General features: G+C 62.1%; 51 protein-coding genes (2 of these 51 only partly in view). 29 read left to right on the top strand and 22 right to left on the bottom strand.

The genetic code is table 11. The features are described from left to right. Together ACI3KQ_RS03170 and ACI3KQ_RS03175 are read left to right on the top strand one after the other, a co-directional pair. A protein-coding gene (locus ACI3KQ_RS03170; protein ID WP_404954708.1) for an acetate--CoA ligase family protein crosses the window boundary here: on the top strand, positions 1 to 2085 show its 3' portion. 72 nt of this gene lie to the left of the window's left edge; only the last 2085 of its 2157 coding nucleotides appear in the window; its start codon lies beyond the left edge, outside the window; it ends in the stop codon at positions 2083 to 2085. A gap of 48 nt (positions 2086 to 2133) precedes the next feature. Beyond that, entirely contained in the window at positions 2134 to 3465 is a 1332-nt protein-coding gene (locus ACI3KQ_RS03175; RefSeq protein ID WP_404954709.1) for an MFS transporter, read from the top strand. A gap of 66 nt (positions 3466 to 3531) precedes the next feature. Here ACI3KQ_RS03175 and pobA read toward each other — a convergent pair whose 3' ends face one another. Beyond that, positions 3532 to 4701: a 4-hydroxybenzoate 3-monooxygenase gene (pobA, locus tag ACI3KQ_RS03180; protein ID WP_404954711.1), complete on the bottom strand. Its 1170-nt coding sequence runs from the start codon at positions 4699 to 4701 to the stop codon at positions 3532 to 3534. Between the two features lie 119 nt (positions 4702 to 4820). Here pobA and ACI3KQ_RS03185 point away from each other — a divergent pair, with 119 nt between their 5' ends. Then, positions 4821 to 5723: a helix-turn-helix domain-containing protein gene (locus tag ACI3KQ_RS03185; protein ID WP_404954713.1), complete on the top strand. Its 903-nt coding sequence runs from the start codon at positions 4821 to 4823 to the stop codon at positions 5721 to 5723. Positions 5724 to 5759: 36 nt separating this feature from the next. On the opposite strand, the gene ACI3KQ_RS03190 is transcribed toward ACI3KQ_RS03185, so the two are convergent. The 7 genes from ACI3KQ_RS03190 to ACI3KQ_RS03220 all read right to left on the bottom strand — a co-directional run bounded on the left by ACI3KQ_RS03190 (position 5760) and on the right by ACI3KQ_RS03220 (position 12209). Then, entirely contained in the window at positions 5760 to 6698 is a 939-nt protein-coding gene (locus tag ACI3KQ_RS03190; protein WP_404954714.1) for a Gfo/Idh/MocA family oxidoreductase, read from the bottom strand. A gap of 36 nt (positions 6699 to 6734) precedes the next feature. Further along, positions 6735 to 7100 (bottom strand): hypothetical protein, encoded by a 366-nt coding sequence (locus tag ACI3KQ_RS03195; RefSeq protein ID WP_404954716.1) that lies wholly within the window; start codon positions 7098 to 7100, stop codon positions 6735 to 6737. An 18-nt stretch (positions 7101 to 7118) separates the two neighbouring features. Then, on the bottom strand, positions 7119 to 7967 hold the full coding sequence (locus tag ACI3KQ_RS03200; protein ID WP_404954718.1) for a class III extradiol dioxygenase subunit beta: 849 nt from the start codon (positions 7965 to 7967) through the stop codon (positions 7119 to 7121). Beyond that, the gene (ligA, locus tag ACI3KQ_RS03205; RefSeq protein WP_404954720.1) at positions 7967 to 8371 is read right to left on the bottom strand and encodes a protocatechuate 4,5-dioxygenase subunit alpha; all 405 of its coding nucleotides are present in this window, start codon (positions 8369 to 8371) and stop codon (positions 7967 to 7969) included. The genes ACI3KQ_RS03200 and ligA overlap by 1 nt, the downstream gene beginning before the upstream one ends. A gap of 106 nt (positions 8372 to 8477) precedes the next feature. After that, positions 8478 to 9503 (bottom strand): amidohydrolase family protein, encoded by a 1026-nt coding sequence (locus ACI3KQ_RS03210; protein WP_404954721.1) that lies wholly within the window; start codon positions 9501 to 9503, stop codon positions 8478 to 8480. 593 nt (positions 9504 to 10096) lie between these two features. Continuing rightward, a complete protein-coding gene (locus ACI3KQ_RS03215) occupies positions 10097 to 10993 on the bottom strand; it encodes a DUF1932 domain-containing protein (protein ID WP_404954723.1) in 897 nt (298 codons plus the stop codon). A 64-nt stretch (positions 10994 to 11057) separates the two neighbouring features. Then, entirely contained in the window at positions 11058 to 12209 is a 1152-nt protein-coding gene (locus tag ACI3KQ_RS03220) for a LysR substrate-binding domain-containing protein (protein WP_404954725.1), read from the bottom strand. Between the two features lie 105 nt (positions 12210 to 12314). On the opposite strand from ACI3KQ_RS03220, the gene ligK reads away from it, so the two are divergent. The 3 genes from ligK to ACI3KQ_RS03235 all read left to right on the top strand — a co-directional run bounded on the left by ligK (position 12315) and on the right by ACI3KQ_RS03235 (position 15015). Next, on the top strand, positions 12315 to 12989 hold the full coding sequence (gene ligK, locus ACI3KQ_RS03225) for a 4-carboxy-4-hydroxy-2-oxoadipate aldolase/oxaloacetate decarboxylase (RefSeq protein WP_404954727.1): 675 nt from the start codon (positions 12315 to 12317) through the stop codon (positions 12987 to 12989). Between the two features lie 119 nt (positions 12990 to 13108). After that, the gene (locus ACI3KQ_RS03230) at positions 13109 to 14143 is read left to right on the top strand and encodes a 4-oxalomesaconate tautomerase (protein WP_404954970.1); all 1035 of its coding nucleotides are present in this window, start codon (positions 13109 to 13111) and stop codon (positions 14141 to 14143) included. Then, a complete protein-coding gene (locus ACI3KQ_RS03235; protein ID WP_404954729.1) occupies positions 14140 to 15015 on the top strand; it encodes an amidohydrolase family protein in 876 nt (291 codons plus the stop codon). Before ACI3KQ_RS03230 ends, ACI3KQ_RS03235 begins: the two co-directional genes overlap by 4 nt. Before the next feature lie 184 nt (positions 15016 to 15199). Here the strand turns inward: ACI3KQ_RS03235 and ACI3KQ_RS03240 are convergent, their stop codons facing one another. Both ACI3KQ_RS03240 and ubiA read right to left on the bottom strand, forming a co-directional pair. After that, positions 15200 to 16648 carry a phospholipase D-like domain-containing protein gene (locus tag ACI3KQ_RS03240; RefSeq protein WP_404954731.1) on the bottom strand — a complete coding sequence of 483 codons (1449 nt, stop codon included), beginning with the start codon at positions 16646 to 16648 and terminating at the stop codon, positions 15200 to 15202. Then, positions 16645 to 17547, bottom strand: coding sequence for a 4-hydroxybenzoate octaprenyltransferase (gene ubiA / locus ACI3KQ_RS03245; protein ID WP_404954733.1), 903 nt, complete (start codon positions 17545 to 17547; stop codon positions 16645 to 16647). The genes ACI3KQ_RS03240 and ubiA overlap by 4 nt, the downstream gene beginning before the upstream one ends. An 87-nt stretch (positions 17548 to 17634) precedes the next feature. Between ubiA and ACI3KQ_RS03250 the strand changes: the two genes are divergently transcribed. Both ACI3KQ_RS03250 and ACI3KQ_RS03255 read left to right on the top strand, forming a co-directional pair. Continuing rightward, positions 17635 to 18384: a 16S rRNA (uracil(1498)-N(3))-methyltransferase gene (locus ACI3KQ_RS03250; protein WP_404954735.1), complete on the top strand. Its 750-nt coding sequence runs from the start codon at positions 17635 to 17637 to the stop codon at positions 18382 to 18384. Positions 18385 to 18636: 252 nt separating this feature from the next. Continuing rightward, positions 18637 to 20001, top strand: coding sequence for an aminotransferase (locus ACI3KQ_RS03255; RefSeq protein ID WP_404954737.1), 1365 nt, complete (start codon positions 18637 to 18639; stop codon positions 19999 to 20001). Positions 20002 to 20334: 333 nt separating this feature from the next. On the opposite strand, the gene ACI3KQ_RS03260 is transcribed toward ACI3KQ_RS03255, so the two are convergent. Together ACI3KQ_RS03260 and alr are read right to left on the bottom strand one after the other, a co-directional pair. Beyond that, positions 20335 to 21588 (bottom strand): D-amino acid dehydrogenase, encoded by a 1254-nt coding sequence (locus ACI3KQ_RS03260; RefSeq protein WP_404954739.1) that lies wholly within the window; start codon positions 21586 to 21588, stop codon positions 20335 to 20337. Beyond that, positions 21585 to 22715, bottom strand: coding sequence for an alanine racemase (gene alr, locus ACI3KQ_RS03265; RefSeq protein WP_404954741.1), 1131 nt, complete (start codon positions 22713 to 22715; stop codon positions 21585 to 21587). Before alr ends, ACI3KQ_RS03260 begins: the two co-directional genes overlap by 4 nt. Positions 22716 to 22830: 115 nt before the next feature. Between alr and ACI3KQ_RS03270 the strand changes: the two genes are divergently transcribed. The 6 genes from ACI3KQ_RS03270 to ACI3KQ_RS03295 all read left to right on the top strand — a co-directional run bounded on the left by ACI3KQ_RS03270 (position 22831) and on the right by ACI3KQ_RS03295 (position 29178). Further along, positions 22831 to 23301, top strand: coding sequence for an Lrp/AsnC family transcriptional regulator (locus tag ACI3KQ_RS03270; RefSeq protein WP_404954743.1), 471 nt, complete (start codon positions 22831 to 22833; stop codon positions 23299 to 23301). 27 nt (positions 23302 to 23328) lie between these two features. Further along, positions 23329 to 24621, top strand: coding sequence for a DUF1214 domain-containing protein (locus ACI3KQ_RS03275; RefSeq protein ID WP_404954745.1), 1293 nt, complete (start codon positions 23329 to 23331; stop codon positions 24619 to 24621). A gap of 3 nt (positions 24622 to 24624) precedes the next feature. Continuing rightward, on the top strand, positions 24625 to 25032 hold the full coding sequence (locus ACI3KQ_RS03280; protein ID WP_404954747.1) for a VOC family protein: 408 nt from the start codon (positions 24625 to 24627) through the stop codon (positions 25030 to 25032). 2 nt (positions 25033 to 25034) lie between these two features. Next, positions 25035 to 25898, top strand: coding sequence for a sugar phosphate isomerase/epimerase family protein (locus tag ACI3KQ_RS03285; RefSeq protein WP_404954750.1), 864 nt, complete (start codon positions 25035 to 25037; stop codon positions 25896 to 25898). Further along, positions 25888 to 27015, top strand: a complete 1128-nt coding sequence (locus tag ACI3KQ_RS03290; protein ID WP_404954751.1) for a Gfo/Idh/MocA family protein — start codon at positions 25888 to 25890, stop codon at positions 27013 to 27015. The genes ACI3KQ_RS03285 and ACI3KQ_RS03290 overlap by 11 nt, the downstream gene beginning before the upstream one ends. Positions 27016 to 27147: 132 nt before the next feature. After that, complete coding sequence (locus ACI3KQ_RS03295) at positions 27148 to 29178, top strand: acyltransferase family protein (protein WP_404954753.1); 2031 nt, start codon at positions 27148 to 27150, stop codon at positions 29176 to 29178. A 4-nt stretch (positions 29179 to 29182) separates the two neighbouring features. On the opposite strand, the gene ACI3KQ_RS03300 is transcribed toward ACI3KQ_RS03295, so the two are convergent. Both ACI3KQ_RS03300 and ACI3KQ_RS03305 read right to left on the bottom strand, forming a co-directional pair. Continuing rightward, a complete protein-coding gene (locus ACI3KQ_RS03300; RefSeq protein WP_404954755.1) occupies positions 29183 to 30385 on the bottom strand; it encodes a glycosyltransferase family 4 protein in 1203 nt (400 codons plus the stop codon). Continuing rightward, positions 30386 to 31807 (bottom strand): polysaccharide lyase family 1 protein, encoded by a 1422-nt coding sequence (locus tag ACI3KQ_RS03305; RefSeq protein ID WP_404954757.1) that lies wholly within the window; start codon positions 31805 to 31807, stop codon positions 30386 to 30388. It lies immediately after the preceding gene. Between the two features lie 281 nt (positions 31808 to 32088). Here ACI3KQ_RS03305 and ACI3KQ_RS03310 point away from each other — a divergent pair, with 281 nt between their 5' ends. Then, a complete protein-coding gene (locus ACI3KQ_RS03310; protein WP_404954759.1) occupies positions 32089 to 33408 on the top strand; it encodes an O-antigen ligase family protein in 1320 nt (439 codons plus the stop codon). Between the two features lie 22 nt (positions 33409 to 33430). Here ACI3KQ_RS03310 and ACI3KQ_RS03315 read toward each other — a convergent pair whose 3' ends face one another. Further along, positions 33431 to 34387 (bottom strand): 2OG-Fe(II) oxygenase family protein, encoded by a 957-nt coding sequence (locus ACI3KQ_RS03315; RefSeq protein WP_404954760.1) that lies wholly within the window; start codon positions 34385 to 34387, stop codon positions 33431 to 33433. Between the two features lie 357 nt (positions 34388 to 34744). On the opposite strand from ACI3KQ_RS03315, the gene ACI3KQ_RS03320 reads away from it, so the two are divergent. Both ACI3KQ_RS03320 and ACI3KQ_RS03325 read left to right on the top strand, forming a co-directional pair. After that, a complete protein-coding gene (locus tag ACI3KQ_RS03320) occupies positions 34745 to 37030 on the top strand; it encodes a GumC family protein (RefSeq protein ID WP_404954762.1) in 2286 nt (761 codons plus the stop codon). Positions 37031 to 37071: 41 nt separating this feature from the next. Next, positions 37072 to 37758 carry a LuxR C-terminal-related transcriptional regulator gene (locus ACI3KQ_RS03325; protein ID WP_404954764.1) on the top strand — a complete coding sequence of 229 codons (687 nt, stop codon included), beginning with the start codon at positions 37072 to 37074 and terminating at the stop codon, positions 37756 to 37758. Positions 37759 to 37811: 53 nt separating this feature from the next. Here ACI3KQ_RS03325 and ACI3KQ_RS03330 read toward each other — a convergent pair whose 3' ends face one another. The 6 genes from ACI3KQ_RS03330 to ACI3KQ_RS03355 form a co-directional block, all read right to left on the bottom strand. Continuing rightward, positions 37812 to 39191, bottom strand: coding sequence for a lipopolysaccharide biosynthesis protein (locus ACI3KQ_RS03330; RefSeq protein WP_404954766.1), 1380 nt, complete (start codon positions 39189 to 39191; stop codon positions 37812 to 37814). Between the two features lie 36 nt (positions 39192 to 39227). Next, a complete protein-coding gene (locus tag ACI3KQ_RS03335) occupies positions 39228 to 39974 on the bottom strand; it encodes a LuxR C-terminal-related transcriptional regulator (RefSeq protein ID WP_404954768.1) in 747 nt (248 codons plus the stop codon). A gap of 519 nt (positions 39975 to 40493) precedes the next feature. Then, on the bottom strand, positions 40494 to 41177 hold the full coding sequence (locus tag ACI3KQ_RS03340; RefSeq protein WP_404954770.1) for a PIG-L deacetylase family protein: 684 nt from the start codon (positions 41175 to 41177) through the stop codon (positions 40494 to 40496). A 4-nt stretch (positions 41178 to 41181) separates the two neighbouring features. Then, a complete protein-coding gene (locus ACI3KQ_RS03345) occupies positions 41182 to 42093 on the bottom strand; it encodes a formyltransferase family protein (protein WP_404954772.1) in 912 nt (303 codons plus the stop codon). Then, complete coding sequence (locus tag ACI3KQ_RS03350) at positions 42056 to 42652, bottom strand: sugar transferase (protein WP_404954774.1); 597 nt, start codon at positions 42650 to 42652, stop codon at positions 42056 to 42058. The genes ACI3KQ_RS03345 and ACI3KQ_RS03350 overlap by 38 nt, the downstream gene beginning before the upstream one ends. Then, entirely contained in the window at positions 42649 to 43839 is a 1191-nt protein-coding gene (locus ACI3KQ_RS03355; protein ID WP_404954776.1) for a glycosyltransferase family 4 protein, read from the bottom strand. Before ACI3KQ_RS03355 ends, ACI3KQ_RS03350 begins: the two co-directional genes overlap by 4 nt. 372 nt (positions 43840 to 44211) lie before the next feature. Here ACI3KQ_RS03355 and ACI3KQ_RS03360 point away from each other — a divergent pair, with 372 nt between their 5' ends. The 11 genes from ACI3KQ_RS03360 to ACI3KQ_RS03410 all read left to right on the top strand — a co-directional run bounded on the left by ACI3KQ_RS03360 (position 44212) and on the right by ACI3KQ_RS03410 (position 56312). Next, positions 44212 to 46359 carry a polysaccharide biosynthesis protein gene (locus tag ACI3KQ_RS03360; protein WP_404954778.1) on the top strand — a complete coding sequence of 716 codons (2148 nt, stop codon included), beginning with the start codon at positions 44212 to 44214 and terminating at the stop codon, positions 46357 to 46359. Between the two features lie 18 nt (positions 46360 to 46377). Then, a complete protein-coding gene (locus ACI3KQ_RS03365) occupies positions 46378 to 47622 on the top strand; it encodes a DegT/DnrJ/EryC1/StrS family aminotransferase (protein WP_404954780.1) in 1245 nt (414 codons plus the stop codon). Between the two features lie 22 nt (positions 47623 to 47644). Further along, on the top strand, positions 47645 to 48490 hold the full coding sequence (locus tag ACI3KQ_RS03370; protein WP_404954782.1) for a sulfotransferase family protein: 846 nt from the start codon (positions 47645 to 47647) through the stop codon (positions 48488 to 48490). A 120-nt stretch (positions 48491 to 48610) separates the two neighbouring features. Continuing rightward, entirely contained in the window at positions 48611 to 49186 is a 576-nt protein-coding gene (locus ACI3KQ_RS03375) for a polysaccharide biosynthesis/export family protein (RefSeq protein WP_404954784.1), read from the top strand. Next, positions 49186 to 50421: an outer membrane beta-barrel protein gene (locus ACI3KQ_RS03380; RefSeq protein ID WP_404954786.1), complete on the top strand. Its 1236-nt coding sequence runs from the start codon at positions 49186 to 49188 to the stop codon at positions 50419 to 50421. The genes ACI3KQ_RS03375 and ACI3KQ_RS03380 overlap by 1 nt, the downstream gene beginning before the upstream one ends. A gap of 120 nt (positions 50422 to 50541) precedes the next feature. Further along, positions 50542 to 51678: a glycosyltransferase family 4 protein gene (locus ACI3KQ_RS03385; protein WP_404954788.1), complete on the top strand. Its 1137-nt coding sequence runs from the start codon at positions 50542 to 50544 to the stop codon at positions 51676 to 51678. Next, on the top strand, positions 51675 to 52553 hold the full coding sequence (locus ACI3KQ_RS03390) for a sulfotransferase domain-containing protein (RefSeq protein ID WP_404954791.1): 879 nt from the start codon (positions 51675 to 51677) through the stop codon (positions 52551 to 52553). Before ACI3KQ_RS03385 ends, ACI3KQ_RS03390 begins: the two co-directional genes overlap by 4 nt. 3 nt (positions 52554 to 52556) lie before the next feature. Then, the gene (locus ACI3KQ_RS03395) at positions 52557 to 53693 is read left to right on the top strand and encodes a glycosyltransferase family 4 protein (RefSeq protein WP_404954793.1); all 1137 of its coding nucleotides are present in this window, start codon (positions 52557 to 52559) and stop codon (positions 53691 to 53693) included. Positions 53694 to 53707: 14 nt separating this feature from the next. After that, positions 53708 to 54424: a metallophosphoesterase family protein gene (locus ACI3KQ_RS03400; protein WP_404954795.1), complete on the top strand. Its 717-nt coding sequence runs from the start codon at positions 53708 to 53710 to the stop codon at positions 54422 to 54424. Further along, positions 54421 to 55404, top strand: a complete 984-nt coding sequence (locus ACI3KQ_RS03405; RefSeq protein ID WP_404954797.1) for an ATP-grasp domain-containing protein — start codon at positions 54421 to 54423, stop codon at positions 55402 to 55404. Before ACI3KQ_RS03400 ends, ACI3KQ_RS03405 begins: the two co-directional genes overlap by 4 nt. Continuing rightward, a complete protein-coding gene (locus ACI3KQ_RS03410) occupies positions 55401 to 56312 on the top strand; it encodes an NAD-dependent epimerase/dehydratase family protein (RefSeq protein WP_404954799.1) in 912 nt (303 codons plus the stop codon). Before ACI3KQ_RS03405 ends, ACI3KQ_RS03410 begins: the two co-directional genes overlap by 4 nt. A 33-nt stretch (positions 56313 to 56345) precedes the next feature. Here the strand turns inward: ACI3KQ_RS03410 and ACI3KQ_RS03415 are convergent, their stop codons facing one another. Beyond that, positions 56346 to 56858, bottom strand: coding sequence for an outer membrane protein assembly factor BamE (locus tag ACI3KQ_RS03415; RefSeq protein WP_404954801.1), 513 nt, complete (start codon positions 56856 to 56858; stop codon positions 56346 to 56348). Positions 56859 to 56998: 140 nt separating this feature from the next. Here ACI3KQ_RS03415 and ACI3KQ_RS03420 point away from each other — a divergent pair, with 140 nt between their 5' ends. After that, positions 56999 to 57139, top strand: partial view of a ubiquinol-cytochrome C chaperone family protein gene (locus tag ACI3KQ_RS03420; protein WP_404954803.1) — the 5' portion only. 375 nt of this gene lie beyond the right edge of the window; the window shows 141 of its 516 coding nt (coding positions 1-141); it begins with the start codon at positions 56999 to 57001; the stop codon falls past the right edge of the window.

Raw genomic sequence — 57139 nt, forward strand, 5'->3', positions numbered from 1 at the left:
CGCCCGCGATCGGTGGCGATCGTCGGCGCATCGGACAAGCCGGGTGCGCTGGGCGCATCCGTCCTGTCCAACCTGACGCGCAACGGCTTTTCCGGCGACATCCACCTCATCAATCCCAAGCGCGCGGAAATCGGCGGACGGCCATGCCTGCCATCAGTCGATGCGTTGCCCGACGGCGTTGATGCCGCCGTCCTCGCCATCCCGCGCGCGGCGGTGCTCGATACGGTGAAGGCGCTGGCCGCGCGCAATGTCGGCGCCGCCGTCATCTTTTCCGCCGGATTTGCCGAAGGCGGTGAAGAAGGCCTGGCGGAACAACGGGAGATCGGCCGGATCGCGGCTGAAACCGGGATGGTCGTCGAAGGGCCAAATTGCCTTGGCATGACCAACTTCATCGACTGTGTGCCGCTGACCTTCGTGGAAACCGACGCCAAACCACTGCGCGACCGTCCCGGCATCGGCGTTGTCTCGCAAAGCGGGGCGATGGCTTGCGTCCTGTGCACCACGCTGGCTTCGCGCGACCTTGGCCTCTCCTTCTCCATCTCGACCGGCAACGAAGCCGCATCGGGCGTCGAGGATTATGTCGACTACCTGCTGGAGGACAGTTCCACCCAAGTGATCGCGATGATCGTGGAGCAGTTCCGCAAGCCGCAACGTTTCCTGGCCGCCGCCCGCCGCGCCCGCGCTCTGGGCAAGACCATCGTCCTGCTGCACCCTGGCCGCTCAGCCGCCGCGCGTGAATCCGCCGCCACCCACACCGGCGCGATGGCGGGCGACTATCAGGTGATGCGCGTCAATGTGGAGCGCGCGGGCGTCATCCTGGCCGAAACGCTGGAGGAACTGGGCGACATCGCCGAAATCGCGTTGCGCTGTCCAACCATCCCGGCTGGCGGCGTCGCGGTGCTGGGCGAAAGCGGCGCGTTCAAGGCGCTGACCCTCGACCTGTGCGAAGCGATCGGCCTCGACCTGCCGCAGGTGAATGACGGCAATGCCCCTGCCCTGCGCGCGGTGCTGCCCGACTTCGTGCCCGTCTCCAATCCGCTGGACCTGACTGCGCAGGGACTGGTCGATCCCGACCTCTATCGCCGGACACTGGCGGCGCTGTTCACCGACGACCGGTTCGGCAGCATCGTCACGGGCATCATCCAGACCGATCCCGTGACCGTCGGCATCAAGCTGCCGCCGATCCTGCGCGCCGTCAGCGAACTGATGCCGGACAAGCCGATCATCTTCGCCGGACTGGACGAAGGCGCGCCGGTTCCGCCCCATCATATCGATCAGCTGCGCACGCTCGGCATCCCCTATTTCCCTTCGACCGAACGCGCCTTCCGCGCCCTGAAGCGCCTCAACCACCATGCGCGTCGCGACTTCAGCGAAGCGCCGACCATCCCCCTGCCCGCCCCGGCGCTGGCCGGGCAAAGCGGCGTCATCCCCGAATATCGCGCCAAGGCGATCCTCGCCCCGCTCGGCATCCCGTTCCCAAAGGGCGCCTTCTGCACCAGCATCGACGACGCGCTGAACGCTGCCGAGGCGGTCGGCTATCCGGTCGCGCTCAAGGCGCAGTCCGCCCGTCTAAGCCACAAGAGCGATGCGGGCGGCGTGGTGTTGAACCTCTCCAACGCTGACGAACTGCGCGCGGGCTGGGACCGGTTATATGCCCATGTCGCCGCCTATGATGCGACCATCGCGCTCGACGGCGTCCTGATCGAAGCCATGGGCGAACGCGGCGTCGAACTGATCATCGGCGCAAAGAATGATCCAGACTGGGGACCAGTCATCCTGTGCGGCTTTGGCGGCGTCACGGCGGAAATCCTGCAGGACGTGCGCCTGATCACCCCCGGCCTCTCGGTCGATGCCATCGCCGCTGAACTGGACCAGCTCAAGCAAGCGCCCCTGCTGCGCGGCTTTCGCGGATCGCCTGCGCTGGATGTGGAGGCGGCAGCGGGGATTATCCACACGCTTGGCCGCATCCTGCTCGCCGAACCGTCGATCCGGGAGATCGATCTCAACCCGGTCATCCTCTATCCGCAGGGTAGAGGCGCAATCGCTCTCGACGCCCTCATGCTGACCGCACCGGAACAGGGCTGACGCAACCACGATATCGTCCAGATCAATAATCATTCAGGGGAGGCGGCTATGGTGCAGAGTGGAACGGATATCCGGCGAATGCTGGATGAAGCGCCGATGGGACGCCTGCAAATCATGGCGGTCGCCCTGTGTGTCATGCTGAACGCCCTGGATGGCTTCGACGTTCTGGCCATCAGCTTCGCGTCCCCCGGCATTGCCGCGGAATGGGGCATTGATCGTGCCGCGCTCGGCGTCGTCCTGTCGATGGAACTGATCGGCATGGCCGTGGGATCGGTACTGCTCGGCGGTCTGGCCGACCATATAGGCCGTCGCCCCACCATCCTCCTCTGCCTTATGGTCATGGCCGCCGGTATGCTGGCGGCGACCTTTTCCTTCAGCGTCGTGTCATTGTCGGCAGTGCGGCTCGTCACCGGCCTTGGCATCGGCGGGATGCTGGCCTGCACCAATGCCATCGTTGCAGAACTTGCCAACGCCCGCGCCCGCAGCCTGGCTGTCGCCCTGATGGCGGCGGGCTATCCGATCGGCGCGATCCTCGGCGGCTCGGTCGCGTCCATGCTGCTGGTTTCGGGCGGATGGCGCGACATCTTCCTGCTGGGGGGCGTCGTCACCGCGATCTTCCTGCCTTTGACGTTCATGCTGTTGCCTGAATCGATCGGCTTCCTGTTGCAAAGGCGTCCGGCGGATGCGCTGGATCGGGTCAACAGGCTGATGGCGCGGATGGGACGCGAACCTCTGGTCGCTTTGCCCGCCCCGGACCCGGTGGCGCCCAGGGCGTCTTTCGCATCGCTGCTCAGCCCCGGCCTGGCGCGCACGACGGTGCTTCTGACGACCGCCTATTTCTTCCACATCATGACATTCTACTTCATTCTGAAATGGGTGCCCAAGATCGTCGTGGACATGGGCTTTGCCCCCTCGTCCGCCGGGGGCGTGCTGGTATGGGCCAATGTCGGCGGTCTGTTGGGCGCGCTTTCGCTCAGCGCGCTCAGCTGGCGGTTGGACGTTCGCGCGCTGGTGATCGGCGCCCTGCTGTTCTCGACGGCCATGGTGACCGTTTTCGGTCAGGGTCAGGCCAGCCTTTCCGGCCTGGCGCTGGTGGCAGCGGCTGCCGGATTTTTTACCAACGCCGCAGTCGTCGGCCTCTACGCCATCATCGCCCACGCTTTCCCGACCGCCGTCCGGGCGGGAGGTACAGGAATAGTGATAGGCGTCGGTCGTGGAGGAGCCGCTTTAGGCCCCATCGCCGCCGGTGTCCTCTTCACGTTCGATTTCAAGCTGCCAACTGTCGCGCTGGTCATGGCGTCAGGCTCGCTCATTGCAGCATGCGCCTTGATCCTGCTCCTGGCCGAATATCGGCGTGAAACGGCGAAGGTCCACGGATGAATATATCTCGCTCTGGCACCGCTTGATCCCCGCGGATGCCAGGGCGAGACGCTCCTTGCGCCTCGGTTACAGCGGCAGTCCCACATAATTTTCAGCGATCACCGTCTGCGCGGCAACTGAAGAAGCGATATAATCCAGGTCGGCCAGCTGCATCCGGCGGTCAAAGGCGTCATTGTCAGGGAACCGGTGCATCAAACGGGTCAGCTGCCAGGAAAAGCGCTCCGATTTCCATATCCGGGCCAGGGCCTTCTTCGAATATCCGGCAATGGCATCGCTGTCGCCATGCCTGAAATGGCGGATGAGCGCTTCGGACAGGTAATGAACGTCCGATGCGGCCAGGTTCAAACCCTTGGCGCCGGTCGGTGGGACGATATGCGCGCTGTCTCCCGCCAGCATCAGCCGTCCGTGCCGCATGGGCTCGAACACAAAGGACCGCAGCGGCGCAATCGATTTTTCCAGAGCCGGCCCCCGCGTCATCTGCGCCGCCGTTTCCGGCCCCAACCTGATCGCCAGCTCGTCCCAGATCCTGTCGTCCGGCCAATTGTCCAGCTTTTCATTAAGCGGCACCTGCACATAGTAGCGGCTGCGCGTTGCCGACCGCATCGATGCCAGCGCGAAACCCCGCTCATGATTGGCGTAGATCAGTTCATGGTTGCAGGGCGGCACATCGCTCAGAATTCCCAGCCAGCCGAAAGGATAGAGTTTTTCAAAACTGGCCGCCACGGCGGCGGGCATTGCCTTGCGCGAAGGGCCATGGAAGCCATCACAGCCGCAGATGAAAGCGGCGTCGATGCGATGGCTTCGGCCTCCCTTGCTGTAGGTCAGATAGGGCGCGTCGCTATCGACATCGAACAATGCGACGTCGGCGGCCTCATAGATGATATGCAATCCCCTTCCGGGCGCCGCTTCCATAAGGTCACGGGTCAGCTCTGTCTGGCCATATACCACCACCTGGCGGCCCGTCAGCGCAGCGATGTCGATGCGGATCAGCCGTTCGCCGTCTGTCAGGTGGAAGCCATCATGCGGCAATCCCTCCGCATGCATGCGCGCGCCCAGGCCCAACCGGTCCAGCAGCCGGGTGGTGGTCCGTTCCAGGACGCCCGCACGGATGCGGCCAAGCACATAGTCGGCGGACGCGCGCTCCACGATCACGGCGTCGATCCCCTCGGCGCGCAGCAGGTGACCGAGCAGCAGGCCCGCCGGACCGGCTCCCACAATGGCAATCTGGGTCTTCATGACGTCCCTCTCCGCAATCGCTTCCTGCTTGCGATGATGCCGCGGCACCCCATTGCGGGACACGGCTGGAGCAGTATAAAAGATGGACGATCCGACAGTTTTAAAGGCTGCGACCGGCCATGCCCAGGCCCGCCAAGATGCGCGCGATACCCAGCTTCTACCTCTATGGAGAGCCGCAGCGTTCAGTGGAGGAAGGCTTTGTTCATGTGGAAAGCCTTGATGATCGCTCCCGCCCCAGCGAATGGACGATCCAACCGCATGTTCATCACGATCTGCATCACATCATCCTGATCGCACAAGGCGGCGGATCGATGCGGGCAGAGGACGAGACGGTATCTTTCAGCGCGCCTTGCCTGCTGATCATCCCCGCTGCGGTCGTGCATGGCTTTGCCTGGACCAGTGAGTCGCGGGGCTGGGTTGTGACCATGGCCGACGCCTATCTTCACCGACTGTTGGAGCGTGACCGGGATCTTGCGCAGCTCTTTCACAGCGCGCGGGCCATATCACTCTCGCCCCAGCATGGCTCGCCATTCGAAAGCCGGATGGAACAGCTCGCGCATGAACTGGGCTGGTCGAACAGGGGGCAGCGCGCAATGGTGGAAGCGCTGCTGCTCTCTATCATGGTCGATGCGTTGCGGCGCTCTGCATTGAGCGAGGCGCATCTGGGCGAAGGCCGACGGCAGGCTGCGCTGGTCGCCCGCCTGCGCGAGCGGATCGAACAGCGCTTTCGTTCGCGCGAGCCGGTGGCGGTTCACGCCCGCGAACTGGGCGTGAGTGAAAGCACGCTTCGCCAGGCCTGCGCCCGCATCGCCGCCCGATCCCCGGCTGCGATCCTTGATGAACGGGCCTTGCTCGAAGCCCGGCGATTGCTGCTCTATTCCAACATGAGCGTCAGCGAGATCGCCTATGCCATCGGCTTTGACGATCCGGCCTATTTCTCCCGCTTCTTCGCGCGCCACGCCGGTCAGCCTCCGCGCACTTGGCGCAGGTCACGGCTATCTCCCCAACTGCCCGGTCCGTGAGAAGCCTGCGTCCGACCCGCCGCGCCCCCGGTCGCCTCACCCCAGCTGTTTCTCCAACTCGCCCAGCACCCGATAGCAATCGAACACCTTCGCCACGCTTGAATTAGGCTCCCGCCCCTCGCTGATCGCGCTCACAAATTCGCGGTCCTGCAACTCGATCCCGTTCATCGACACGTCCACCTTCGACACGTCGATCGGCTCTTCCTTGCCGTTCACCAGGTCGTCATAGCGCGCAATATAGGTGCCCGTGTCGCCGATATAGCGAAAGAAGGTCCCCAGCGGCCCGTCATTGTTGAAACTCAGCGAAAGCGTACAGATCGCCCCGCTCTCGCTCTTCAACTGGATCGACATGTCCATCGCAATGCCCAGTTCGGGATGTATCGGACCCTGCATCGCATGCGCGTCCACGATGCGCCCCGCCTGATAGGCGAACAGGTCCACCGTATGCGCCGCATGGTGCCACAGCAGATGGTCGGTCCATGACCGCGCCTCACCCTTGGCATTGATGTTCTTGCGGCGGAAGAAATAGGTCTGGACGTCCATCTGCTGGACGTTGAACGCGCCAGCCATCACCTGCCGATGCACCCATTGATGGCTCGGGTTGAAGCGCCGCGTGTGCCCGACCATGCAGGTCAGCCCCGTCTCTTCCTGCTTGCGCAATACCGCCTGAGCATCGGCCCAGCTATCGGCTAGCGGTATCTCAACCTGCACATGCTTGCCCGCATCCATGCAGGCGATCGCCTGTTCCGCATGCATCTGCGTCGGCGTGCACAGGATCACCGCGTCGACATCATCGCGCGCCAGCGTCTCGGCCAGCTCAGTCGTCGCATGACCGATCCCATATTTCGCCGCGATCGCCTGCGTCGGCTCCAGATTGCGCCCGACCAGCGAGGTGACGGTCACGCCGTCGATATTCTTCAGACCATCCAGATGCTTTTCACCAAAAGCTCCCGCACCGGCCAGCGCGATTCTCATATTCTAACTCCTCATCTTACTGGCCGCGCGCTCTGGCTATCGCTGCATCAGCGCGCGCATCACCGTCATGAATTGCTGATAGGTCTGCCCCACATGGGCTGCGGACTGACTATATGCCGGGGCTTGCCGATTGATACCGACGACGGGCCAATCCGCCTGGTGCAGCGCTGTCGCCGTCCGAAACTTGCCAAAGGCATCGCGAAACCGACGGCTATCCTCATCGGACAGGTTCAGCTGCGCGTCCGCCTGGCACAATCGGTTGATCTGTTCCTGCAAGGTCCGCCGGGCCTGCAAATATTGCTTTTCCCAGCCCGGCTCCGCGCCGGTGGATAGCACCCCCAGCTGCTTATGCACCTGCTCCAGCCTGACCAATGCATCCTCGATGTCGGCGCGCGCCATCATCCATCCCTTCGATTGTCGTTATGAATCGTCGGGTTTCAACACCAGATGCCCGACCGCCGTATTGGATGCGGGAACATGATAATGGCGATGCAGCGGCGTGACCTTCCTGCCCAGCGCACCGCGCATGATCAGCCACATCACCATCTCGATCCCTTCCGATCCGGTTTCCCGCAGATATTCGATGTGCGGGATGGCGCGCAACTGCCCGTCATCTTCCGCGCTCAACAGGTCCAGGAAGCGATTGTCCCATCCGGCGTTGATCAACCCGGCGCGCGGCCCCTGCAACTGATGGCTCATCCCGCCCGTGCCCCACACCTGCACGTTCAGATCCTCGGGGAAACTTTCCACCGCTCGCGCGATCGCCTCGCCCAGCATCCAGCAACGATTGCCCGACGGCGGCGGATAGGTGACGACGTTGACGGCCAGCGGAACGACCTTCACCGGCCATTTGTCAGGCTGATTGAACATCAGGCTCATCGGCACGGTCAGCCCATGGTCGACATCCATCTCGTTGATGATGGTCATGTCGAATTCGTCCAGGATCAGGCTCTGCGCGATGTGCCAGGCCAGGTCGGCATGCCCCTCAACATCGGGCACTGGCCGCGGCCCCCATCCCTCGTCGCAAATGCCGTAGCGGTCGGCACAGCCAATCGCGAAGGTCGGAATGATCTTCATGTCGAAAGCGGACGCATGGTCGTTATAGACCAGTATGACGACGTCCGGCTTTTCCTGCGCGATCCATTGCCGCGACCAGTCGTAACCGGCGAACAGGGGCGCCCAATAGGGCTCGCCCACTTTGCCATTATCCATCGCCGCGCCGATCGCCGGCACATGGCTGGTCCCTACGCCAGCGGTAATGCGGGCCATCAACGTTTCTCCCTTATCGATCGCTGGCCTTCGGGTGATCGCCCTCCCGCAATCATCATGGCCTGATACTCTTCCGTGCTCATGCCGGTCATGGTTCCCACCGCCTGCAAAAAGGACATGCCGTCGGTCGAAAATACCTTGGCCAGGAAATAGATATTGCCGCCCAAATCCAGGCAACGATTATAGTCGCGATCCAAAATCGCCTGCCGCTGATCTTCGGTCATCGGCCATTCGTTCAGATAGGCGCGCTCGTCCGCCTTCCACCGTTCGCGATTATCGCCTTTCATCAGGCTCATCGCGAACTGGTTCATCCAATATCCCTGCCGCGCGCGCTTTCCCGTATAGACGCGCGTGCCGGGGATATCGTCAAATTCGGCCAGATATTCATGGATATCAACGCTCATCGGCGGTTCTCCAGACAAGAAAAAGTCCATCTTCCGCCTCGTCCTTCCACAGCAGGGACAGAAGATGGACCCACCCCCCAAGGGGCTACAAGGGGGGTGCGGTAGCTCACAGGCCGCGCGCCTTCAGTTGCGCGTCCAGACGCGGGAAGACGCGGCGGGCATTGCCCTCGAATATCGCGTGTCGTTCCGCATCGCTGATATCCAGCGCGTCGACATAGCGCTTGGTATCATCGAAATAATGGCCGGTCGTCGGATCGATCCCACGCACCGCGCCGACCATTTCCGATCCGAACAGGATATTCTTGTTGTCGATCACATCGGCCAGCAGATCGACGCCCGGCTGATGATAAACACAGGTGTCGAAAAAGATGTTGTTCATCAGATGCGTGTCCAGGCTCGGCTTCTTCAGCATGTCGGCCAGCCCCCGATACCGCCCCCAATGATAGGGCGCCGCGCCGCCGCCATGCGGAATGATGAAGCGCAGCGTCGGGAAATCCGCGAACAAATCCCCCTCCAGCAACTGCATGAAGGCGATCGTGTCCGCCGCGATATAATAGCCGCCGGTCGCATGCATCGCCGGGTTGCAGCTGCCCGACACATGGATCATCGCCGGAACGTCCAGCTCGACCATCTTCTCGTAAAAGGGATACCAGTAACGATCGGTCAGCGGCGGATGCTGAAAATGCCCGCCGCCGGGGTCAGGATTAAGGTTGCACCCGATAAAGCCCAGCTGCGTGACGCACCGCTCCAGTTCGGCGATGCTGTTGCCCATGTCGGCCCTTGGCGACTGCGGCAGCATGCAAACGCCAGCAAAAGTCTGGGGATACAGCCCCACCACCCGCGCGATCAGGTCATTGCACCGCATCGCCCACTCCCGCGCGACCTCCGCATCCCCGACATGCGGCGCCATCGCCGAAGCGCGCGGCGAAAAGATCGTAAGGTCCGCGCCCCGCTCCTTGATAAGGCGCAACTGGTTGGATTCGATCGTGTCGCGGATCTCATCATCGCTGATGTAGGGATAAGGCGGCGCAGCAACGCCCGCCTTGAACGCCGCCTTCTGCTCCTCCCGCCAGGCATCATGCCCCTTGGGGAGCACGGTATAATGGCCATGGCAGTCGATAATCAGGCTCATCGCTTAATCACCCTCAACGTGCTCCTGCGAAAGCAGAAGCCCAGGCCCGCCGTCTGAACTGGGCTCCTGCCTTCGCAGGAGCACATGCAACTTAAGGCCCACCAAATGCTTCTCAATTCCCCGTTCGGGCTGAGCCTGTCGAAGCCCAACCCTTCTCCCCGCCCAAGTCTCAATCAAAGCGCAAGCGCGCCCCACACAATCCCGGCACGCCAGCGGAGGCTGGGATCTCGTGCCTTCACCCACTTCACCAAGCCGTCACCCCGGGCCTGACCCGGGGTCCCGCTTTCCATTCACGGAAGCCCGACCCCGCCAGCGAGACCCCGGATCAAGTCCGGGATGACGAAGGGGATAAGCACCCCCATCGAACCTCGGTCACCGACAGCCACGCTCCCTAACTCCCGCGATCCCAGCATCTGCCGTCATCCCAGCGTGTTCCGTCATCCCAACATCTCCCGTCATCCCAACATCTTCCGTCATCCCAGCGAAGGCTGGGATCTCATGCCTCCAGGCCGAACCCAACCGCCTGAGATCCCAGCCTGCGCTGGGATGACGAACTTCAATCAAGCTCGCAATTCAGCCGCCGCCCCAGCAAATCACACCACCTCAGGCCGCAATCCCACAACCTCACCCCGCGCCAAAACCACCTCAAGCTTCCCGCTCAACCCCTCCGGCACATCCGTCACGCCCAGCGCCCCGATCGCCCGCTGCCGCTGCACCGCTCCACGCGTCATCGCAGCCCCGGTGCCCAGCGCCTCCAGCGTCTTCACCACCTCTTCCATCTCGGCCGCGCGGCGCAGTCCATGCACCAGCATCCGGTCGAGATTATAATCCGCCCGCTCGCCCCAAGGCCGCGCCTTCTCACTCGCATCCAGCGACGCCAGCACTTCGTCACGCACGCCCGCAGCCTCCGCCGCCAGCACGCACTCTGCGGTCAGCGCCTCAAGGCCCTTGACCATCACCGACCGGATCATCTTGATCGACGAAGCACGCCCCACTGCTTCACCCACGACCCGCATATTGGCAAAGCCAAGCGCGCCAAGCCGGGCCGCCGCCTCATCCGCCTGCCCCCCGCTCAACAGCAGCGGCACCGACAACCGCGCCGGATTGACCGGAGCCATCACGGCGACATCCACATAATGGCCGCCCGCAGCCTCGATCGCCGCCGCCGCAGCCTGTTTGGTCTGCGGCGCGACGCTGTTCATGTCGCAGTAGATCGCGCCCGGCGCCAGGCATTCGGCCGCCACCTCCGCCACCTCCAGCGCCTGATCCGCCGTCACCAGCGACAGCACCAGCCCGACGCCGGAAAGCACATCTTCCATGAAGCGCGCGCCCAGCACATGAGCCTGGGCATAAGCCGCCAGCATCGCATTACGTTCGACAGCGCTTTCGGTCTTGCAGTCGAACACATGCGCTCGCGCAGCCCACGCCCCTGCCATCGCAAAGGTCGAACCCGCCTCGCCAAATCCGATCAGACCGACTTCCTGTTCCATGCGAACAGCGATGACCCAATGCCGCCGCGCGGACCAATCGAATCCATGGCCTGCTCATAAGTTTTTACGAACTTATGTTCGCCGCCTCGGCTTCAATCGCCGCCATGAATCGCTGCTGCAGGCGTGTCGGACGCCAGTCCGCCCGCGTTGTCAGCCCGATCGTCCGGTTGATCGCGCCCGGCGCCGGACCAATATCGGCCACCAGTCCGACATTCAGTTCCAACGCCAGCTGATCGACCGACAGCATCGTCAGATAATCCCCGCTCGCCAGCAATTCGCGGATCGTCATTACCGACCCGCATTCGATCGGCACCGCAGGCAAATCGCCGCCCAGCGCCTCGAACATATCCCGCCACAGCTGCCGCAGCGGCGCTCCTTCAGGCGGCAAAATCCACGGAAACCGCCTCAGCGCATCGGCATCCCATCCCTTCGCCAGCGGGTGCCCCGCCCGCGCGAGGATCGTCGGTCGGTCCTCGAACAGCGGCCTCTGCGCCAGATCCTGTACGATCGACGGATCACGCAACGCGCCAATCATCATGTCCACCTCGCCGTCCCGCAGCGGCCCCACAAGCTCCGCATGCGACCCTTCATGCACGCTGACATGCACCTGCGGCAAATCCTTGCGGAACGCGCTGATGACCCGAGGCAGCAGCCGTGCCCGCGACAGCGGCATCGCCCCCACCACTATTCGCCCGCTCTCCTGCCCCTTCAACTCCGCCAGCTCATCCAGCCCCGACCGCAGCTCGGCCAGCGCCAGCCGCAGCCGCCGCGCCAGCATCCCGCCCTGCCGCGTCAGCACCAGACCCCGGCCCCGGCGGTCCACCAGCCGGTATCCCATCGCCAGCCCCAGATCGCCGACGGCCCGGTGCAGTGAAGGCTCCTTCACTCCCGCCTTGGCCGCCGCCGCCGCATAGCTCCCCGCCCGCGCCAGCGCGACGAACGCCCGTATCTGCGCCGCCGTCACCCGGCTGCTCCCGATCAGCCTCAACGCCACCTCGACACGCGGCGCGAGCCTGCTCGCCGCCTCGGTGGGGGCCATGCCCCCCGGTTGCCGCTCGAACAGCGTCAGACCCAGCTGCGCCTCCAGCTTCGCGATCCCCTGCGTGACCGCAGGCTGCGTCAAATTCACCGCCCGCGCCGCCAGGCTGACGCTGCCCTGCTCCACCACCGCCGCCATGGCTGCCAGGTGCCGAATATTGAAGTGATCAGGACTCATGCACCACACTTAGCAAAATCTAATGGTAATCCCACACTTCAAATTTGAGCAACCCGTTCCTATTCGCCATTTCATTCACGGCTTCGGGAGACAGGAAGGAAAATCATGTCCGGCATAGTCGTCAAAAATATCGACAGAGCGGACCTTTCCGTCATTGATGGCTTGGCCCATTGCGGCGTCGCTACCGTCCACGAAGCCCAGGGCCGAACCGGCCTTCTCGCCCCCTATATGCGCCCCATTTATTCCGGCGCCCGCATCGCCGGCAGCGCCGTCACCATCTCCGCTCCTCCTGGCGACAACTGGATGATCCATGTCGCAATCGAGCAGTTGCGCGAAGGCGACATCCTCCTCCTCGCCCCCACCAGCCCCTGCACCGACGGCTATTTCGGCGATCTCCTCGCCACCTCCGCCCAGGCGCGCGGCTGCCGCGGCCTCATCATCGACGCAGGCGTCCGCGACATTCGCGACCTCACGCAGATGAATTTCCCCGTCTGGTCCAAAGCCGTCCACGCCCAGGGCACCATCAAGGCGACCCTCGGCAGCGTCAACGTCCCCGTCATATGCGCCAACGCGCTCGTCAATCCCGGCGACGTCATCATCGCCGACGATGACGGCGTCTGCATCGTCCCTCGCGCCGACGCCGCTGCTGTCCTTGAAAAAGCCCAAGCCCGCGAAGCCGCCGAAGAAGCCAAGCGCATCCGCCTCGCCGCCGGGGAACTCGGCCTCGACATTTACAACATGCGCCCCCGCCTGGAAGAGATGGGCCTGAAATACGCCTGATTGCCAGAGCCTTTCGTTTCGAGCGTAGTCAAGAAACGGTAGAACTGCGCTAACCGCTTCTCGACTACGCTCGAAGCGAACGGAGGTTTGAAGTGACCCCATTCACCCAGGCCCGCGTCATGTGGATGCGCGGCGGCACATCAAAGGGCGGCTACTTCCTCTCTGAAGACCTCCCCGCCGAACCAGCCACCCGCGACGCATTCCTCCTCCGCATCATGGGCTCGCCCGACCCGCGCCAGATCGATGGCTTGGGCGGCGCCGACCCCCTGACCAGCAAGGTTGCGGTCGTGAAGAAGTCCACCCGCGAAGGCGTGGATGTCGATTATCTCTTCCTCCAGGTCTTCGTCGATCAGGCCATCGTCACCGACGCCCAGAATTGCGGCAACATCCTCGCCGGCGTCGGCCCCTTCGCCATAGAGCGCGGCCTTGTCCCCGCCGGCGACGGCGAAACTCGCGTCGCCATCTACATGGAAAATACAGGCCAGATCGCCACCGCCACCGTCCAGACGCCCGGTGGCAAAGTCCGTTATGACGGCGAAGCGAGGATCGACGGCGTCCCCGGAACCGCCGCCCCCATCCCGCTTGAGTTCCGCGACACTGCAGGCTCGTCTTGCGGCGCGCTTCTCCCCACCGGCAATGCCGCCGACGAGGTGGCAGGGGTCCGGGTCACCCTGATCGACAACGGCATGCCCTGCGTGGTCATGAAGGCGGAAGATGTCGGCGTCACCGGTTATGAAGATCGCGACACCCTTGACAATGATGCCGCCCTCAAGGCCCGCATCGAAAAGATCCGCCTGGCGGTCGGCGAACGAATGAATCTCGGTGACGTCAAGGAAAAGTCGGTTCCCAAGATGATGCTCGTCGCCCCGCCCCGCAACGGCGGCGCGGTGACTGTGCGCAGCTTCATTCCCCATCGCGCCCACGCCTCCATCGGTGTGCTGGGCGCCATCAGCGTTGCCACCGCCTGCCTGATCACCGGCTCTCCCGCCGCCGAAGTGGCCTCCATTCCCGACGGAAGCCGTAAGGCACTCTCGGTCGAACACCCCACCGGCGAGACCACTTGCGTCATGGAACTGGATGAAATCGGTAATGTCACGAGCGCCGCGATGCTGCGCACTGCCCGCAAATTGATGGATGGAGAGATTTTCACATGACGGATCGCATCGTCAGCTGGCACGGCAATCCCTCTGTCCCCCGCTTCACGCCGCCTCCGGGCGCGGTGGATGCGCATTGCCATGTGTTCGGCCCGATGGCGGAGTTTCCCTTCAGCCCGAAGGCCAAATATCTGCCGGAAGATGCTGGCCCGGATATGCTCTTCGCCCTCCGCGATCGGCTTGGCTTTTCCCGCAACGTCATCGTCCAGGCCAGTTGCCATGGCACTGACAACAGCGCGACGCTGAACGCCATCGCCAAGTCGGACGGCAAAGCGCGCGGCGTCGCCGTGGTCGATCCCGCCATCAGCGACTCAGAGCTGGAAAAGTTACACCATGGCGGCATGCGCGGCGTCCGCTTCAACTTCCTGAGGCGCTTGGTCGATGACGCGCCCAAGGACAAGTTCCTGGAGGTCGCCCGTCGCGTCCACCCCTTGGGCTGGCATGTCGTCGTCTATTTCGAAGCCGACATATTGGAAGAAATGCGCGCCTTCCTGGATGCCATTCCAACCCTGATCGTCATAGATCATATGGGCCGCCCCGATGTTTCACAGGGACCGAGTGGGCGCGATATGCTGGCTTTCCGCTCGTTGCTGGACAATCGCGAGGACATATGGACGAAAGTCACCTGCCCCGACCGGCTCGACCCGCAAGGCTATCCCTGGGATGACTTTGCTTGCGCAGTAGCCCCGCTGGTGGAAGACTATCCCGACCGCGTATTGTGGGGCACGGACTGGCCGCATCCCAACATGGAAAAGGCGGTCCCGGACGATGGCGCGTTGGTGAACATGATCCCGAGCATAGCGCCAACCGCCGAACTTCAGCGCAAGTTGCTCGTGGATAATCCCTTGGCTCTATATTGGCCGGACGATTAGCTTTGTTCAGCGTGACTTGCCGATCCGCAAATCCGACGCAACCCGTTCACGCGGCAGGCCGCTGGTCAGCGCAATGCGCACCGCCTCCTGCTTGAACTCTTCACTACGCTTCATCATCTCGTCGGTCTCCTTGAACGAGCCTTAAACTCTCAAGTGACCGGCGCAAAACCGTTACAAGTCCAGTTCAGGACCGGGCCTTTAACCGCCGGAACAGGCCCTTCGCGGTCATCGGCTCCAGCATTTCGTCGGGACCTTCCGGGTCTAGCACCTCATGGTCGGCCAGCCATTTCTGCACCTCGTTAAGATCGGGCGTGACATAAGGGCGCAGGGTGCGGCCCGGCTTGTCGCGCAGTTCCTCAATTCCTGCGACCAATCCGCGTTCGGCGATGACGGCGGCGACGCGGTCGATCGGCAGGTCGAGATGTTCGGCGATCAGGTCATCCCGGATCGACAGGATCGTTGCTTCCTGCCCGGCATTGGCGGGCAGGCTGGCGTCGATGGTCATGTCGCACTCAGTATCCAGCCGCAATGATCGATTGTTCATGTTCGACGAACCCACGCGGATCACGCGATCATCGACAATCAATATCTTGGCATGGACATAGATCGGATCGCCCCGGACGGTGAAGGGGTGATAAAGGCGCAATCGGCCATGAACGTCGCGGGCGCGCAACGCTTCCACCAGTCTGGCGCGGGCCGTGTCCATGGCCTGCTGTTCCAGCCAGCCGTCCGCCTGTTCCGGGTTGATGATGACGATGTCGGGACCGTCCGGCTCGCCAAGCCGCGCCGCCAGTGCCTCAGCAATGCGGCGGGACGCGAAATATTGGCTTTCAGCGTAGATTGTCCGCTTCGCGGAGGCGATCTGGTTAAGGTAGAGCTGCTCAATCTCCAGCACCGGCTGCTGGTCATCCATTTCCGGCGCGGACCGAGAAATGGCCACATCCACTTGTTCGAACTGGACCGGCAGTGCGTCGGGCCAGCAATCATGCTCACCCTCGATGCGGTCCAGTTCGCCGCCGCCTGCCTTGCTCCAGCGGGCACGGGCGTGATCGCCCAGTGCCATGGCAACGTCTCCCTGCAAGGCTGTGGTGGCGTCGTGCCATGGGCCGTAGGCAGCGCCGTCGGGATGTCGGCGATTGGGGTCGCTGTCGCGGTGATGGCGCGTGTCCCAGCGATCGGCGGTCATGTCGATGCCCCCGCAGAAGGCGAAACAATCATCGATCACCACGATTTTCTGGTGATGCGATGCGGCGGGCGGGTGATGGCTGTCCAGCTTCACACGGATGCGCTTGTGGGTCATCCACTTGACCGTGGTGAACAGGTTGGTCGGCTGCACCATCGACTTCATTGCGCCCACGTCCCAGCGCAACAGGAATATTTCAAGTTCCGGCGTCTGATCCACCAGCCAGCTGATGAAATCGCCGATGATTACGGGGGCATCGTCTTTTGCCTCATCCTCCCTGACCAGGCTGATGGCAGCATCGAAATCCCAGCCGATCAGCATGATCCGCCGCTTGGCCTTCATCATCGCAGCGCGTGCGTGGCGAAAATAGCATTCGGCATCGATGATGACGCTGGCCCGTGCGGCGCGGGCTATGCGCCAGCAATCCTCACCTTCGCGCGGGGCGGTCATGCGCTGCCCACCACCAGGCAGCCCATGAACATGAGCAGCCCGGCAAAGCGATTGGACCGAAATTTGCGGAGGGGGTCGATGCCGTCTTCCTTCAACGTTGCGGCCTGCCAAGCGAGGTGAACGGCGGTGGGGAGCAGCGCCGCAATCGCCAGAAGCTGCGGCCTCACCTGCCAGATCGCGGCGGCCCAGAGCGTGAGCGCGAGCATATAGCATAGCGACACGCCCGCGCGGACGTGCCGCCCCATGGACAGGGCGCTTGACCCGATGCCGATCAACGCGTCATCCTCCCGGTCTTGCAGCGCATAGATGGTGTCATAACCGACAACCCAGAAAATGGTGCCGCCATAGAGCATCAACCCCGGCGCGGTGAGGGCACCCATGACTTCGCTCCAGCCGACCAGCGCCGCCCAGGAAAAGACGAGGCCGAGCCACAGCTGGGGCCAGCCGGTGATCCGTTTCATGAAGGGATAAGCGGCAACGAGCGCAAGGCTGCCCAGGGCGACGATCTGCGCTGCAAGACGTAGCTGCAGCAGGACGACGAGGCCGATCAGGCAGAGCAGGATCAGCCACGCCCACGCCGTCCTGACGGAAATCGCTCCGCTCGCCAGCGGTCGCGCCGCTGTGCGCGCCACCTTTTTATCCAGGTCGCGGTCGACAATGTCATTGAACACACACCCTGCACCGCGCATCGCAATGCTGCCGACCAGCAGCCAGAGGATGAGCGGCCAGCGTTCCTTCCCCCCGCCCGCCAATGCCGTCGCCCATGCGCCCGGCCAGAACAGCAGCCACCAGCCGATCGGCCGGTCGAACCGCGCCAATAGCGCAAGCGCCCGCGGCGTATCCGGCAGGCGGGCGAGCAGGCCGCGCACCTGCGTGTCGGGAACTATGCTGTCGCTCAACGTCACGCTCGCTTGTCGAAGGGCCGTTCTTCCTCTTTAGAGAAATGGAAGGGTTCGACAAGATCAGCCCGAACGGAGTGCAAGGATATGACCGCAACCCCCGCCTGGCCGCCGCAAAGCGCGCCGCGCCTGCATGTCGAAACACAGCTGGGCGAAGGCGTGACTGTACAGGTCGACGGCAATCCCGCCCATTATCTGATCAGCGTCATGCGGATGAAGCCCGATGACATCGTGCTGCTGTTCGACGGACGGTCAGGCGAATGGGCCGCGCGGGTGCGGGACATGCGCAAGCGCGATCTGGTGCTGGAATGTGTGCGACAAACCAGGCCGCTGGACGATGTGCCCGATTTCTGGCTGTGTTGCGCTCCCATCAAAAAGGGACGCATCGACCTGATCGCCGAAAAGGCATGCGAACTGGGCGTGGCCAGGCTGCAACCCGTGCTCACACGCCGGGCAGTGGTGGACAAGCTGAAGCTCGACAGACTGCACGCGCACCTGGTCGAAGCGGCGGAACAGTGCGGGCGGACGGCATTGCCGGAACTGGGCGCACTCATAAAGCTGGACTCGCTGCTGCGCGACTGGCCGCAGGACCGCTGGCTGTTCTTCGCCGATGAAAGCGGAGGGGAGGCGCTGGCAGCAACCCTGGCCGCTCACCCCGGCCCGGCGGCGTTCCTGATCGGCCCGGAAGGTGGATTCGACCCGACCGAACGCGAAGCCATCCGCGCTCTGCCAAAAGCCGTGCCGGTGTCGCTTGGCCCCCGCATCCTGCGGGCGGAAACGGCGGCGATCGCGGCGACGAGCGCCTGGATGACGATCAACGGCGATTGGGGGGAATGAGCCGATAGCGGGTTGCTGATAGTGACTTCCAGACGGGTTTATTGCGCCCGCCGACCGCGTGTTGAGCGCTCGCCCAATTTTCGCTCCTTTCGGCGGAATATGGCCGTCTTATGCTTTTACACAATGTTGCAGACGACCTATATCGACCGCGACGTCACCTGATGGCGTGGGCTAGATGTGGCACGGGATTTTGCGTCCAGCTTCCACGGAAGGCTGAACTGGGCTTTTTTTAAGATCGGAAAAGCGAAGATAATGACTAATCCCAATGCCAATGCAGCCAATGATATTGCAGCTCACCTACACTCCTTCACGAATCTGACGGCTCATGAAAAAATCGGCCCGTTGGTCATTGCGCGTGGTGACGGGGTCTTCGTGGAAGACGACAAGGGCAATCGCTATCTTGAAGCGATGTCGGGCCTTTGGTGCGCTTCACTTGGCTTCAGCAATAAACGTCTTGCCAAGGCGGGTAGCGATGCATTGTACCAGCTGCCTTATTACCACACGTTCACGGGGCGTTCGAATCCGGCGGTAGCGGCGCTTGCCAGCAAGCTGCTGTCGATGGCGCCTGTGCCGATGTCGAAGGCGTTTTTCGCCAATAGCGGCTCTGAGGCGAACGATACCGCCGTCAAGCTGGTCTGGTATTATCATAATGCTATCGGCAAGCCGGAAAAGAAGAAAATCCTCGGACGCGTCAACGCCTATCATGGCGTGACCGTCGCGTCAGCCAGCGTCGGCGGGATTCCCACCAATCATCGCGATTTCGACCTGCCCATCCACAACATCATGCACGTCGATTGTCCGCATTATTTCCGTTACGGACTGCCTGGGGAAAGCGAAGAGGATTTCGCGACCCGCATGGCCGACAATCTTGAAAAGCGCATCCTGGAGGAAGGCCCCGAAACGGTCGCCGCATTCTTTGCCGAACCAGTCATGGGCGCAGGCGGCGTCATCGTCCCGCCCGCCACCTATTTCGAAAAAGTGCAAAAGGTGCTGGCGAAATATGACGTACTGCTGGTCGCAGACGAAGTCGTTTGCGGCTTTGCCCGGACGGGGGAAATGTTCGGGTCTACCACTTACGGAATGAAGCCCGACATCATCAACACAGCAAAGGCGCTGTCGTCAGGCTATGCGCCGATCTCGGCGGTGATGGTGAATGAGAAGATCTATTCGGCCATCGCGGCGAACAGCGGCGATATCGGCACCTTTGGCCATGGCTTCACCTATTCGGGCCACCCGGTAAGCTGCGCGATCGCGCTGGAAACGCTGAAAATTTACGAAGAGGATAATATCCTCGGCCATGTCCAGTCGCTGGTTCCGCAATTCCAGAAGGCACTGCACAGCTATGAAGGGCGCAAGTTCGTCGGCGAAGTTCGCGGCGTCGGGCTGTTCGGTGCCATCGAGCTGTTCGCGGACCCGGAGAAGCGTATCCCCTTCGAACCGTCGGCAAAGGTCGGCCCGCGGATAGTGGAAATCGGGCTGGAACAGGGCATCATCGTCCGGGCTTTGGGCGATACGATGGTCCTTTGCCCGCCTTTGATCATCACGGCCGAAGAATTGGACGAGCTGTTCGAGCGTTTTGGCCGCGCCATGGCCATTTTCGAAGAAAGCTTCGCCTAACGGCATGGCCCCGGCGGCGGCTGCGTCTTGCGCAGCTATGCCGCCGGGGCGACTGGGATCACGACACAGGGATGCCGCGCTGTCAAAGGCGCGGCATCGCAGCGACTATGTCGACTTTATGGAAACATCTCACGGATATAGCCGTGAGCGGGCGATGCCGGGCGTCGGTCCGGCATCGACCTGCTATTGCGGACCGGCGGGTAGTGACAATGGCGGGATTATCCCGGTCGCGCCTTCCTCGCCCTTCCCTCGACTAGCGATGACTTTCGTAGCCACCATAAGGGCGTCGCACAGGCCGGGGCCTGCTCGCCGCCGTTCAGTATATAGTTACGCTCAGGCGTAACGACTGATGGCAAGATCGGCGGTTTCGATCTCCGGCTTGCGGCCGCCGATGATGTCGGCGATCACTTGTCCCGAACCGCAGGCCATGGTCCATCCCAAGGTGCCGTGGCCGGTATTGAGAAAGAGGTTGGGAATATTAGTGCCGCCGATGACCGGCGTACTGTCGGGCGTCATCGGCCGGAGTCCCGACCAGAAGGTCGCCTCGCCAAGATCGCCCGCGCCGGGAAAGAGCGAGCCTACCGAATATTCCAGCGTATCGCGCCGCGCCTTGGGCAGCCCCTTTGAATAGCCCGACAGTTCCGCCATGCCGCCAACCCTGATCCGGTCGCCCAGTCGCGTGATTGCGACCTTGTAGCTTTCATCCAGCAGGGTCGACACCGGCGCGCGTGGTTCATCGACGATCGGCACGGTGATCGAATAGCCCTTCACCGGATAGACCGGCAACTTGATCCCCAGCGGCGCCAACAGCAGCGGGGAGTAGCTGCCAAGCGCCACCAGATAGATGTCCGCCTGAATGCGTCCCCGGTCCGTTTCGATATGGCTGACCTTGCCGTCGTTCGTCGCGATACGCGCGATGGTGCGACCATTCAGGAAGGTCACGCCACTGGCCTTTGCCATGTCGGCAAGGGCATTGGTGAACTTGAAACAATCGCCAGTCTCATCATTGGGAAGGCGCAAGCCCCCTGCCAGCGGAATTTCGCTGCTGGCAAGGCCAGGCTCCGCCGCGATGCAGCCTGCCGGGTCCAGCACTTCGAACGGCACGCCGTCGGCCTTGAGCACCGCAATATCCTTGGCGATACCGTCGAGCTGCTTTTGCTCACGGAAAAGCTGGAGCGTTCCCTGGCTACGCTCATCATAGGCGATGCCGGTTTCCATACGCAGATCGATCAGCCGATCGCGGCTATATTCCGCCAGCCGCACCATCCGGCTCTTGTTGATCGCATAGGATCGTTCATTGCAGTTGCCCAGCATCGCCGCCATCCAACGCAGCATGGCCATATCCATCTGCGGGCGCAAAATCAGCGGTGCGTGGCGCATGAACAGCCAGCGCAATGCCTTCATCGGAATCCCCGGCGCCGCCCAGGGAGAAGCGTAGCCGGGAGAAATTTCTCCCGCATTGGCGAAGCTGGTTTCGAGCGCCGGGCCATCCTGCCGGTCGATCACGGTCACTTCATGCCCGGCCTGCGCGAGATACCAGGCGGATGTGACGCCAACGACTCCGCTGCCCAGAATAGCGACCTTCATGCCATTATGCTCCGTTTCTGATCGACCCGCTCCGCCCCGACAATCTCGCGGCGATAGCGGCGGCCCAATTGGGTCAGGATTTCATAGGAAATGGTGCCCGCGTCGCTGGCCACATCATCGATCGTCTGATGAGGACCGATCAGTTCCACCGGTGCGCCGGGGTAAAGCAGTTCGACAGGCACATGGGTGACGTCCAGCGTGATGCTGTCCATCGACACCCGCCCGGCGAACGGCACGCGGATGCCCGCGATAAAGGCCGATCCTTTATTGCTCAGATGCCGGGGCCAGCCATCGGCATAGCCAACCGGGATCGTCGCGATCCGGCTTTCGCGATCGCATCTGTGGGTCAGGCCATAGCCTATGCCAGCGCCCGCCGCGATGGTGCGCACCTGCGCGATCCGGGCTTCCAGAGCGACGACCGCGCGCAACGGGGGGGAGCCAGTTTGCGCGACCCCGCCGTAAAGGACGATGCCGGTCCTGACGATGTCGAAATGTCCGCGCGGCAGGAAGCTGCCGCCGCTATTGTCGAGCGAGCGGGGCACATCGGGGAAATGCCGCGCCATGGCTTCGAAATTCGCGGCTTGCTCAATATTGAAAGCGGCGTCCGGCTCGTCGGCGCAGGCCAGATGGCTCATGATCAGCCGGACGTCGACCCCTGTCAGCCGTTCGGGCTGATCGGCAAGGATCGTGACGTCTTCCGGCGGCAGCCCCAGGCGAGCCATGCCGCTGTCCACCTGTAGCGCAGCCGACAGGGGGCGACCCAGTCGGTGCGCCAGGGCGCTCCACCGTTCGATCTGGTCCAGCGAGTTGAGCACTGGCGTCGCCCCGATGGCGGCGCAGTCCGATTCCGCGCCTGGTTGCAGTCCGTTGAGCACGAACAACGCCACGTCGGCGGGCAAGGCGGGCTTCAGGGCAATGGCCTCACCCAGTTGCGCCACAAAGAAATGGCGGCAATTCGCCTTTAGCAATGTCGTCGTGACAAGTTCCGCGCCAATGCCATAGCCGTCGGCCTTGACCACCGCCGCGACAGAGGCGGGCGCGACCTGCCGTTGAAGCGCCCGATAATTTTCAGTGAGCGCATCCAAGTCAATGCGCAGCACGGCTCCGGCACTATCCGCACACTGCATGGAAACCCCTTTCACAAGGGATATTATCGCCAATGGCCGCGCATATATTCCCAACATGTCGAATGATCTGCTATATCAGGCGATATTTTGGTCGATTATTCGCAGGAAATGCAGGATGTTGAAATCTGTTGACGGGACCGACCGTGCCATCATCCGATCTTTGAGGCTCAACGCGCGCCGTGCGAATTCGGAAATCGCGGCGGAGGTCGGTCTTTCACCATCGGCCTGTCACCGCCGTATCCGCATGTTGGAAGATGCCAACGTCATTCGCGGCTATACCGTAATTACCAGCGCGCTGGACGCGGAGGCGCGCGGCGTCGATGTGCTGGTGCAGGTGACTCTGGAACGCCAGACCGAGGATTATCTGGCCCGGTTTGAGCATGCGGTGCGGCAATGCCCGGAAATACGCGAATGTTTCCTGATGACCGGCGGTGTGGATTATTGGCTGCGCGTGCAGACCGACAGCGTCGAATCCTATGAAGCCATCCATAGCGAATTATTGTCGCGCATGCCCGGCGTGACCCGCATCAGCAGCAGCATCGCCATGCGCGACGCGCTACGCCCGCCGCGAATGAAAAGGCGCTAGCAATCCTGGGACATTGCAGCTTTACGGATGCGCTTCGCCTCCTATGATGAACCCTACCCGTCAAAATGGGAGGATGGAGTGGATAAGGCGCAGATCGAAGCGAAGGCGACCGAGCGCCTGATTTCCGGCAAGGCGTGGGACGATTTCTGCGACGTGCTGAAGGCGGCAGGGCGGTTGATCGACGAATTTGGCAACCAGCCGTCCGACATCGACCGGGCAGAATATTACCGCTTTTTGACCCGCGTCGCGCGATCGAGCATGGAACGGCTGATCGAAAATGCGGAACCTACCCGTCCAAGATTGCGCGATATGGTGTGGCGGCAGTCGATCAACGTCCAATGCCCTGACCATGACCATCTGATGTGCCAATTCGATGAGGCACGCGACTATCGGATCGTGGGCACGCGCGGCACCATTCCCTATTTTGTCATGGCGGTGCTGACGGCGCCCGTACCCGGCGATGCAGCCGCACGGGACTGGGGGCCACAGGGGGTCGCTGGCCTAAAAGCTTTCGATCCTTCCAACCTCAAGACGACCGCATTTCTGGGCAGCCAGCAGCTGCATGTCGAAGATGACGGCACGTTCGAAGTCATCCTGTCACAAAATGATCCGGGCGAAGGCAAGAATTGGCTGAAGCTGGATGCCGATAACAATTGCATCCTCATCCGTCTGGTATGGCATGAACGGGGCAAGGAAATCGCCCCTGCCATGCGGATAGAAAGGATGGACGAAGCCCAGCCTTTGCCGATCACGCCCGCGCTGATGGCCAATAACCTGGCCTGGGCGGCGCAGGGCGTGCTCGGCTATGCCGAACTGGTGCGCAACTGGTGGCAGGGCGGCCAGGGCGATTTCGCGTCCAAGCCCAACCGGCTGGACTATAGCCGGGCGCAATATCTATCGAACGGCGGCGTCCCGGACCGGCATTTCGCCTTCGGCAGCTGGCAGGTCGGCGGGGATGAGGCGCTGGTGCTGGAATTCAAGCCGCCCGAATGCGAATATTGGAATTTCCAGCTGTGCAACATCTGGCAGGAAAATCTCGACACATTTGAAGATGGCGGCGGTTACGTCACCAAGTTCAAGCGGGTGCAGGAAGCGGACGGAAGCGTGCGCATCGTGGTAGCGGCCCGCGACCCCGGCATCGGGGGCAATTGGGTCGATACCTTTGGCCATGACAAGGGCATGTGGGGCCTGCGCCTGATCCGCACGGAAGCGACCGCGCCGGTCAGGCTGTGGCGCGTGCCGCTGGCGGAATTGGAGGCGCGCGGCAACCAGGCTCTCGATCCGGCGATGGCGGTCGATACCGGCCAGTTCGTGGACTGACCTATGGCTGTGCTGTCCCTGGACCATGTCAATATCCGCACCGCCGACGTTCCGGCGACGACGGCTTTTTTCCGTGACCTGCTGGGGCTGCGCGCCGGGATCGCACCCGGTGCATCCTCCATTGATCAGGGCTGCTGGATCTATGACGGACAGGATCGGCCCATCGTCCATATCGGGCCGGTCGATGCCGCCTATCCCAGCGACGACATAGCGCCCTTCACCCCGGCGCGGGGTGGCGGGTCCGTGCATCATGTAGCGCTGGAATGCGACGGCTATGACGACATGGTGGCGCGGCTGGAGGGTGCAGGGCTGGCGACGGCGGTCAACGACATCCCGTCGATCGGCCTGCGCCAGCTGTTCGTGACCGAAGCCAACGGCGTCCTGCTCGAACTCAACTTTCGGGAGGGATGATCATGTTGGGTCCGAATGATCTGGTCCTGTGTGGCCCGCCCCTTGCCCATGTTCCGCTGCTCGACCGACTGGTCCCAGCGGAGAAGGCCGGATTTACAGGCCTGTCGGTCATGCCGGGCGACTTGTGGGCGCTGGAGGAACAAGGGGTTTCGCTGCGCGATCTGTCGGCTCGCCTCGCCGATCACGGACTGCAACTGGCGGAGGTCGATTGCATCGGCTGCTGGTTGCCCTCCCAGGTTCATTCACCAGCCCATGCGCGCTTTCGCGAATTGCTGATGAACCTGACGCCTGAGCGGGTGATCGATCTGGCCGCGCGGGCGGGCGCGCGTTCCATCGTGGCGGTCGAGATGATGGGCGTGACGCCATCACCGGATGAGGCAGCCGAAGCATTCGCGCGCATCTGCGACCTGGCGGCGGAGCATGGCCTGCCGGTGCATATCGAATTCCTGCCCTTTGGCGGCATCCCCGACCTTGCCGCCGCATCGGCGATCGTCGAATCTGCCGGGCGGCCCAATGGCGGACTGACGATCGACAGTTGGCACATGTTTCGCAGCGGTTCGACGCTGGAACAGCTTGCGGCGATACCGGGCGAACACATCTTCACAGTTCAGATCAATGACGCACCGGCCCTTGCAGGCGCTGACCTGTTTCAAGAAACGATGACGGGCCGACTGCTGCCGGGCGACGGCGACTTCGATCTGACCGGCCTCATCCGCACGCTCGACCGGATCGGGAGCAAGGCGCCGATCGGCGTCGAAGTCTTCTCCCCGGCGCAAGCGGGGGCGACGGTGGACCAGATAATAATGGCCTGGGCGTCCAGCGCACGGGCAATCATCGACAAGGCGAGGAACAGTGATGAGCGATAATGGCCAGCCGATTGGCGCGGCAGTGGTGGGTACGGGCTTTGGCCTGTTCACTCATGTCCGCGCCCTGCGCGAAGCCGGGTTCGAAGTGCGGGCCATCGTCGGTCGGAACCGGGAACGCACCGCGCAGCGCGCAGCGCCGCTGGGCATCCCGTTGGCGTCGGACAATCTGGAGCAGGTGCTGGCTGACGATCCCGCCATCCGGCTGGTGACCGTCGCCACGCCGCCGCACGCGCACTACACGCCCGTCATGCAGGCGATAGCCGCCGGGCGTGCGGTGATGTGCGAAAAGCCCTTTGCCAGGGATCTGGATCAGGCACGCGACATGCTGGCCGCAGCGGAAAAGGCGGGCGTCGTCCATGGGCTGGGCGCAGAGTTCCGCTTCGACAGCGCGCAGGCACTGCTGCGCCGCGTTGTGAAGAACGGGCTGATCGGCGATCCATTGATGTTCAGCCGCATTTATCAGCAACCGGGACAGGGCGAAGATGAGCCGCTGGCGGAATGGTGGACGGACGCCAGTCAGGGGGGCGGTTTTCTGGGCGCTTTTGGCACGCATATGATCGATCAGGTTCTGTCCACGCTTGGCCCCGTCAAGGCGGTCAGCGCGATCCTGCGCAAGCTGTCGACCACCCGGCCCGATATGACGTCGGATGATTTTTACAACGTCCAGTTCATGACCGAAGGCGGCTGCCAGGGCGTGATCGAGGCAGCGATGAACTTCCCCGGCCCGTTCGTCATGGCGACCAAGGTGGCGGGCACCAAAGGCGCGGCCTGGATCCAGTCGGGCGCGGCTTTTGGCGATCCAGAGGAAGTGTGGTTGCAGGATGCGCAAGGCGCGCGCCGGATCGACATGCCGATCGAATTGATCAACCCCGCGCCCGAACCATTTGCCGTGACCGAACTCATTCAGACCGAAATGGACCGTTGGCACACGCAAGGTTTCGATGTCGCCCCCTATGCGAAGCTCTTTGGCCAAATGAAGGCGCGGATGACGGGCACCGCACCCCCGCTCCCCGATGAAGGCGGCACCTTTCATGATGCGGCGGCCGGGCAGGCGGTGCTAGATGCGGCGCGGCGCTCCGCAGCCGAAGGGCGCTGGGTGGAAGTGGAGGCAGTTTAGACGCTGCTCGCCCTTCCTTGCCCAGTGGGCTACCACTTTATCGCCGCTGCGCCATTCCTATGACCGGGTGCACCGGTCGAAACATGACCTATCCTGATCAAGCGCCTTCCCAGCGTGCGAAATCAGGAGGTTATGATCCTTACCGCTCGACCGTCCATCATCGCATCGCCGGTCGACAAGGCCGTCGCTCCCGACGCCGTCCTTGGCTACAGGCGTGACATTGACGGGCTGCGCGCCCTCGCCGTCGTGCCGGTGCTGCTGTTTCATGTGGACCTGTGGCCATTTTCAGGCGGCTATGTCGGCGTCGACATCTTCTTTGTCATTTCAGGCTATCTGATCGCGTCGATCATCGGCCATGACCTGGCCGAAGGGCGCTTTACCCTGACCGGTTTCTACGTACGGCGCATACGTCGTATCTTTCCTGCGCTGTTCGTCATGATCGCCTTTACAATCCTGGTGGGCGGGCTGATCCTGCTGCCGCTCGACTACCGGCGACTGGGCGCGAGCGCGCTGGCGACCACATTGTTCGCGAGCAATATCTATTTCGCGCGGCAGAGCGGCTATTTCGGCGCATCCGCCGAGGAAGCGCCGCTGCTGCATAGTTGGTCGCTCGCGGTGGAGGAGCAATTCTATATTGTCTTCCCGCTGCTGATGCTGGTCGGCTGGCGTTTGGGAGGTCGCTACCGGCTGTTGCTGTCTATGGTGGCGGGGCTGTCGCTCCTGTCAGCCATGCACATGGTCGAAACCGCGCCAGCCTCGGCCTTTTATCTGCCCCATACGCGTGGCTGGGAGTTTCTGGGCGGCGCAATGCTGGCGGTGGGCCGCTTGCCTGCCTTTCGGTCGCAGCAGATTGCGAACGCGGCGGCGGCGGCAGGAGCAGCACTGATCGGCTGGGCAGTGCTTCGCTTTTCAGCGGCCACCCCGTTCCCCGGCGCACATGCACTGATTCCGGTGGTCGGGGCGATGCTGATCCTTCATGCCGGACGCACTGGTTCACTGGTCAGCGGCGCACTGTCCAAACCGGTGCCCGTGTTTATCGGCCGCATCTCCTATTCCTTATATTTGTGGCACTGGCCGCTGATCGTCTTCTGGAAATATCGCACCGACGGCAGTTGGGAAGTGTGGGAACAGGCGCTTATCCTGCTGCTGTCCCTGCTGGTGGCATGGGCAAGCTGGCGATTCGTCGAAGAGCCGTTTCGTCGCGCCCGATCCTTCCCGCCTGCTCGCGCCTTTGCCTTCGCTGGCATCCTGATGACGACCGGGGTAGGCGCGGGCCTGCTGCTCTATTTGTCGAACGGCATGCCTTCGCGCATGAATCCATCGGTCGTCGCGCTGGACGCCGCGACCAACAGCATAGCCTATCTGCCTGAAGATTGTTCGGGCATGGCATCGGTGCAGAAGGATTCGCTCTGCGTCGTCGGCGCGCGCAAGGACGCTGCCAATTTCCTTCTTTGGGGCGATTCTCATGCTCATGCGCTCAAGCCAGCCTTCGACCGGGCGGGCGTGGCGCTGGGCCTATCGGGCAGGATAGCTTCCTACCCCGCCTGCCCGACCTTGCTGGGCATCGACCGGCTCGATCAGCCACCCAGCCATGATTGCAGCGAATTCAATCGGCTGGTGCTGCAGGAACTGGCGACGACACCGTCGGTGCACACGGTGATCCTGGTGTCCCGATGGGGGCTGTGCGCCAATGGCAAGCGGCCCGAAGGCGGCAAACCATGCTATCTGGGCCGCGATGAAGATGATGTGAGGAGCTTTTCCGCGGATCAGCAACTGTTCCGATCCGGGCTGGCGAGCACAGTAGCGACGTTGAGCCGGATGGGCAAACAGGTGATCCTGGTCGCGCCCATCCCGGAGTTTCGCCGCAGCGTGCCCGAAACGCTGGCACGCGCCATCCTGTACAACGAACCGTTGCGCCTGACGCTGACCCGCACTGAATATATGCAGAGGCAGCAAAGGGTCTTCAGCGCCTTTGACGAGATGCGCGCCCGGTTTGGCGTGACGGTCGTCTATCCCCATCAGCTGCTGTGTCGCACGGGGCGCTGCGCCATGACAGCCAAGGGCGTTCCGCTCTATGCCGATGACGATCATCTGTCCCGGCAGGGAAGCCTGCTGCTCACGCGGATGGTCTACGACGCCCTCAAGACCGCGAATGGCGCATGAGGCGTCAGGCGGGGCGGCAAAGCCGGTCGTAGACGTCACTGACTTTCTGGCTATGGACCACTTCGCTGAATCGATGGCGCGCGTCGACTTGCGCACGATTGGCCATGGCGGCTGCAGCAGCCGGGTCGCGGCTGAGCCAAGCGCATTGGTCAGCCAGCGCGTCGGGATCGTCCGGGTCGACCAATATGCCGATTCCGCCGTCAAGCGCTTCGACATTGCCGCCTGATCGTGCCGCAACGATGGGGGTTCCGACCAGCATCGCTTCGACAAGCGTGCGGCCAAAGGGTTCACGTACCGCAGGCACCACCAGCTGATCGCACGCCGCGATCCAGAAAGCGCCCGGCGTCCGATAGCCCATCAGCTTCACCTGATCGCCAACGCCCTTCTTGCCGATGCGCCGCTGCAGCGCGGCGTCCATGGAAGGCACGACAGATTCGCCGAACATGACGCCCACCACCGGCCGGTCCAGTTTTTGGCGCAGTGTCGCCATCATGTCTATGAACAGCAGCGGGCGCTTACGCGTGATGAACGCGCCAAAAAAGCCGAGTATGAGCGTGTCGGGCGTGATGCCCAGTTCGCGGACCAGTGTTTCGCGTGCGTGGGCCCGGTCAATGCTGATGTCCGGGTTGAACGGGCTGTGGACGACGACCGCCTTCTTACGCGCCGACCAGCGACCCGGCGCAGGCAGGGAGAATGAGGATACGGTAAGCACCTGATGCGCGAGCAGCGGGGCCAGCAGACGCAGCCCCAGTGCGCCCGGATCGCCCCGATGATGCCAGACGAGCTTGGCCCCGGCCAGCCGTGCTGCAAGCGCCCAATTGGCGTTGGTCTGACCATCGTTCACATGGACGATGTCGATCCGCTGGCGTTGCAGGAAGCGCACGCGCGGCCAAATGCCCCCCATGGTGCGCAAAAACTTGCCCATTGTGAACGGTTCGCCCGGAACGAACAGGCCACAGCTTCCGGGGTCGTCCAGCTGTTCATGATCGGCAAAAAAGCGAGCGATCCGGCCGTCCGGCAATTCCGGCACGACGACGACGTCATAGCGCGCCGGGTCAAGGCGGTTGAGTAGGCCCTTGACCGAAATGTGGCTGCCGCCAACCGTGTCTCCTGAAAAGGGAAAGCATAGCCGCACCCGCGCACAGGCGGGTGCGGCACTCCGACCGTTTTCGTTCAACTGGATCAGCGAAGGTGACAGAGCCTTCATCTAGAAATCGCTCCCTTGGATCGCCGCCCGCGATAAGACGTCAAGAAATTGGTCGAGATTGGCGATCCCGTCGCCATCCGCGTCTTCCCAGGCGTCAGCGCGGCGCGGGTTGGCGCGATTGCGGGATTCCCAGCCGTCATCCATGCCATCCCCATCGGCATCCGGGTAGGCAACGCCCGGTTCTATTTCGTCGATCACGCCCGGCTGCTGGACGATGCGGCCTGTGCGGTCGCGAAGTTGATTGATCACCCGGCGGTCGAACGGATCGCGGGGGAATGCGCCCGCTTCGCGCACGACCTGATCATAGGCCTGCGCTGCAGGCTGGGGTGCGATGGTGACAGGACAGGGGAGCGCCGTCACTTCGGCTTCCTCGATCAGGGGCGATTTACGGACAAATTCGCCTTCGAACTGATTGTCGGCGATGTAGACCTTTGCCAACCCCTTCGTCCCTTGCACGTTACGCGTGATGCCGATGGTGGCGGCATGTGTATTCTTGCCCGCTATGAAGCTGTTGCCGATCAGGGCAACAGGGCCACCCCCATAGGTTTCCCAGATTTCCGCGAATTCCGACTGGGCATTGTAGAAGACATTGTTGATAACCTCTGTGCAGGAACCGGGCGGAAAATTGATATCCGGGTTGCGGTCGCCATTGTGGGCGCAAAGATTTCCAATGAAGCTGAAATGCTGCGCATCCTTGGGATCGCTCGCCAGCAGCGCGCATTTGTCATGTTTGGGGATGCCTTCGGCGAAGATCGAGTTGCTGACCGTGATCCAGTCATTGTCGCCATAGCCATTGACCAGTTCATCGCGGGCCCAACTGCCGCTGACATGATCAAGGATGACCCGCTCGCTATTTTCGATCGTGAAACTGTCTTCTGAACCCCGATCCTCGCCGATGCGGTCGTTGCGAACGCGGATGTGCCGGACCACGATATCATGCGTGTTCTTGATAAGAAGCGGCGTGAGGCCCAGCGGTCCACCATCATGGGCCAGGGTGATGCCCCCTCCGGGAGCTGTCTGGCCCGCGATTGTCAGAAAGGGATTACGAATGACCGGCGGCTTCGTCGTGAAGCGGATCAGCCCGCCCACGCGAAACACGCAAACACGCGGTCCCTGATCGTCGATGCAAGCGCGCAGGGAACCAGGGCCGCTGTCTGCCAGGCTGGTGACGGCGATCACCTTGCCTCCGCGACCGCCTTTGCTGGCCGCGCCGTAACCCACCGCGCCAGGAAAAGCGCGTTCCCCCTTCACACCCTGAGGCGCGCTTTGGGACGCATTGGTTGAGCCGGAACAGCCTGCTATGACGATGATTGCCGGAACTATCAGGCCCGCCCCTGCGCGAACCACCCGCCGAAGGCCGATTCTGCGGGTCACATCTGACGGCGGATCGCCGTCGTGCGGATGATTGCTAGGGTGCGTCACCAATTGCCCTTGTCCGCCCGCACACGCTGCCCTGCGCAACATCCTGCAAGCTGTATCCCTTATCCCGTCGCGCGCATCCCGGATCAACGGAGCAGGAGGCTGATACCTCGGCAAATTTGGGTAGATGCGCCAGGCAAGGAAGGAAGGACGCCGTTCCAGCCCCTTGTGCTGGCGCACATGTCCAAAGGGCTAGCCATTATGCGCCCACGCCTGTCCCGAAGGTCGATTGCTCCGGCCATCGTGCAAAGGCACGGTCCAAAAGGCCTTGGGAGGAGGGAAGGATGACGATTTCCGCGACTACACCCGGCCTCCCGCATGGCCCGCTTTCCGGCACGACCATGGCGGGGGACAAGTGGGACAGCGTCGCCCGCTATGCGTTGCTGGCGTCTATCTTCCTGAGCGGCTGGTTCCTGCTTCGCGTGGGTTCGGTCAATTTCACCTTTTCAGACGCGGCCCTGCTGATCTGCCTCATAATCACCGCCGCGCGGGGGCGGTTGGGGGCCACCCCCTTTGGTTCGCTCACCCCCTTTTGGGTGACCGGTCTGGCGATGATGCTGGGCGGCCTGTTCGTCGGATCGATCATGAATGGCGATCCACTCCGCTGGGTCAACATCGCACTTCAATACACCGTGTCGTTCATGCTGATTCCGATGGTGCTGATGCAACAGGACGATCAGGTGCGGCGGATCGGTCCACTGTTGTTCATGCTGGGGATCGTGCTTTCGCAGATCATCGGCATCACCGTCACACTGCTCTTCACCCCAAGTGACACGCTGCCATTGCTGGGGACGGGATTCTACACCGGCAATCAGCGATTGGGATCGCTGTCCGGCGAACCCAACAGCAACGGAGCGGTTATTTCCTTCGCCATGCCGATGTTGCTTTACGCGGTGCGCCAGCGGCAGATAACCCTGTATCTGGCGCTCGGCTGCCTGCTGGCGCTGGTCTGGGGGCTTTTGTTGACGGCATCCTTTACCGGGTTCGCCGCGACGCTGCTGACGGTTTTCGTCTGCCTGCTGCTGCTGGGCGGTTTTCGCTATATTGCTGGCCTTGCCGTCGTCATGGGCGCGGCCTTTGGACTTTTCATCGCCAGCGGAACCCCTCTGCCCAAGGCATTCCAGGAACGCGTCGGCAATGCCGTGGAAAGCGGCGACCTGACGCAGGCCGGCACCTTCACGGGCCGGTCCGAACTGATCAAGGAAGCCTGGACCTTTACCGAACAATATAGCGTAATCGGCATGGGCGTGGATCGTTACCGGGAACTGAGCGCCCATGACAATCCGGTGCACAACCTGTATCTGCTGATCTGGAACGAAGGCGGCATCATCGCGTTCACCGGACTTATCCTGTTGTTATCCTTGCTGTGCCTTATGGCGGCAGGCGGCTTACGGGACCGCGAGCGAGGGGCGCCTACCATTGCGGTATTACTGGTTTTCCTGATCTACACCCTGTCATACCCGCATATGTATTCTCGCATGTGGGTCATGCCGGTGATGATAATGCTGGCCCTGCTCTATGGCCCCCGCCGCGCATCCGACACAGGTCGCGCCCATCTTATCTATTCAACCCCCGCCGGACCGCCGCAGATGCCCAGTTTTTGATGGGCGATCTTCTGCGGGACGTTCAGGCAGCGCCGATCAGCAGTGTCACGTCATCGGTCCTTGGATTGCGGGGACCGCCCGTGGCCGCCTTGCCATCCAAATGGACAACACGATGCAGCACATTGGGCAGGCCAAGAACATGGCTGGCGATGGTGCCGGGAAACACCGCCAGGGTATCGAGATCGATAGGCAGGTCATGCCATTGTCCCCCGGCAAATACCTGGGTCAACGTGCGTTCACGTCGACCGCATAGTGCGGTGAGATAGCGATAATCATAATGCGCGCCTTCGATCACGCGCTGCCCTGACGCGACCCGCCGCGACGGGTCGCGCCTTAGCAGCATTTCATTCACCCGCTGCACGAGTCGCCGCATCGCCGGTATATGCGCCACCAATCCGTATAGATCAGACAAACCGCGCGGACTGAACACCCCGGCCGCTTCCCATCTTCGCTCATCCAGCGCGCACCCCGCTCGCCCCCAGCGCCCCATGGAGTTGCGGGCAAGCGCACCAAGATTTGCGAAGTCTTCGGCAGTTTCCTGATATTTGAGGCGCTGAACCGCCACTTCAAAGCGGCCGGGCAACGCTCCGTCCGGGATTATCGCGGCCATCAGGCGCTGGCCCAGCAACCAGCATTGGTCGAGTATCGCCTGCCCCGGCACATAATGGCCTTCATCCTGAACGAAGGAAGCGGGCCGCGAGGCGACGCGTCCAGCCTCCTGTTCGCGCGACAGGGCCATCTTCCTGGCGATATAGCCGTGCCTGCCCGGCTGAAAGTAAAATAGGTCACCCAGGCTCGCGGTTATATCAGCGGAACCGTGATAATTACGGGCGATGTTGACCAATGGCGCCTGCCAGGGAAGCTGCTCCTCATCATTCTCCAGCAGGTCCCGCCAAAGCGTCGAGACGAGGTCGGGACAGTGGATCAGTACGGCGGCATTTCCGGCAGCGAAAAGCCGCGCCAGGGATCCTGCCGTCACGTCATGCAACCCGATTCTGGTAATCACTGAATATTTCCCGACATTGCCAGCTTCTTTTATGGTTCGGAATTCATGGTGCAATTGTCGGGAAGGGGAAGCTCATAATAGTCATGAAGTAGAAACACATAATTCCCGACGATACAGAACGGCGCTCTGCTCGGTCGCAGCGGCGGAGTGAGGGACCGCCGACAGGGGAAGGCCGCCCGCGCGTGCCTCATCCTTAGGGTTAGCTACAATGCGCACCGCTGGCTCCCGATGCGCTTTTGCACTGCGGGACCACAGCAATCATACCCATTTCAAGGAAACGGCCATCGGGCCGATTACCACCGCATGCTCCGCAAGATGAGGGAGATTAGCATGGCGTCCGCTCAGCTGACATTGACCGACGGCACCGGTTCGCCCAGCGGCTCCGCGAAACCGCGCGACCTGTCCTTCGAACTGCAGCAAATGAGCGCCCGCCAGATCTGGTTTATGCTGCGGCGGCACATCAAGCTTGTGGCCGGGATCGTGATCACCTGCGTCCTGATCGTGCTGGCGATCCAACTCCGGCTGCCCAATTTGTACCAAGCGACCGCGACCGTTCAGGTGCAGCTCAACGACGCTTCTGGATCGAACCAGGCAGATGCCGTCCGCAATCAGCAACGTGTAGCGAACGAAGCGCGCATGTACCGGTCGCAAGCCTTGGCGGAAAAGGTGGTGAAGGACCTGAAGCTTCACCGCAATCCCCACTTCAACAACAATATCCCCATGACTGTGCCATACGCTGCGTCCCAACTGATCGGCAAAACACAGATATCGAGTTCGCCCGATTCCGATGTGATCGACATCACCGTCCAGTCGCGAAAGCCAGATATGGCCGCTCGTATCGCCAACCGCTTTGTCGAGAGCCTGCAAGAGTTGCGTTCGGAAAGGCGGCAGGAGTGGCGAGATGGCGTCACTCGCGCATTGACCAATGAAGCGGGTCGGCTGTCCAGCGAGGCCTGGCGGGCTGAACAGGCGGTCGCCGACTTCCGGCGCGAGCATGCGATGCCGGTGGGCGCTGGCAGCGCCGAGGATTATCAGCAGATGAACAGGTTGGCCGTCGAAGCGGCGTCCAGCGCCGCGCTGAGTTCAGGCATGCGGGCCCAGGCGGCCGGCGTCAGCAGCGCGGCAGGCATGCGCACCGTGGCAGGCGCCACATCACCCGCGCTGGACAATCTGCAGAAGCAATATGACGACCTTGTCCGTCAAAGATCGGAACTGTCCGTGCAGATGGGCACAAACCATCCGCAGATGCAGGCGTTGAGCGCACAGATCGGCCAAGTCGGAAATGCCATGTCCCAGGAACGCTCGTCCGTCATCTCGGCCCAGCAGGCGCGCAATAATGCCGACGCCGGGCGTGAGCGCGCCCTGGCGATCGCGGAGGCAAACGGGGCGGCGGCCCGTGCCGGTCAGTTGCAGGCGCGGCTGAACGCGATCACCAGCGCGGCGTTCCGAAATAACGCCAATTCGGTGGACCTTTCAATCCTGGAACGCCGCGCGGAAGTCGCGCGCCAAGCCTATCTGACGACGGCGCAACGCGCGCAGACGGTACGTGCGGAGCTGGAGACAACCGGCGTCAATTCGACCATGATGTCGGCAGCCCCCGTCCCACTCTATCCTGTTGCCCCGGCACCCAAGAAAATGGCCGTTGCTGCTTTTGTCGGATCGTCGATGCTGGCGCTGCTGATCGTTCTGGGGATCGAGATGTTCGACAATAAGCTGCGTAGCGGCGAACAACTGCGTCGGCTGTTCGGGCTGCGCACGCTGGCAATGCTGCCCGCGATGCCCCAGGCCATCGGAGCGACGGTTGAAGATAACCCGGTCGTCACCGAACCCCAATCCCTGTTCACGGAAGTTGCCAGGAATTTGGCAAGCGAGATCGAGGCCCTGCCCCGGATGGAAGGCAGCCAGCGCGTGCTGGTTACATCGCCCATGCCAGGCGATGGCAAGTCCAGCGTGGCGCTGACGTTGGCAGCAGCCGCTGCGTCGATGGGGCGGCGCGCGATCGTCGTCGATCTTGACCTGCGTCGGCCTGGACCAAGCGTGCTGCGCAGCATCCAGGACAATTCGAATCTGCCCGACCTAATCGACGTGCTGAGCCATAAGGGCGAAACGCGGAAGCTAATTCCACAGATCGAATCGCATGTCGAACATGACGCGGCGCATGGCGCCGCGCCTGCATCGCTGCTGCCCGTGGTTCTCAGCACCCGCGAACAGATACGCAATCCGGCTGCGCTGGTGCAGGGATGGCAGGTAGCACGCCTGCTGGATGAACTGCGCGAACAGTTCGACCTGGTCGTCATTAACGCCCCGGCAATTCTGGCGGTCCGGGACGCGAGAACCCTTTCCAGCCTGGCCGATTCGACCCTGATGGTAGTGCGCTGGGGTTCGACAACCGTGGAACAGTTGCGAGCATCGCTACAGATGGTCAACAATCAAGTCGCGGGCGCGGTTTTCAACCAGGTCGACTATGAAGAACATGCCCGGCGCGGTTATGGCGACGCGGTGCAGTTTTATATGGGGTCCGCTGCATATTATTCGGACAGCTTCCCTGTCCGGCAGAAATGGACGAAGACCGCCAGCGATCGCGTACGCAGAGCTTTCACGCGCGAAGCGGCTTGAGGGGCAGCGGGGCGTTGGACGGCACCGGCCTCGAAAGCTTTATGGCACAGGGCGAAACCAAAGCGCTACAACTGCTTATCATCGATCCAAGCCCCCTTCGCCGCGCGTGCATGACGGTGGCGCTGGAATCGAGCGGGCTGAAAGTCATGTCACTCGCCACGCTTGATGACAGACCCCCGCAATGCGAAGCCGATGTCATTCTGTTCCAGGCGGGGGACACGCCCGAGGAGGCCGCGTCCCTGACCGAACAGATCGCCAGAGCCGCACGGCGCTGGCAAGATGTGGCGGTCCTGGTCATCGCAGACCATAATGATCAACGGCTGATGCTGTCCGCGATCGCCGCTGGCGCGCATGGTGTATTGACGTCCAACATCAGCGTACCACGCATCCAGGAAGCCTTGGCTTTGCTGAACGACGGACTATCAATCTATCCCGTTGCGGTGAGCAAGGCTATCCAGACCCGGTTAAAAATTCAGGCCAGCCCGTCCGGCGACACAAGCGATCGGGTCAGAACGGCAATGGATCAACTCGCCACGCTGACCAGGCGGCAAAGGGACGTGCTGGAACTATTGGCGCAAGGCGCGTCGAACAAGGATATCGCCAACCGCCTGCAGATCAGCGAGAGCACTGTGAAGGTCCATGTGCGAGCGATCATGGCGCTGAAAGGCGCGTCAAACCGGACACAGATTGTCGCTCATCTGCTCAACGGCGGTGATCTGGGCGATTAGGGAAGGGCGCATCTGGCCTGATGCGCGGCGCCTTCCGGCACCGCGTCCGAGCCTCAGCCGACGTTGGCGGCGACTTGCGGGCGTCGCGACCTTCGCAGCCAGAATATGTCCATAAGCACAACCTCAACCACGCCCAATATGACATGGGCGATATTTCCGCCCAAGGCGCCATAGCGCGGAACCGCATAGCTGGCGACCACGACGAAGATCGCAGTTCCAAGGCTGGAAATAGCCAACACATGCCAGGACTGGTTCATCGCCAGCATGGCCGATCGTGAAGGGGCCGCGTGCAACAACAGCATCACCGCGATCAATTGGGTGACGAGCAGGACATAGGCATCGGAATAGGCCGCGCCCGGCCCCACGCGGATCAGCAAAGGGCCAATCAGCCAGCCGCCCGCCAGCATGAGGATTCCCACCAGCGCGAGCGCAGCCTGCACTTGCAGCGTTGTCGCCCTAAATGCGCGCACATTGCCTTTGGCCCACATACGGCTGACATCGGGATAGATCACGGCCTGTACCTGCGCCCCGACCTGCATCGCGACCTTGGCGATCCGCTTGGCGAGGTAATAAACCGCTGCCGCGCTCGTGCCCGCCAGCGCACCGACAAAGAGGGAGTCGGCTTCGGTCGTGATCACGCGCAAGGTCAGCGATAGATTTGTCGAGCAGGCAAAGCCGAAAAAGCCGGGAAAATCCTTGATAAGGCCCTTCAGCTTCGCATGGAGCGGGTTCGCTATGCCCATCCCGCGAAGCGCGCGGAAACCGGTCCAGAAAACGATAAGGGATCCAAAAACCTGAGCGACGGTCCATGCCACCATGAATCCCAGGACGCCGGCGCCGGTCAGCATGCAGTACAGGGCAAAAAGGATACGCAGCACATTGCCTGCAACCTGCGCGTAGGCGAGCATTTTGAACTGGCCCGACAGGCGCAGGGCCGCGACAGGCACGCCTGCGATATTGAAAAGCGTGGCGATCGAGTAAATGGCGACCAACTGTATATGCAGCGGTTGCAGCCCGAATAAGGGACCCAGGAGCAACGCCAGCGCAATGGCACTGACAGCGGCCAAGGCGGCAGCGCCCATGTCCAGCATGAGCCCATAGCAATAGAGCCGCTGCATGCGGCGCGGCGACGCCCGATTTTCCTCCTGAACGGCAAAACGGATTAGCGGTTGCCAGGATTCGAAGCGCAGGATGCGCTCCACGACCCGATTATAGGACAGGACCAGCACCATGACGCCATAGGTCGCTGGTCCCAAGGACCGGGCGGCCATGGCGACGCTTACCAGCATGATGAGGGCATTCAGGAAATTTCCTGACAGTAAATGCCCAACGGCGACCAAGCGTGTGCGCGTCCCCTTTACAAGGAACGCGCCAAACCTGTCGCGCAGTATCCGCAGGGCGCGCGGTGCGCCCTGATTGATCGGATATGTCATGATGACCCCTTTGGGCCGGTAATTGTCAGGATTGGCTCAGCGCGCCGCCAATTCCATGGGCGGAAGCTGCGCGGCAGGCGGAATATGCATGCCGACCGGCAAATCCGGTTCCACTTCGGTCACACGGCCACGCATGCCGTGATTAGCCGCCCAGATCGCTGCCTGAGTGCGGTTCTTGACGCGGAGCTTGCGAAGCACCGCCTTCACATGAACCTTCACGGTCGCTTCACTGATTTCCATACGCTTGGATATGACCTTGTTGGGGCATCCCATGATGAGCCAGCGGAGGATTTCAAGTTCGCGATCGGACAGGCAGGCCGCGTCCACCGGGCGTTCGACTTCCAGTGCATCCGCAAGGCTCGGCCGCGACTGCAATTCATCTGCCAACTGGGGTGGCAGCACCCGCTCACCCATTGCCACCAGTCGCAAGGTAGCTACCAGCCGGTCGCAGGAAATTTCCTTCACGATATAGCCCAGCGCGCCCAGCTGGAACGCCTTCAACATGATCTGGAAATCGAAGCGGTCGGACAAGAGGACAAGGTAGGAACAGGAAAATCGCTTCTTGAGGAGAGACAATTTGTCCTCATCAAGATCATCCATCCCATTGTCGATGAGCAGGAGCGCCGGAGCGTTATCCTCCTCGGGCATTTCCACCATCTCCAGTGCGGAGGCGATAGTGGCAAATTGCGTCACTCGGAACTCGCGATCCATGAGGATCCTGCTAAGTCCCTCTCTTACGATTGCATTTCCGCACAACAGACGCACATTGACTGGGTAAGCCATTGGGTGTTCCCCTCATGATCCCTTCCATCTTCGCTCGCAGGCCCCGAAGAAGTATGGAAGTCCAGTTATCAAATGCCTGCAGTGCAACCCTTTCTTTTGCTTTCAACAACTTATGACTAGCACATTTCCAGCTATAGAGTCCTACAATGCATGATGGAAATTTAGGATTATACTAAGATTCCGTTAAAATACTGATTTTATCGGGTATTTTTTGGAAATCCAAGGCAACATATCGTTAATGAAAGGCCCGAATTAAACCTTTTGATGTAAGACGAACGTTTTAAGAATCGGAGGATATAGCCCCCTTTCTACCTAACTAAAAGGCTGGGGCAAAGGCAGGAAGAGAATCGCAGGGACGCCGATTGCGAAAGCTAAGTAGCTGATATTCGAGCATTCATGCCATTACCGGATTTACCATGAATGGTGCTGGCGACGCCGCGGACAGACGTTGGGGGTAGAAACGGCAAAAATGGGCGAGTCGGCCTGTGAAATAGCGGCAACGGCAGCTTGGACGACCCCTTATGCCACCTGTCGTATCATGACGAACGCCTCCGCTGCATGGCGGTAGACCGTAGCGCCCCTGAGCGTTGCCAAGGCCCGGATGGCGTCGATCGACCGCTCGTCGGGACTCGGTTTGACCTGCGTCTCAAAGCTCGAAAACGCCGCGATCTTGGCGTCTATCGTGGCGCTGATATCAATGAAGACATTGGGAATGAAAGCGGGCGTGACACCGGGCGCCAGCCAATTGGTTTCAGACAGCGTTTCATAGGCCAGCACGCATGCCGGACCGCTGCTGGAGCGAGGCCGGGCATGAACCATCGCCGCGTTGAACACGATCTGATGATCCAGATGGATGTCGCCGACAAACGGAACCAGCATAAGGTCCGGTTCTATACGCGACAGCGCACCTGACAGGGCATGGTTCAAATCGCTGCGTGGAACTTGGTCGAGCGCAGCGGCAGGAAAATCGAGGAAATGTGTCTTCGCAACGCCAATCATGGCGTGAGCGTTTAGCGTTTCGCGGCGAATGCGATCGACCAGGCTCTGTTCGAACAGGGGCGGCTGGCCACGCGTGACCACGATCACATGCACCTCTATCCCGGCCGCGGCCGCGCGCGCCATGGTGCCACCGCAACCTAATATCTCATCGTCCGGGTGGGGCGCCACAACGGCGATTCTGCGAACAGTCGATAGCAGATCCATTCATTCATTCCCCAAGCTGGACATGCAATCTGGGCGGCTTTTCAGCCCCGCTCCAGTCCGTAACGGCGAGCGCGGTGCGATTTCCGCACATCACGGTAAAGCTGTTTTCAGCGCGCGCGATCACCTGCCCAGGCCGGGCGAGATGCGGTTCTGCATCTTCGACCGATGCGGCCCAGATATGAAGATCAGCCGCATTCAGCCGGGTAAACGCGCCGGGATAAGGACGCCCCGACGCGCGGATGAGGCGCGCCACTTCGGACGCCGACAAGCTCCAATCGATCAGGCCGTCGATCGGCGTCCGCCGTGCTGCCCAGGTCGCGCATGCCTCATCCTGCACAATGCGTCCCGCTTGGTCCCGCGCGAGCGCGCCCAGCGAGCGATCAAGCATCGTTGTTAAGGCCGCCATATGCTTTGCATAAAGGGAAGATGCGGTTTCAAGCGGGGCTACGTGAAAAAACTGCTGGTCCAGGATTGCCCCCGTATCGGTGCCCGCATCTATCCAGAACAATGATCCCGCCGTAATCGGCTCTTGCCTAAGAATCGTCCAGGGTATGGCGGCCCGGCCACGAAGCCGGGGCAATGCCGCAGGGTGATAGCCAATGACGCGGTCGCTGAAGCGCTCCATGAAGCGCGGCCCGCAAATCTGGGACCAGCCCATGACGAACACATAATCGGGACGTACTTTTGCCATGGCATCCAATGCTTCGTCCCTGTTGATGTTATCGACATGAATCACGGGGCAGTCCTTGGCACGCGCCGCCACAGTTATGTCGGTGAAATCCGAATGGCGGTGGCTGAGTTCAGGTTGCAGGGTAACAACCCCGCCAATGGTCCAGTGGGGATGCCGGATCAGCGCATCAAACGCGATGCTCGTGGTTTCAACCGCCCCAATGAGGAGGGCGCGCTTCATCGGCATGCCAATCGATCCTTTTTTCCCCGGCGATCACCACCCCGATCGTGTGCATTAGTATCTGGGCGTCAAGCGCCGCAGATCGGTTGCCTACATACCAGAGATCGTATCGAAGCTTTTCCTCGACGGTCAGCAGCGTGTTCCCGCTGACCTGCGCCAACCCGGTGAGGCCGGGACGGACAAGGCCGCGTATCCTGCCCGCTTCGCCGAGCGCATGGATTGTGTGCGGAAGCAACGGACGCGGCCCCACGAAATCCATGTCGCCGCGCACGATGTTGATCAGTTCGGGCAATTCGTCCAGCCGCGAGCGCCGTAGAAAGCGCCCCACGACCGTCACCCGCAGTTGGTCGGGCAGGGGAACGCCCTTGTCATTGGTCAGATCGCGCATGCTGCGGAATTTGAGCATCTCAAATTCACGTCCGCCCTTCCCACTGCGCACCTGTCGGAACAATATGGGTCGTCCCACGCTGGATAGGACGAGCAGCCCCAATATCAGCAAAAGCGGTGACGCGAGCAGCAAGCCGACAGCCGCACTCCACGCCGCCGGTCGGACCAGTGGGATCATGCACCCTCCGGCGTGAGTATGGCTCTGCTAGCGCCTCTAGACGGGGTCGCCGAGACGGAATCCTTGCCTTGCAGCCGCATGACATCGAGCAGCATGGAGTTCACCTTGTCGACATCATAGATGTCCACGGCCTTTTGACGCGCAGCCTGAGCCATATTCCTGACCAGCGTCGGATCGGATGCCAGACGTTCCATCGCGGCGGCCAACGCCAGTGCATCGCGGGGTGGAACCAACAGGCCATTGACCCCCGGCTGAATTGGATCGCGGCAACCTGGCATATCCGTAGTGATCACCGGCCGCCCGGTCGCCAGCGCCTCCAGGATCGTGCGGGGCAATCCCTCACGATAGTAAGACGGAAGAACAAAGACATGGGCCGATGCGACAAAGCTGCGGACATCGCGGGTTTCAGGTAGAATTTCGATCAGCCCCTCTTCCCGCCATTGCCGCAGGTCGGCGGTGCTGTAGCCGGTCGGGTTTTCAGTCTCTGGGCGGCTCAATAGCAGAAAACGGGCGTCGGGGTGCTTGCGCCGCAACAGGCGCGCGGCTTCGACATATTCGCCCACGCCCTTGTCGCGCATCAGCCGTCCCACCATGAGGAAGGTGAAGGGGCCATCGGGCAAGGGCGCCTGCGCGAAATGGCGCACGTCTATGCCCGACCCCGGCACCTGCATCACGCGCTGGTCTGGCGAAACGATGCCGCTATCCAACATCTCTCGATGATCGTCGCTGTTGAACACGAAGATGCATTCGGCCCGGCGCACGCCACTACGGTAAAGCCGCGACACTGCAGTACGCAGCCAACGGCGTTCCCGCGCTTCGCCGCTGAAGACATAGCCAAGCCCGCTCATGACCGCGAAATAGCGGGACCGCCCCAGCAGACGTGTGGCAAGCCCGCCGTAGATGATGGGCTTTTGCGTGTAGGCAATCACGACATCGGGCCGCTCGGCCCGCAGCAGACACAGATAATGGAACAGGGTTCGCGCGTCGTGCAACGGGTTGGTCCCCGCCCGCGCCATCGGTGTCCGGCGGAACCGCACGCCCATGGCTGCCAGCCGGACGAGAACTTCAGGCTCTTCGTCAGGTGCGCACGCCAGCACATCATGTCCCTGCGCCACCATGCGGGCAATCAACGCGCCGCGAAAGTTGATGAGCGACCAGGACAGGCTGGAAAGGATCACCACCTTCATTCTGCACTGACCCTTCCTTGAAACAGGACCGCCGATCGCCCACTGCCTTGCCGGGGTATCACAGCGCCTGCTCGGCAAGGCCTGTGCATCGGTAGATTACCCCTTTGAGGCAGTGCGGCGGCGAGTAGGCGCTGCATCGCGCCTCGCCATTGCGCGCATGGGAAGCGCGAATAGCCAAAAGCGCCACCGATCGCTTCAGGCGGGACCAGCGTGGGATAAAGGATAGTGTCTGATCGACCGATTACCGTGCGGCGAAGCTTCCGATAGCTTGATTGCAGACCGGCGGATGTCGGAAGTAGCCGCGCATCTGTTTTCCATCTGCTGCCGGTTTCTTCCTTTCCGCCTGGACAGGATCGCTACGGGGAGCCCGGAATGTCGAATGTTGCGTCCACCAGGCAGGATCGGACCCCCGATGTCCAGCATGATATTCCTGCCACGACATTGCTGATGCGGATCGAGGCAGTCGGGCGGGCATTCGTCGAAAAGAGCCCGCTCCGCGCCCGCGCCGTCAGGCTCGCCACGATCCTGATGGTCGATGCGCTGGCAATGCTGGCGGCATTCCAGCTGTCGCTGATGATACTTTCCAGCCTGAGCATGTCGCCCACAATGTATGATCCAAGGTTCGCCATTGCCTTTGTCGGGGTCAATCTGGCGATGCTGTTCATGATCGGCACCTATCGACGGAGCTGGCGATTCGTGTCGGTCGGAGATGCGTTGCGCGTCGCAGGCAGTCTGCTCGTCACCTCATGGCTGATCTGGATGGTCACCGCCGGGTTCGTCATTCCACAGAAAATGTATCGCGTCATGATGGCGACCTTCCTGACCGTCAATGTTCCGATCACGGTGGCGGCGCTGCTGGCTGTTCGCGTCGCGCGGCGGGCCTTCTTCCGCTATCTTCGCACCGCGCGGCTGCAACAGTCCGCGCAGACGCGACGCCGCATCCTGTTGCTGGGCGAACTGGACTGGGCGCGGGTGATGGCCGATCTGGTCCCGACCGATACCCAGTCGGGCCTTGAGATTGTCGGCGTGATCTCCTTTGACGGGCGCGACCGACGGCTTCAGGTCGGCGGCCTCCCGATCCTGGGTTCACCCGACATGCTGCCTCAGATCGTCGCCCAACTGGATCGCGCGGGCAAACGCCCGGTCAGTCTGGTGGTGCAGGAAAGCAGCGAGCGGCTGGACCGCCAGCAGATCCTGCGCATCGCAGCGGCTGCCGAGCAAGAAAATCTAATCGTTTCACGATTCCGCAACCCGTGGACCGGCGCCCAGCCGGACAAGGGCGACCGTCTGTCGATCGAAAAAATGCCGCTCGCCGAACTGCTGGGCCGCCCTGAAATCACGGTCCAGCACAGTTATCTGGAACGGGTCGTCACTGGCGCGCGCATCATGGTGACGGGAGCGGGCGGAACGATCGGCGGCGAACTGGTTCGCCAGTTGGCCTATTACCGCCCGGCCGAAATCATATTGCTCGATCACGCCGAATATAACCTCTATGCTATCGAGCTGGAAGCAAGGGAATCATTCCCCGACGTCCGTTTCCATGCCGAACTTTGCTCCATCCGCCAGCGCGCGGCATTATGGCAAGTGTTCGAAAGGCGGCGGCCGGAAATCGTCTTCCACGCCGCCGCGCTCAAGCATGTGCCGATGGTAGAGGCCAATCCCTGCGCAGGTGTCCACACCAATGTGCTGGGGACGCGCAATGTCGCAGACGCCGTCTGCGAATTCGAAGCGCGCGCCATGGTCCAGATATCGACCGACAAGGCAGTCAATCCCGTTGGCCTGATGGGCGCGACCAAGCGGTTGGGCGAGCTTTATTGTCAGGCGCTGGACCTGATCGGCAGTTGCGACCCTGACAGCCCGCGTTTCCTGACGGTCCGGTTCGGCAACGTGCTGGGGTCCAGCGGGTCGTTGATCCCGCTGTTCCAGCACCAGATCGCCGCGGGTAAGCCACTGACGGTCACCCACCCCGACATAGAACGGTTTTTCATGACAGTGCAGGAGGCCGTGCTGCTGATCCTGCAGAGCAGCGCCCGCGCCCTGGAAACCGATTCGGAACGCGGCACCATCTTCGTCCTGGACATGGGCGAACCAGTGAAGATCGTCGAAATTGCTCGAAGAGTTATCCGCATGGCGGGCCTTCGCCCCGACATCGACGTGCCGATCAAGTTCATCGGCCTGCGTCCAGGCGAAAAGCTGTTCGAGGAACTGTTCGATACATCGGAAGACAAGATCGAAAGCGCCATTCCGGGTATTTTCGAGGCGATGCCATCGCCCATTCCCTTGGAAATGCTTGTCGAAGGATTTGGCCAGCTGGCCCGGCTGATCGCGGCGGGGGATTCACGGGAATTGATCCGCCTGACCCATGAGATGGTCGCGGCGTCGGCCAGTTCGCGCTGGGCGCAAATATTGCGTCGGCTCGCTGCGGAAAGCCAGGACACGGTGTTCATGATGCCGCGGGGAGCTGAATCCGCACCGGCTTTACCCGCAGCGCCATCGCCCCTGCCGCGCGACGTCGCCTGACCTTATCAGGAGCAACATATGATCCAAGCAGCCGCCGCTTCCCTTTTTACCGTCCAGAGCCTGGCAGGCAACGAGCGGCCAAGCCCGCTTGACCATCCCGAACTGCGCTGGCCCCAGCACGAACCGGACGAGATTGCCGCCGTTGTGCGGCTGCTCGAAACCGGGCGCGTCAATTCGATGATGCATGGCGAACAGACGCGTCAATTCGAAGCCGAATTCGCCGCTTTCTGCGGGATGCCCCATGGCATAGCCGTGTCCAACGGCACCGTTGCGCTGGAGCTGGCGCTCCGCGCGCTGGGGGTGGGGCCGGGCGATGAGGTCATCGTCCCCTGCCGCAGCTTTTTCGCGACCGCCGCCTGTGTCATCGCGGTGGGTGCAACGCCGGTCTTCGCGGACATAGACCCGGTCAGCAACGGGATGGATCCGGCGTCGGCACGCAGGATGGTCACGCCGCGAACCTCCGCTATCCTTTGCGTCCATGTGGGCGGTTGGCCCTGCGACATGTTGGCCCTGCGCGCGTTGGCTGATGCGAAAGAATTGTGGCTGATCGAGGATTGTGCCCAGGCGCATGGGGCCAGCCGGAATGGCCAGATGGCAGGATCGCTGGGGGACGCGGCTGCTTTCTCCTTCTGCACGGACAAGATCATGTCGACGGGTGGCGAAGGCGGCATGCTGCTGCTGCGGACCGAAGCGCACTGGAAACGGGCCTGGGCTTATAAGGACCACGGCAAGAATCCCGACAAATTCTTCAGCCCCCCGACGGAGAGTGGCTTTCGCTACTTGCACGACAGTTTCGGCACCAATTGGCGCATGACCGAAATGCAGGCGGCCATCGGTCGGCGACAGTTGGCAAAACTTCCTGGCTGGATAGCCAAACGGCGGCGGAATGCGGATGCCCTGGCCCGATTGCTGGCCGATGAGACGGGTGTTGAGGTGCCTGCGATCCCCGATCATGTCGGTCATGCCTTCTACCGCCTTTACGTCATGATAGACCCGGCGCGGCTGGGTGGAGCTGGAACAACCGCTGCAGTCATTGACCGGATGTGCCGCATGGGCATGCCGGTGGGCAGCGGATCCTGCGCGGATATGTCTCAAGAGGCGGCGTTTGAGGAAATCGCACCGCAGCGCGACGGGGCATTGGCCGCCGCGCGCGAGGCCGGGCGGCGCAGCATCGCCTTTCCTGTCGACCATCTGCTCGACGAATATGACATGCACCGCATGGCCAACTGCCTGCGGATAGCATTGGCTGAACTGGATAATTGAAGAAAAAGCGAGGCGCAAAAGCATGACGATCAATCATCGCCTGCCACATTTTGTTATCATTGGCGCGGTCAAGGGCGCCACGACCTGGATCCACAACCAGTTGAGAGATAATCCCGCCGTCTATCTGCCCGCGCCGGAACCGCATTTCTTCAGCCAGGAATATGATTGCGGACTCGATCATTATCGCCGCTTCTTCGACGGAGCGGCGCCTGGCCAGTTGCTGGGCGAAAAATCTGCAGATTATCTCGCCCATCCGCTGGCAGCCGCACGCATGGCTTCGGTCCTGCCGCAGGCCCGGCTGGTCGTACAACTGCGCAACCCCGTCGACCGCGCCTATTCCGACTATAAGATGCTGTTCCGGCGTGGCACCGTGACGCAGGGACCGGAAGCTTATCTGGACGGACGGCCAAGCGATCAACCGCGCTTTCTGGAAGATGGCCTCTATGCCCGTCATATCCGCCGCTGGCTTGTCCATTTCAGCGCTGACCAGATCAAGATCATCCTGTTCGAGGATGTAAAGGCCACGCCTGAACAGACGGTAGCGACGGTCAGCGCACATATTGGCGCACTTTGCCATTATTCAAAGCGAGTAGGGGCAAACCCGCGCAACGACAGTAGCGAGCGATTCCTGCCCCTGCCGGTGCGCACCGCGCTGGCGCCGCTTAAGGAAGCTGCCCGACCGCTGCGGGGCAACAGCATGTTCGAAAGGGTGCGCGGACTGTTCGCCCGTCAAATTCAGTACCCGCCGCTGTCCGATCCGCTGCGAGCGCGCATGATGGACTATTATGCGCGGGACATTGACGACCTGGAAACACTCATAGACCGCGACCTAAGCCATTGGAAACAAAGATCCCGCCTGGCAGCATAGGGAAAACATCCCAAAAGCGCTGGCGAAATATCCCCTTTTCGCCCGTGCCCGATACGAAATTGCTCGCCGCAACGTGCCGGAAAGGCTTACACTCCGACCGTCAGTTGAGAGGGGAAACAGATGAGCAAGCGGTTCACCCATTGTGTCTGCCTGGGCATTTTCGTTCTGACGGCAGCCTGTTCCAGCGGTCTTTCCAACCTAGCGAGCCTACCACCCGCCCCGACAGTCGCCTACCGTCTGGGTGCTGGCGATGAAGTCCGGGTTTCAATCCCTGGCCTTACGCCCACCGGTGCAACCGAGGCGAGCTATGTCGTCAACGACCGAGGCCAAATCGCCCTGCCGGTCCTGGGCGACGTTCCTGCCAGCGGCAAGACCGTGCCGGAACTGCAAACCAGCATCGCGGAACTGTTAACGCAACGACAATTGTTGAACGCTCCGACTGTCAGCGTGCAGCCGGTCAGGCTGCGCCCCTTCTATGTGCTGGGTGAGGTCAAAAGTCCTGGCGAATATCAGTATCGCGCTGGCATGTCGGTTCTGGCGGCCGTTTCTGCGGCAGGCGGCTACACCTTTCGCGCCCAACAAGGCAATGTCGGGGTCACCCGCGTAATCGATGGCCGTCAGGTTGAAGGCCGGGCCAGCGAACGCGACATCATCCAGCCAGGCGATACGATCCGCATCTATGAGAAGTGGTTCTGATGCGGAACCGGTCATCGGCGCAGGTCGCCATCGCCATCGCGGTCGTCGGCAGCGCCCTGCCAGCCACCGTGGCCCATGCACAGGATCTTCGATCCAGCGAGACGTTCCTGGATGTTCCATCCGCCTTGTTCGTGCCCACGCCGCTGAGGCTGGGCACCGCAACGGCCACAATCGGGGTCGACACCCGGCTGGAATATGACAGCAACATCTATGCCCAGGCGTCCGATGAAAAGGATGACTTCAAGCTGCTGGTCAACCCCTATGTGGCGCTGGTCCGATCTGGCGGCACGCTCCAGCTTTCGGCTCGCGCCGTCGGTAATTTTCGCCGTTATTTTCAATATGACCGCGAAAATGCCGAAGCTGGAGAGGTCGCCGCGGGGGCAACCTGGACGCCATCAGCCGCCGACAAGGTTACGGCTGAGGCGAGCTGGAGCCGCGTCGTAGAGGATCGCGGCGAGCCTGAAGCGCGCGTCGCCACCCTGATCGGCCCGCGCAAACTCAACGTGTTGAATGGCGACCTGTCCTACACCCGCCAAGGGGCGCGGTTTGGGGTCATGGTGCGCGGGACCGCCAGCCGATCACGATATCTAAGCGACCTGGACGATGATCGTGAGCTTGACAATTATGGGGTCCTGGGGCGCGTCCTGGTGCGAGCCACGCCGCTGATAAATGGCTTTGTCGAAGGCTTTGTGTCAAAGCGTGACTACAGGATCACGCCGGTCGGCAGCCCTGATCGCGATTCGTCCACCTATGGCGGGCGCGTGGGGGTCGCCGTTGATCCGGGTGGCACGGTTCGCGGCGAAGCAGCCGTGGGCCTCTATCGATTTGATCCCAAGGATTCATCGATCGAAGCGCGCACCCGCCTGTCTGCGCAGGTCAGCATGACCTATTCGCCGCAGACGCGCACAGCTATTACGCTGGACGGGTTCATAGGCAATGTCGCAACCTACCGCATCGGGGTCCAATCCCGCGAAGACATGCGCTTCCGCCTGGGCGTCCAGCAGGAAATTCGTCACAATCTGAGGGGCGAAGTGGGTCTGGTCTATCGCCGCAGCCAATTCTTTGGCGCAGGCGACGTTCAGAAAATCTACGGGGTGACCGGAGAGCTGGAATATTCGCTCAACCGCCGCATCGCGATCGCGGCCGACGTGCGTTATGCCAAACGCGCGAGTTCCAATCCGTTCGACGAATTCGAGCGCATCCGTGCCGGATTGGTACTGCGGCTTCACTACTAACCCATTGTGCGGCGGCCCTTTCATCCGAAGGGTCGCCGCCTACCCCCTACGCGCAATGGACTTGTAAGGTCCTGGCACAGAAACTTGGCAGCAACATCATGTTGTGAACAAGGATGCCTGATGCTCGTCCGCGCAAGCCGACCACCGAACATCGCCTTCGTCCTCCCAGGGTTGGGAGCAGGCGGGTCGGAACATATCGTCAGCCTGTTGTGCAATCATTTTGCAGCGCTGGGCTGGACGGTCAGGCTGATCGTATTCGAGGATGAGGCGACACCGGCCTATTATAGCCACCATCCAGCCGTTCGCATCGTGCGCCTGGGCATGAAGTCCCGCCGCAGACCCGCCCCTGCCGCAGCCTTGACCATGTTCAAGCGGAGGCAGAGGCTGCAAGCCGCCATTGAAGAAGCTGCACCTGATTTGGTGATCAGCTTCCTGACGCGAACCAACATACTGTCCGTGCTGAGCGCCCGGCGGATCGGCGTGCCGGTGATCGTGTCGGAACGCAATAATCCCGAATTGCAAACCGTAGGGTCGGTCTGGAGCAGACTACGCCAATGGACATATCCGCAATCGGCGGGACTAGTCACCATGACCCAAGGCGCGATGAACCATTTCGCCCGCACGATGACGGTGCGGGGATGGGTCATCCCCAACCCGGCACCGCCACCTGCCGCCGCCATGCCACGCATTTCGGATGGCAGGACCATCGGGGCCGTGGGAAGGCTGGTGCCGCAGAAGGGCTTCGATCGACTGATCGACGCCTTCGCCCGCGTGGCGACCGATATTCCCGAATGGCGCCTGGTGATCTGGGGCGAAGGCCCTGATCGCGCGGCACTGGAAGCGCAGCGGGACAGGTTGGGCCTGTCCGGTCGAGTCACCCTGCCGGGCATTACCCGCCAGCCGGGCGAATGGATCGCCCAGTCTGACATGTTCGTCCTGTCGTCCCGTTTTGAAGGCTGGGGTATTGTGGTGGGCGAAGCGATGGCCGGGGGCCTGCCGGTCATTTCGTTCGACTGCCCCTGGGGACCGGCGGAAATGATCGAGCAGGGTCGTAGCGGCGTACTGGTGCCCAACGGCGATGTCCCGGCGCTGGGCGATGCGATGGCCGTGCTTTGCCGCGATCCCGATCGACGCCAGGCGCTGAGCAACGCGGCAAAGGCGCGCATGACGCTATTCGATATGGACCATATCCTGGCCAGCTGGCGGTCGGTCATTTTCGAAGTGTTGAAGGATCATCCCATCGGAGCGGAGCAATGAAGGCGATGATGTTGAAGACCCTGGCCCGGACGGTAAAGCGGCGGTGGCGGGACGAACCCTATCTACGCATGGTGGCGGCGAGCGCCGACGCCTTTCTGGTGTCCTATCCCAAGAGCGGGCGGACGTGGCTACGCTATCTCCTGTCCTGTTACTTCGCGGAATGTGCCGGGCTGGGGTTTGAGCCCGATCTTACCACCACTTTTCGCGTGCTGCCAAATTTCGATCGTGATCCGGTTCGCGGCGTCGATGCCTTCACCGGTAGGGGCGCAAAGGCCGACCTGCCGCTCGTGCTGGTGAGCCATCTGCCCTATCGTCAACAGCTATTCCCCTACCGGCCGGTGCTTTTCCTGGTGCGCGACCCACGCGACGTGATCGTATCCGCCTATTTCCACGCGACGCGGCACAAAAGGAGCTTTTCGGGCGAGATGGACGCGTTCCTGTCGGAGGAACATTATGGCCTGGGCGCGCTGATTTCCTATCTCAATGGCTGGGCTGAGGGATTGAAGAACCATCCGCATCACATCATCAGCTACGAACAGATGCTCACCGACCCCGATGATGCGGTTACCGGCATCCTCAGGTTCCTTGGTGTCGAGCTTCGGCCCGACATATTGGCAAGAGCAATCTCCGCCGCGCGGTTCGACCGGATGCGCGACAAGGAACGGGACGGCGGCATCCCAGGCCACGACTATGACCGCACCGACACCCAAAGCATGCGGATGCGCAGCGGCAAGGCGGGAACCTTCGGCCAATGGCTTGAGGATGATCAGGCGAACCTGATCGTCGAGCGATGCCGCCGCGACCTGTCCGCGGAAGCCAAGGCGCTGATCGCCATCACTCACCCTGACTTCCAGTCGTTCCGCGAAAGCCGGTGACCGATGCGCATCTGTTCGATCATCACAAGTTTTACCTGCGGCGGTGCGGAAATGCTGGCCCGCGACCTGACGGAACGCTTTGTGGTAGTCGGCCATGACGCGACCGTCATCGCCTTGAGCGACGCGTCTCAGATCGGCAACGACCGCGACACCGAAGCCGCGATGATGGACCACATCCGACTGGCGGGTGGTCATGCGCTATCGCTGGGCCTGCACAGCCGCAACGCCTGGATCGCGGGCGCGCGCGCCCTGCGCCATGCCTTGCGAACTTCGCGCCCTGACGTCATCCACAGCCATACCGCCCGCGCGCTCCCCATCATCGCACTGGCGCGTCCGCGAGTGCCGGTGATCCTGACCCATCACAACAGCCGCCTGTCCTTTCCGCCCATGGCCTTCCACTTCTTCAACGGGATCGTGGACCGCTATGTCGCGATCAGTGAACAATGTGAGGCAACCCTGCGGCAGCACAGCCGCAAACCGGTTCAGCTGATCTGGAACGCCGCCAATCCACGGTTTCATGCCGCAAAACCCCGGCAGGAGCTGTTGCGGAACCCCAGCATCCTGGCCGTCGGTACGGTGTCGGAGCAAAAAGACTATCCGACGTTGGTAGGCGCCGCGCGGTTGCTGGCCGCCGCGCTCGCGCCCCAGGGTCGCAAGCCACGCATATCGATCGCGGGGGGTGGGCCAATGCTGCAGCAACTGCAAGCATTGGTAGACGCCACTGGCGCCAGCGAGAATGTGGAATTGCTCGGCGCTCGGCGCGATGTCGACATGCTGATGCGTCAGGCGGACCTGTTCGTGAACAGTTCGCTATGGGAAGGCTTTCCCATTTCGCTTATCGAAGCGGCGACCAGCGGCTTGCCCATGGTGGCCACCCATGTGGCCGGCAACAGGGAAATGATTGTGCCGGGGGTGAATGGGGTACTAGTGCCGCCGGGGGATGCTGAGGCTCTGGCGTCCGCCATGGCTGACGCCCTGTCGGATGAGGCGGCTTATGCCGCGCTGTCCGCCGGAGCGCTGGAAAGTGCACGCCGATTTTCGATCGAACGCTGCGCGACCGCCCATCTGGCGCTTTATGATGATGCGCGTGGCAGACGGGCCAACGCGCCCGTTTCCCTACGGGCTGCCGCGACGGGATGAGCACAAGCGAAACCATGCGGATAGCCGTCCTGACGGACATCCATGCACTTAGCGCCACGTTGGCATCGGCCCTTTCCGCGGCGCGTGTGGAAGGGTTCGATGCTATGCTGATCCTGGGTGATCTGTTGACCTATGGCGTCCATCCGGCAGAAACGCTGGACCTGGTTCAGGATGCCGTGGATCGGGATGGCGCGATCCTGTTGAGCGGCAATCACGATCTGCTCTACACTGCTGATGCGGACGCAGTTGCCTATGCCGCCAGCCTGCCGGACTGGTTGCGCGAAAGCATCGATTGGACCGCCCAGCGCGTGCCAGCAGGAATGATGGACCGCTTCGCCTGGCAGAGAAGTTGGGCACAAGGGCCGCTCTTTGCCGCCCATGCCAACCCCTATCCGTTCGGCGACTGGCGCTATATCCGATCCGCCGCCGATGCCCAGGCGGCGTCCCCCGCTTTGGCGGAGCGCGGCTATCGTTTCGGCCTTTTTGGACATTCCCACCGAATGCGGCGCTATGATTGCGATACAGAGACCATCTTCACCCTCGCCTCACTAGGCCAGCCGCGGGACGACCGGGACCGGACGCCGCAATGGGCCATGGTGACCCTGGACCAGCAGCACGTCACCATTGGATCGCGGCCCGTCAGTTTCAACACGGAGGACCATATGAAGGCGATCCACGCCACCAGCATGACGGCATCAACACGGGAGCGGCTCTGCCGGTTTTTCGCATGAAGGCACTTGTCACGGGCGCTGGTGCCGTTCTGGGTCAGGGCATCATCAAGTCTTTGCGGCAATCGACACTGGATTGCACGCTGATCGCCGCGGATCCCAACCCTCTTTCTTCAGGTCTTTATTGGGCGGACGCCGCCTACCGCCTTCCAATGGCCGATGATCCGTTATTCGGCGAGCGCATCGATGAGCTGCTGGACCGTGAGCGGCCAGATGTCGTGCTGGTGGGAACGGATGTCGAGCTAGCCTTCTTCGCAGAGCAGCGGCAACGGTTGGAGGCGCTGTTCGGGACGCATGTGATCGTCAGCGACCCGCGCGTGGTCGCGATTGCGGACGACAAACTGGAAACCGCACGTTTTTTCCAGAGCGTGGGCCTGAATCCGCCCCGCTCCGTGTGCGGGCAGGATGATGAAGGGGTGGAAGAACTGGTGGCGGAGATCGGTTTCCCACTCGTGGTCAAGCCGCGCGTGGGCGCTCGGTCGGTCGGCGTGTCCGTGGTGCGAAACAGGGACGCGCTTCAACAGGCGCGGGCCGACCGGGAGGGGTTGGTCGTTCAGGAATGCGTCGGCGATCCGGACAGCGAATATACCGCCAGCGTGCTATTCTTCGACGGCGATGTGCAAGCGTCGATCGTGATGCGACGCGATCTGCGCGACGGCAATACCTATCGGGCCTATACCGGCGACTACGCCGAACTGAACGAACAGGTTCGCTCATTGGGCCGCGCGCTTCGCCCCCACGGACCGGCCAACTTCCAGTTTCGCACTGACAAACGGGGCGAGCCGCGCGTCTTTGAGATCAACGCCCGCTTTTCCGGTACTACGCCTTTGCGCGCCATGGCGGGGTTCAATGAAGTGGAGATGTGCATACGCCACCTGCTGTTCGGCACCCCAATCGTGCAGCCCGAAGTTCGGTCCGGGGTGATCCTGCGCTACCTGGACGAAATGTTCGTCCAGCAGGATCGCATCGACGCGGTCCGGTGAAGCCGGGCGCTCTCCTCGCGCTGACGGGTGGGTCCGGCTTTATCGGTCGGCATTTCGCAGACGCCGCCAGGGCCAGGGGCTATCGCATCCGCCATCTCGGACGGCAAAGGCCCGCGGCGGCGGCGGAGGGGGACGAGTTTCGGTCGCTGGACTTGAGCTCCCTCGATCCGAATGCGTCCTTGCTGAAAGGGTGCGATGCTTTGGTCCATTTGGCAGCCTATATTCCGCGCAATCATGAAGATCCCGCAGAGGCCGCCCGCTGCTGGAACGTCAATGCCTTGGGGACGCTTGGACTGCTGGAGATGGCGGGTCGTGGAGACGTTGCCTATGTGGTCCAGACGAGCAGCGCCAACGCCTATGCCCCCACCAGCTTATCCCCCGACGAGGGGTCGGCGCTGTTCCCGTCGAGCCGGGGCTATTATCTCGGCTCCAAGATCATGCAGGAAATCTATGCCGAACAATATTGCCGGACCACGGGCTTGACGCTTGGCACCCTGCGGCTTGGTTCGGTTTATGGGCCGGGTCAGGAAAGCGGCGCGCTGGGCAATATGGTGCGGGCCGCGCAGGCCGGGCAGCCGATCCAGGTTATTGGATCGGGCCGCTTCGGTTCGGATCTGGTATTGGTCGATGACGTGGTTGAAGCGTTGCTGCTCGTACTCGAACGCGAGTCTTCCGGTCCCTTCAACGTGGGCAGTGGAATAAGGACCAGCATCGCCGAACTTGCCCGAGCACTGACGGACCTTACCGGTTCGCCCATTCACCAGGACATGTCATCGGGAGAATCCGATTGGGGCTTCCCCGCGCTCAATATCGAGCGCCTGAAAGCCTTGGGCTATTGCCCGACACCCATCGGTACGGGCCTACGCGCGATGCTGCCGTGCGGGGGAGAATTCGCCCCCAATGCATGAAAACCGGCACCGCGCGAGAAAGCGAGCACCGTTTTAGCTTCCGTTCGGACCGCCGGTGTTGCTGCCGCCGCCCATTCCGCCCATGCCACCGGCCCCCACAGCGCCGATATTGCCGAAAATTTCGTCCAGCAGGCTGCGATGACGGCCAAGCGTTGGCGTCTTGTCACCGGTAGGCGAGATTTTGGCAACCTGCTCCAACCCCATCCGATCGACCGCGGCGACATTGCCCGCAGGATCGAAACGGACGCGAAGGATCGTCTGCGCGACAGGCTTGGGATTAGAAAAAGCGAGCGCGCGCATGTCGCGCGACACATAATACCAGTCCTGTTCGCCAAACTGCGCGGCGAAGGTCGGACGTCCCAGCGTGCCTTCCACCGATGCGCGGTTGTCGACGCCAGGCTGGATGGAATCGACCAGCAGCTTGTCGACCTGATACCCTTGATGCGTGCGGATTCGGGTGCAACCCGACATCCCCAACGCGAGCGCCACAAGGCCACCCGCGAGCAAGATCCGCCCGCTGCGGGACTGTCGGCTGAACTGGCGCATGAACTTCTCCTGCCGGGACGGGACCCGGGAATCCTTAAAGCTGACCCCGCCATTGCATCCGGCGGCCTGCCGATCAATATGGAAATGAGCGGACCCCGGCAAGGGGGCCTCGTTCGGTTCATCCAGGAAACAGACACGTCATGCCAAAGCTTTTCCGGCGCCTGTTCGCAAGCCACGATCCCAAGGGTGCGATGCAGCCGCTTTATCAGGCCATCGTTCAGGAAGGCCGCCAGCCCCACTGGTATCTGGAAGGGAAGGTCCCTGACACGGTCGACGGACGC

The organism is Sphingobium sp. ZW T5_29 (genome assembly GCF_044987515.1).
In the GTDB taxonomy this organism is placed as follows: Bacteria; Pseudomonadota; Alphaproteobacteria; order Sphingomonadales; family Sphingomonadaceae; genus Sphingobium.

Bases quoted from the DNA above. Each gene is read 5' to 3' on its own strand.
- ligA (WP_404954720.1), bottom strand. From the start codon at position 8,371: ATGAGCGTTGATATCCATGAATATCTGGCCGAATTTGACGATATCCCC.
- ACI3KQ_RS03195 (WP_404954716.1), bottom strand. From the start codon at position 7,100: ATGATGGCGCGCGCCGACATCGAGGATGCATTGGTCAGGCTGGAGCAG.
- ACI3KQ_RS03255 (WP_404954737.1), top strand. From the start codon at position 18,637: ATGACTAATCCCAATGCCAATGCAGCCAATGATATTGCAGCTCACCTA.
- ACI3KQ_RS03210 (WP_404954721.1), bottom strand. From the start codon at position 9,503: ATGAGCCTGATTATCGACTGCCATGGCCATTATACCGTGCTCCCCAAG.
- ACI3KQ_RS03340 (WP_404954770.1), bottom strand. From the start codon at position 41,177: ATGGATCTGCTATCGACTGTTCGCAGAATCGCCGTTGTGGCGCCCCAC.
- ACI3KQ_RS03295 (WP_404954753.1), top strand. From the start codon at position 27,148: ATGATCCTTACCGCTCGACCGTCCATCATCGCATCGCCGGTCGACAAG.
- ACI3KQ_RS03415 (WP_404954801.1), bottom strand. From the start codon at position 56,858: ATGCGCCAGTTCAGCCGACAGTCCCGCAGCGGGCGGATCTTGCTCGCG.
- ACI3KQ_RS03350 (WP_404954774.1), bottom strand. From the start codon at position 42,652: ATGATCCCACTGGTCCGACCGGCGGCGTGGAGTGCGGCTGTCGGCTTG.
- ACI3KQ_RS03250 (WP_404954735.1), top strand. From the start codon at position 17,635: ATGACCGCAACCCCCGCCTGGCCGCCGCAAAGCGCGCCGCGCCTGCAT.
- ACI3KQ_RS03365 (WP_404954780.1), top strand. From the start codon at position 46,378: ATGATCCAAGCAGCCGCCGCTTCCCTTTTTACCGTCCAGAGCCTGGCA.
- ACI3KQ_RS03290 (WP_404954751.1), top strand. From the start codon at position 25,888: ATGAGCGATAATGGCCAGCCGATTGGCGCGGCAGTGGTGGGTACGGGC.
- pobA (WP_404954711.1), bottom strand. From the start codon at position 4,701: ATGAAGACCCAGATTGCCATTGTGGGAGCCGGTCCGGCGGGCCTGCTG.
- ligK (WP_404954727.1), top strand. From the start codon at position 12,315: ATGTCCGGCATAGTCGTCAAAAATATCGACAGAGCGGACCTTTCCGTC.
- ACI3KQ_RS03175 (WP_404954709.1), top strand. From the start codon at position 2,134: ATGGTGCAGAGTGGAACGGATATCCGGCGAATGCTGGATGAAGCGCCG.
- ACI3KQ_RS03200 (WP_404954718.1), bottom strand. From the start codon at position 7,967: ATGGCCCGCATTACCGCTGGCGTAGGGACCAGCCATGTGCCGGCGATC.
- ACI3KQ_RS03280 (WP_404954747.1), top strand. From the start codon at position 24,625: ATGGCTGTGCTGTCCCTGGACCATGTCAATATCCGCACCGCCGACGTT.
- ACI3KQ_RS03235 (WP_404954729.1), top strand. From the start codon at position 14,140: ATGACGGATCGCATCGTCAGCTGGCACGGCAATCCCTCTGTCCCCCGC.
- ACI3KQ_RS03230 (WP_404954970.1), top strand. From the start codon at position 13,109: ATGTGGATGCGCGGCGGCACATCAAAGGGCGGCTACTTCCTCTCTGAA.
- ACI3KQ_RS03345 (WP_404954772.1), bottom strand. From the start codon at position 42,093: ATGCCGATGAAGCGCGCCCTCCTCATTGGGGCGGTTGAAACCACGAGC.
- ACI3KQ_RS03395 (WP_404954793.1), top strand. From the start codon at position 52,557: ATGCGCATCTGTTCGATCATCACAAGTTTTACCTGCGGCGGTGCGGAA.
- ACI3KQ_RS03330 (WP_404954766.1), bottom strand. From the start codon at position 39,191: ATGACATATCCGATCAATCAGGGCGCACCGCGCGCCCTGCGGATACTG.
- ACI3KQ_RS03270 (WP_404954743.1), top strand. From the start codon at position 22,831: ATGTTGAAATCTGTTGACGGGACCGACCGTGCCATCATCCGATCTTTG.
- ACI3KQ_RS03300 (WP_404954755.1), bottom strand. From the start codon at position 30,385: ATGAAGGCTCTGTCACCTTCGCTGATCCAGTTGAACGAAAACGGTCGG.
- ACI3KQ_RS03310 (WP_404954759.1), top strand. From the start codon at position 32,089: ATGACGATTTCCGCGACTACACCCGGCCTCCCGCATGGCCCGCTTTCC.
- ACI3KQ_RS03320 (WP_404954762.1), top strand. From the start codon at position 34,745: ATGGCGTCCGCTCAGCTGACATTGACCGACGGCACCGGTTCGCCCAGC.
- ACI3KQ_RS03220 (WP_404954725.1), bottom strand. From the start codon at position 12,209: ATGAGTCCTGATCACTTCAATATTCGGCACCTGGCAGCCATGGCGGCG.
- ACI3KQ_RS03400 (WP_404954795.1), top strand. From the start codon at position 53,708: ATGCGGATAGCCGTCCTGACGGACATCCATGCACTTAGCGCCACGTTG.
- alr (WP_404954741.1), bottom strand. From the start codon at position 22,715: ATGCAGTGTGCGGATAGTGCCGGAGCCGTGCTGCGCATTGACTTGGAT.
- ACI3KQ_RS03185 (WP_404954713.1), top strand. From the start codon at position 4,821: ATGCCCAGGCCCGCCAAGATGCGCGCGATACCCAGCTTCTACCTCTAT.
- ACI3KQ_RS03375 (WP_404954784.1), top strand. From the start codon at position 48,611: ATGAGCAAGCGGTTCACCCATTGTGTCTGCCTGGGCATTTTCGTTCTG.
- ACI3KQ_RS03360 (WP_404954778.1), top strand. From the start codon at position 44,212: ATGTCGAATGTTGCGTCCACCAGGCAGGATCGGACCCCCGATGTCCAG.
- ACI3KQ_RS03335 (WP_404954768.1), bottom strand. From the start codon at position 39,974: ATGGCTTACCCAGTCAATGTGCGTCTGTTGTGCGGAAATGCAATCGTA.
- ACI3KQ_RS03390 (WP_404954791.1), top strand. From the start codon at position 51,675: ATGAAGGCGATGATGTTGAAGACCCTGGCCCGGACGGTAAAGCGGCGG.
- ACI3KQ_RS03370 (WP_404954782.1), top strand. From the start codon at position 47,645: ATGACGATCAATCATCGCCTGCCACATTTTGTTATCATTGGCGCGGTC.
- ACI3KQ_RS03260 (WP_404954739.1), bottom strand. From the start codon at position 21,588: ATGAAGGTCGCTATTCTGGGCAGCGGAGTCGTTGGCGTCACATCCGCC.
- ACI3KQ_RS03355 (WP_404954776.1), bottom strand. From the start codon at position 43,839: ATGAAGGTGGTGATCCTTTCCAGCCTGTCCTGGTCGCTCATCAACTTT.
- ACI3KQ_RS03285 (WP_404954750.1), top strand. From the start codon at position 25,035: ATGTTGGGTCCGAATGATCTGGTCCTGTGTGGCCCGCCCCTTGCCCAT.
- ACI3KQ_RS03405 (WP_404954797.1), top strand. From the start codon at position 54,421: ATGAAGGCACTTGTCACGGGCGCTGGTGCCGTTCTGGGTCAGGGCATC.
- ACI3KQ_RS03380 (WP_404954786.1), top strand. From the start codon at position 49,186: ATGCGGAACCGGTCATCGGCGCAGGTCGCCATCGCCATCGCGGTCGTC.
- ACI3KQ_RS03190 (WP_404954714.1), bottom strand. From the start codon at position 6,698: ATGAGAATCGCGCTGGCCGGTGCGGGAGCTTTTGGTGAAAAGCATCTG.
- ACI3KQ_RS03215 (WP_404954723.1), bottom strand. From the start codon at position 10,993: ATGGAACAGGAAGTCGGTCTGATCGGATTTGGCGAGGCGGGTTCGACC.
- ACI3KQ_RS03325 (WP_404954764.1), top strand. From the start codon at position 37,072: ATGGCACAGGGCGAAACCAAAGCGCTACAACTGCTTATCATCGATCCA.
- ACI3KQ_RS03385 (WP_404954788.1), top strand. From the start codon at position 50,542: ATGCTCGTCCGCGCAAGCCGACCACCGAACATCGCCTTCGTCCTCCCA.
- ACI3KQ_RS03240 (WP_404954731.1), bottom strand. From the start codon at position 16,648: ATGACCGCCCCGCGCGAAGGTGAGGATTGCTGGCGCATAGCCCGCGCC.
- ACI3KQ_RS03275 (WP_404954745.1), top strand. From the start codon at position 23,329: ATGCGCTTCGCCTCCTATGATGAACCCTACCCGTCAAAATGGGAGGAT.